This window comes from Kluyvera huaxiensis, assembly GCF_040149365.1.
Taxonomy (GTDB): domain Bacteria; phylum Pseudomonadota; class Gammaproteobacteria; order Enterobacterales; family Enterobacteriaceae; genus Kluyvera; species Kluyvera intermedia_A.
Map to the genome: position 1 here is coordinate 1 of NZ_JBEFLV010000005.1, position 56,548 is coordinate 56,548.

Annotated in this window: 53 protein-coding genes and 2 tRNA genes (1 of these 55 cut by a window edge); 27 read left to right on the forward strand and 28 right to left on the reverse strand. The window is 50.9% G+C overall.

All coding sequences use genetic code 11. The features are described from left to right. Nucleotides 1–160: 160 nt before the first annotated feature. Nucleotides 161–255 (reverse strand) — tRNA-Sec (locus ABOC97_RS06820). Between the two features lie 428 nt (nucleotides 256–683). Continuing rightward, a tRNA-OTHER gene (locus tag ABOC97_RS06825) sits at nucleotides 684–777 on the reverse strand. A gap of 288 nt (nucleotides 778–1,065) precedes the next feature. Here ABOC97_RS06825 and ABOC97_RS06830 point away from each other — a divergent pair. Together ABOC97_RS06830 and yicI are read left to right on the forward strand one after the other, a co-directional pair. After that, the gene (locus ABOC97_RS06830) at nucleotides 1,066–2,460 is read left to right on the forward strand and encodes a glycoside-pentoside-hexuronide family transporter (RefSeq protein ID WP_349595551.1); all 1,395 of its coding nucleotides are present in this window, start codon (nucleotides 1,066–1,068) and stop codon (nucleotides 2,458–2,460) included. Nucleotides 2,461–2,471: 11 nt separating this feature from the next. Continuing rightward, nucleotides 2,472–4,790 (forward strand): alpha-xylosidase, encoded by a 2,319-nt coding sequence (gene yicI / locus ABOC97_RS06835; RefSeq protein ID WP_349595554.1) that lies wholly within the window; start codon nucleotides 2,472–2,474, stop codon nucleotides 4,788–4,790. Nucleotides 4,791–5,041: 251 nt separating this feature from the next. On the opposite strand, the gene ABOC97_RS06840 is transcribed toward yicI, so the two are convergent. Then, entirely contained in the window at nucleotides 5,042–6,727 is a 1,686-nt protein-coding gene (locus tag ABOC97_RS06840) for an AsmA family protein (protein ID WP_349595557.1), read from the reverse strand. A 120-nt stretch (nucleotides 6,728–6,847) separates the two neighbouring features. Then, entirely contained in the window at nucleotides 6,848–8,239 is a 1,392-nt protein-coding gene (locus tag ABOC97_RS06845) for a nucleobase:cation symporter-2 family protein (RefSeq protein WP_349595559.1), read from the reverse strand. A gap of 283 nt (nucleotides 8,240–8,522) precedes the next feature. On the opposite strand from ABOC97_RS06845, the gene gltS reads away from it, so the two are divergent. Then, complete coding sequence (gene gltS, locus ABOC97_RS06850; RefSeq protein WP_349595562.1) at nucleotides 8,523–9,725, forward strand: sodium/glutamate symporter; 1,203 nt, start codon at nucleotides 8,523–8,525, stop codon at nucleotides 9,723–9,725. A 166-nt stretch (nucleotides 9,726–9,891) separates the two neighbouring features. Here gltS and glpK read toward each other — a convergent pair whose 3' ends face one another. Both glpK and ABOC97_RS06860 read right to left on the reverse strand, forming a co-directional pair. Next, nucleotides 9,892–11,400: a glycerol kinase GlpK gene (gene glpK / locus ABOC97_RS06855; RefSeq protein WP_234503757.1), complete on the reverse strand. Its 1,509-nt coding sequence runs from the start codon at nucleotides 11,398–11,400 to the stop codon at nucleotides 9,892–9,894. Between the two features lie 21 nt (nucleotides 11,401–11,421). Further along, entirely contained in the window at nucleotides 11,422–12,270 is an 849-nt protein-coding gene (locus tag ABOC97_RS06860) for an MIP/aquaporin family protein (protein ID WP_349595566.1), read from the reverse strand. A 426-nt stretch (nucleotides 12,271–12,696) separates the two neighbouring features. Between ABOC97_RS06860 and zapB the strand changes: the two genes are divergently transcribed. From zapB to ABOC97_RS06880, 4 genes are all read left to right on the forward strand, one after another. Beyond that, complete coding sequence (zapB, locus tag ABOC97_RS06865) at nucleotides 12,697–12,936, forward strand: septal ring assembly protein ZapB (RefSeq protein ID WP_062775906.1); 240 nt, start codon at nucleotides 12,697–12,699, stop codon at nucleotides 12,934–12,936. Nucleotides 12,937–13,147: 211 nt separating this feature from the next. Then, a complete protein-coding gene (gene sbp / locus ABOC97_RS06870; protein WP_349595569.1) occupies nucleotides 13,148–14,137 on the forward strand; it encodes a sulfate/thiosulfate ABC transporter substrate-binding protein Sbp in 990 nt (329 codons plus the stop codon). Between the two features lie 93 nt (nucleotides 14,138–14,230). Continuing rightward, on the forward strand, nucleotides 14,231–14,986 hold the full coding sequence (locus ABOC97_RS06875) for a CDP-diacylglycerol diphosphatase (protein WP_349595571.1): 756 nt from the start codon (nucleotides 14,231–14,233) through the stop codon (nucleotides 14,984–14,986). A 73-nt stretch (nucleotides 14,987–15,059) separates the two neighbouring features. Beyond that, the gene (locus ABOC97_RS06880; RefSeq protein ID WP_349595574.1) at nucleotides 15,060–16,364 is read left to right on the forward strand and encodes an SLC13 family permease; all 1,305 of its coding nucleotides are present in this window, start codon (nucleotides 15,060–15,062) and stop codon (nucleotides 16,362–16,364) included. A gap of 158 nt (nucleotides 16,365–16,522) precedes the next feature. Here the strand turns inward: ABOC97_RS06880 and tpiA are convergent, their stop codons facing one another. Next, the gene (tpiA, locus tag ABOC97_RS06885) at nucleotides 16,523–17,290 is read right to left on the reverse strand and encodes a triose-phosphate isomerase (RefSeq protein WP_234503772.1); all 768 of its coding nucleotides are present in this window, start codon (nucleotides 17,288–17,290) and stop codon (nucleotides 16,523–16,525) included. Between the two features lie 108 nt (nucleotides 17,291–17,398). Next, nucleotides 17,399–17,995 carry a DUF1454 family protein gene (locus ABOC97_RS06890; RefSeq protein ID WP_349595578.1) on the reverse strand — a complete coding sequence of 199 codons (597 nt, stop codon included), beginning with the start codon at nucleotides 17,993–17,995 and terminating at the stop codon, nucleotides 17,399–17,401. 111 nt (nucleotides 17,996–18,106) lie between these two features. Here ABOC97_RS06890 and ABOC97_RS06895 point away from each other — a divergent pair, with 111 nt between their 5' ends. Next, nucleotides 18,107–18,538 carry a DUF805 domain-containing protein gene (locus ABOC97_RS06895; protein ID WP_349595581.1) on the forward strand — a complete coding sequence of 144 codons (432 nt, stop codon included), beginning with the start codon at nucleotides 18,107–18,109 and terminating at the stop codon, nucleotides 18,536–18,538. On the opposite strand, the gene fpr is transcribed toward ABOC97_RS06895, so the two are convergent. The 7 genes from fpr to gmk all read right to left on the reverse strand — a co-directional run bounded on the left by fpr (nucleotide 18,529) and on the right by gmk (nucleotide 26,583). Continuing rightward, nucleotides 18,529–19,275, reverse strand: a complete 747-nt coding sequence (gene fpr, locus ABOC97_RS06900; RefSeq protein WP_349595584.1) for a ferredoxin--NADP(+) reductase — start codon at nucleotides 19,273–19,275, stop codon at nucleotides 18,529–18,531. The genes ABOC97_RS06895 and fpr overlap by 10 nt on opposite strands. Before the next feature lie 242 nt (nucleotides 19,276–19,517). Further along, nucleotides 19,518–20,528: a class II fructose-bisphosphatase gene (glpX, locus tag ABOC97_RS06905; RefSeq protein ID WP_349595587.1), complete on the reverse strand. Its 1,011-nt coding sequence runs from the start codon at nucleotides 20,526–20,528 to the stop codon at nucleotides 19,518–19,520. 67 nt (nucleotides 20,529–20,595) lie between these two features. Continuing rightward, a complete protein-coding gene (gene recG, locus ABOC97_RS06910; RefSeq protein ID WP_349595589.1) occupies nucleotides 20,596–22,677 on the reverse strand; it encodes an ATP-dependent DNA helicase RecG in 2,082 nt (693 codons plus the stop codon). A gap of 5 nt (nucleotides 22,678–22,682) precedes the next feature. Continuing rightward, complete coding sequence (trmH, locus tag ABOC97_RS06915; protein ID WP_349595592.1) at nucleotides 22,683–23,372, reverse strand: tRNA (guanosine(18)-2'-O)-methyltransferase TrmH; 690 nt, start codon at nucleotides 23,370–23,372, stop codon at nucleotides 22,683–22,685. A 125-nt stretch (nucleotides 23,373–23,497) separates the two neighbouring features. Further along, entirely contained in the window at nucleotides 23,498–25,612 is a 2,115-nt protein-coding gene (gene spoT, locus ABOC97_RS06920) for a bifunctional GTP diphosphokinase/guanosine-3',5'-bis pyrophosphate 3'-pyrophosphohydrolase (protein ID WP_349595595.1), read from the reverse strand. A gap of 18 nt (nucleotides 25,613–25,630) precedes the next feature. Continuing rightward, the gene (gene rpoZ / locus ABOC97_RS06925; RefSeq protein ID WP_000135058.1) at nucleotides 25,631–25,906 is read right to left on the reverse strand and encodes a DNA-directed RNA polymerase subunit omega; all 276 of its coding nucleotides are present in this window, start codon (nucleotides 25,904–25,906) and stop codon (nucleotides 25,631–25,633) included. Nucleotides 25,907–25,959: 53 nt separating this feature from the next. Next, a complete protein-coding gene (gene gmk, locus ABOC97_RS06930; RefSeq protein ID WP_234501748.1) occupies nucleotides 25,960–26,583 on the reverse strand; it encodes a guanylate kinase in 624 nt (207 codons plus the stop codon). A gap of 256 nt (nucleotides 26,584–26,839) precedes the next feature. Between gmk and ligB the strand changes: the two genes are divergently transcribed. Continuing rightward, entirely contained in the window at nucleotides 26,840–28,516 is a 1,677-nt protein-coding gene (gene ligB, locus ABOC97_RS06935; protein WP_349596049.1) for an NAD-dependent DNA ligase LigB, read from the forward strand. Here ligB and ABOC97_RS06940 read toward each other — a convergent pair. Beyond that, nucleotides 28,513–29,130 (reverse strand): trimeric intracellular cation channel family protein, encoded by a 618-nt coding sequence (locus ABOC97_RS06940; RefSeq protein WP_349595599.1) that lies wholly within the window; start codon nucleotides 29,128–29,130, stop codon nucleotides 28,513–28,515. The genes ligB and ABOC97_RS06940 overlap by 4 nt on opposite strands. A 245-nt stretch (nucleotides 29,131–29,375) precedes the next feature. Further along, nucleotides 29,376–31,109 (reverse strand): phosphoethanolamine transferase CptA, encoded by a 1,734-nt coding sequence (locus ABOC97_RS06945; protein ID WP_349595602.1) that lies wholly within the window; start codon nucleotides 31,107–31,109, stop codon nucleotides 29,376–29,378. Nucleotides 31,110–31,655: 546 nt separating this feature from the next. Here ABOC97_RS06945 and ABOC97_RS06950 point away from each other — a divergent pair. The 4 genes from ABOC97_RS06950 (at nucleotide 31,656) to ABOC97_RS06965 (ending at nucleotide 36,219) form a co-directional block, all read left to right on the forward strand. Next, on the forward strand, nucleotides 31,656–32,270 hold the full coding sequence (locus ABOC97_RS06950) for a hypothetical protein (RefSeq protein WP_028017846.1): 615 nt from the start codon (nucleotides 31,656–31,658) through the stop codon (nucleotides 32,268–32,270). Between the two features lie 3 nt (nucleotides 32,271–32,273). Beyond that, the gene (locus ABOC97_RS06955; protein ID WP_048983043.1) at nucleotides 32,274–33,401 is read left to right on the forward strand and encodes a helix-turn-helix domain-containing protein; all 1,128 of its coding nucleotides are present in this window, start codon (nucleotides 32,274–32,276) and stop codon (nucleotides 33,399–33,401) included. Nucleotides 33,402–33,601: 200 nt separating this feature from the next. Then, nucleotides 33,602–35,584, forward strand: a complete 1,983-nt coding sequence (locus ABOC97_RS06960) for a DEAD/DEAH box helicase (RefSeq protein WP_028017848.1) — start codon at nucleotides 33,602–33,604, stop codon at nucleotides 35,582–35,584. After that, nucleotides 35,581–36,219, forward strand: a complete 639-nt coding sequence (locus ABOC97_RS06965; RefSeq protein ID WP_028017849.1) for a hypothetical protein — start codon at nucleotides 35,581–35,583, stop codon at nucleotides 36,217–36,219. Before ABOC97_RS06960 ends, ABOC97_RS06965 begins: the two co-directional genes overlap by 4 nt. A gap of 218 nt (nucleotides 36,220–36,437) precedes the next feature. Here ABOC97_RS06965 and ABOC97_RS06970 read toward each other — a convergent pair whose 3' ends face one another. The 3 genes from ABOC97_RS06970 to ABOC97_RS06980 all read right to left on the reverse strand — a co-directional run bounded on the left by ABOC97_RS06970 (nucleotide 36,438) and on the right by ABOC97_RS06980 (nucleotide 38,650). Next, on the reverse strand, nucleotides 36,438–37,472 hold the full coding sequence (locus ABOC97_RS06970; protein ID WP_063624080.1) for a hypothetical protein: 1,035 nt from the start codon (nucleotides 37,470–37,472) through the stop codon (nucleotides 36,438–36,440). Nucleotides 37,473–37,603: 131 nt separating this feature from the next. Further along, on the reverse strand, nucleotides 37,604–37,798 hold the full coding sequence (locus ABOC97_RS06975; protein WP_033147047.1) for a helix-turn-helix transcriptional regulator: 195 nt from the start codon (nucleotides 37,796–37,798) through the stop codon (nucleotides 37,604–37,606). Between the two features lie 477 nt (nucleotides 37,799–38,275). Further along, nucleotides 38,276–38,650 (reverse strand): helix-turn-helix domain-containing protein, encoded by a 375-nt coding sequence (locus tag ABOC97_RS06980; RefSeq protein WP_048983040.1) that lies wholly within the window; start codon nucleotides 38,648–38,650, stop codon nucleotides 38,276–38,278. Nucleotides 38,651–38,895: 245 nt separating this feature from the next. Between ABOC97_RS06980 and ABOC97_RS06985 the strand changes: the two genes are divergently transcribed. Beyond that, complete coding sequence (locus tag ABOC97_RS06985; RefSeq protein WP_349595609.1) at nucleotides 38,896–39,441, forward strand: hypothetical protein; 546 nt, start codon at nucleotides 38,896–38,898, stop codon at nucleotides 39,439–39,441. 20 nt (nucleotides 39,442–39,461) lie between these two features. Next, nucleotides 39,462–39,815, forward strand: coding sequence for an acyl-CoA dehydrogenase (locus tag ABOC97_RS06990; RefSeq protein WP_232955455.1), 354 nt, complete (start codon nucleotides 39,462–39,464; stop codon nucleotides 39,813–39,815). A 57-nt stretch (nucleotides 39,816–39,872) separates the two neighbouring features. Here ABOC97_RS06990 and ABOC97_RS06995 read toward each other — a convergent pair whose 3' ends face one another. Beyond that, the gene (locus ABOC97_RS06995; RefSeq protein ID WP_024906634.1) at nucleotides 39,873–41,135 is read right to left on the reverse strand and encodes a tyrosine-type recombinase/integrase; all 1,263 of its coding nucleotides are present in this window, start codon (nucleotides 41,133–41,135) and stop codon (nucleotides 39,873–39,875) included. Nucleotides 41,136–41,328: 193 nt separating this feature from the next. Then, nucleotides 41,329–42,192 carry a YicC/YloC family endoribonuclease gene (locus ABOC97_RS07000; protein WP_234501745.1) on the reverse strand — a complete coding sequence of 288 codons (864 nt, stop codon included), beginning with the start codon at nucleotides 42,190–42,192 and terminating at the stop codon, nucleotides 41,329–41,331. A 124-nt stretch (nucleotides 42,193–42,316) separates the two neighbouring features. Between ABOC97_RS07000 and rph the strand changes: the two genes are divergently transcribed. Both rph and pyrE read left to right on the forward strand, forming a co-directional pair. Beyond that, nucleotides 42,317–43,033: a ribonuclease PH gene (gene rph / locus ABOC97_RS07005; protein WP_234501744.1), complete on the forward strand. Its 717-nt coding sequence runs from the start codon at nucleotides 42,317–42,319 to the stop codon at nucleotides 43,031–43,033. A 63-nt stretch (nucleotides 43,034–43,096) separates the two neighbouring features. Then, the gene (gene pyrE, locus ABOC97_RS07010; RefSeq protein ID WP_349595614.1) at nucleotides 43,097–43,738 is read left to right on the forward strand and encodes an orotate phosphoribosyltransferase; all 642 of its coding nucleotides are present in this window, start codon (nucleotides 43,097–43,099) and stop codon (nucleotides 43,736–43,738) included. A 36-nt stretch (nucleotides 43,739–43,774) separates the two neighbouring features. Here the strand turns inward: pyrE and slmA are convergent, their stop codons facing one another. From slmA to coaBC, 3 genes are all read right to left on the reverse strand, one after another. After that, nucleotides 43,775–44,371 carry a nucleoid occlusion factor SlmA gene (slmA, locus tag ABOC97_RS07015; protein ID WP_349595617.1) on the reverse strand — a complete coding sequence of 199 codons (597 nt, stop codon included), beginning with the start codon at nucleotides 44,369–44,371 and terminating at the stop codon, nucleotides 43,775–43,777. Between the two features lie 152 nt (nucleotides 44,372–44,523). Further along, on the reverse strand, nucleotides 44,524–44,982 hold the full coding sequence (gene dut, locus ABOC97_RS07020) for a dUTP diphosphatase (RefSeq protein ID WP_234501741.1): 459 nt from the start codon (nucleotides 44,980–44,982) through the stop codon (nucleotides 44,524–44,526). Beyond that, on the reverse strand, nucleotides 44,960–46,180 hold the full coding sequence (gene coaBC / locus ABOC97_RS07025; RefSeq protein WP_349596052.1) for a bifunctional phosphopantothenoylcysteine decarboxylase/phosphopantothenate--cysteine ligase CoaBC: 1,221 nt from the start codon (nucleotides 46,178–46,180) through the stop codon (nucleotides 44,960–44,962). The genes dut and coaBC overlap by 23 nt, the downstream gene beginning before the upstream one ends. 166 nt (nucleotides 46,181–46,346) lie before the next feature. Between coaBC and radC the strand changes: the two genes are divergently transcribed. The 4 genes from radC to mutM all read left to right on the forward strand — a co-directional run bounded on the left by radC (nucleotide 46,347) and on the right by mutM (nucleotide 48,612). Further along, entirely contained in the window at nucleotides 46,347–47,012 is a 666-nt protein-coding gene (gene radC / locus ABOC97_RS07030; protein WP_349595621.1) for a RadC family protein, read from the forward strand. A gap of 267 nt (nucleotides 47,013–47,279) precedes the next feature. Beyond that, entirely contained in the window at nucleotides 47,280–47,516 is a 237-nt protein-coding gene (gene rpmB / locus ABOC97_RS07035) for a 50S ribosomal protein L28 (protein ID WP_002436699.1), read from the forward strand. A gap of 20 nt (nucleotides 47,517–47,536) precedes the next feature. Next, nucleotides 47,537–47,704, forward strand: a complete 168-nt coding sequence (gene rpmG / locus ABOC97_RS07040) for a 50S ribosomal protein L33 (protein ID WP_003024094.1) — start codon at nucleotides 47,537–47,539, stop codon at nucleotides 47,702–47,704. A gap of 98 nt (nucleotides 47,705–47,802) precedes the next feature. Beyond that, nucleotides 47,803–48,612, forward strand: a complete 810-nt coding sequence (gene mutM / locus ABOC97_RS07045; RefSeq protein ID WP_349595630.1) for a bifunctional DNA-formamidopyrimidine glycosylase/DNA-(apurinic or apyrimidinic site) lyase — start codon at nucleotides 47,803–47,805, stop codon at nucleotides 48,610–48,612. 54 nt (nucleotides 48,613–48,666) lie between these two features. Here mutM and coaD read toward each other — a convergent pair whose 3' ends face one another. After that, the gene (gene coaD / locus ABOC97_RS07050; RefSeq protein WP_349595633.1) at nucleotides 48,667–49,146 is read right to left on the reverse strand and encodes a pantetheine-phosphate adenylyltransferase; all 480 of its coding nucleotides are present in this window, start codon (nucleotides 49,144–49,146) and stop codon (nucleotides 48,667–48,669) included. 8 nt (nucleotides 49,147–49,154) lie between these two features. Further along, complete coding sequence (gene waaA, locus ABOC97_RS07055) at nucleotides 49,155–50,432, reverse strand: lipid IV(A) 3-deoxy-D-manno-octulosonic acid transferase (protein ID WP_349595636.1); 1,278 nt, start codon at nucleotides 50,430–50,432, stop codon at nucleotides 49,155–49,157. A 109-nt stretch (nucleotides 50,433–50,541) separates the two neighbouring features. Between waaA and ABOC97_RS07060 the strand changes: the two genes are divergently transcribed. The 6 genes from ABOC97_RS07060 (at nucleotide 50,542) to waaZ (ending at nucleotide 55,720) form a co-directional block, all read left to right on the forward strand. Continuing rightward, nucleotides 50,542–50,679 carry a hypothetical protein gene (locus ABOC97_RS07060; protein ID WP_349595639.1) on the forward strand — a complete coding sequence of 46 codons (138 nt, stop codon included), beginning with the start codon at nucleotides 50,542–50,544 and terminating at the stop codon, nucleotides 50,677–50,679. A gap of 156 nt (nucleotides 50,680–50,835) precedes the next feature. Beyond that, a complete protein-coding gene (gene rfaQ / locus ABOC97_RS07065) occupies nucleotides 50,836–51,906 on the forward strand; it encodes a lipopolysaccharide core heptosyltransferase RfaQ (RefSeq protein ID WP_349595641.1) in 1,071 nt (356 codons plus the stop codon). Continuing rightward, nucleotides 51,903–53,027 (forward strand): glycosyltransferase family 4 protein, encoded by a 1,125-nt coding sequence (locus ABOC97_RS07070; protein WP_349595644.1) that lies wholly within the window; start codon nucleotides 51,903–51,905, stop codon nucleotides 53,025–53,027. Before rfaQ ends, ABOC97_RS07070 begins: the two co-directional genes overlap by 4 nt. Continuing rightward, nucleotides 53,020–53,817, forward strand: coding sequence for a lipopolysaccharide core heptose(I) kinase RfaP (gene rfaP / locus ABOC97_RS07075; protein ID WP_349595647.1), 798 nt, complete (start codon nucleotides 53,020–53,022; stop codon nucleotides 53,815–53,817). The genes ABOC97_RS07070 and rfaP overlap by 8 nt, the downstream gene beginning before the upstream one ends. 16 nt (nucleotides 53,818–53,833) lie before the next feature. Next, a complete protein-coding gene (gene waaO / locus ABOC97_RS07080) occupies nucleotides 53,834–54,850 on the forward strand; it encodes a lipopolysaccharide 3-alpha-galactosyltransferase (RefSeq protein WP_349595649.1) in 1,017 nt (338 codons plus the stop codon). Nucleotides 54,851–54,937: 87 nt separating this feature from the next. Then, nucleotides 54,938–55,720: a 3-deoxy-D-manno-oct-2-ulosonate III transferase WaaZ gene (gene waaZ / locus ABOC97_RS07085; protein WP_234501732.1), complete on the forward strand. Its 783-nt coding sequence runs from the start codon at nucleotides 54,938–54,940 to the stop codon at nucleotides 55,718–55,720. 53 nt (nucleotides 55,721–55,773) lie between these two features. On the opposite strand, the gene rfaL is transcribed toward waaZ, so the two are convergent. Further along, on the reverse strand, nucleotides 55,774–56,548 hold the 3' portion of the coding sequence (gene rfaL / locus ABOC97_RS07090; protein WP_349595654.1) for an O-antigen ligase RfaL. It continues 446 nt past the right edge of the window; only the last 775 of its 1,221 coding nucleotides appear in the window; its start codon lies off the right edge, out of view — the gene reads right to left on this strand; its stop codon occupies nucleotides 55,774–55,776.

Genomic DNA, 56,548 nt, shown 5'->3' on the forward strand with positions numbered 1-56,548 from the left:
TAGCTGAACAGGAGGGACAGCTGATAGAAACAGAAGCCACTGGAGCACCTCAAAAACACCATCATACACTAAATCAGTAAGTTGGCAGCATCACCTGATTTACTATATATATTGAAAATAAAGGATTTTTAGACGTTTTCGGATGACTGCGGAGGAATTTTGGCGGAAGATCACAGGAGTCGAACCTGCCCAGGACCGCTGGCGGCCCCAACTGGATTTGAAGTCCAGCCGCCTCACCGGAGACGACGATCTTCCGCGCCTCGATTGCTACATGGAGGCGGGGCGCATTATAGCTACTTTCAATCATTTACCACATCCCCCCCGGCATATTATTTCTTGCCTGAATGGCGTTATGCGACGGGTATACGGATAAAACCCTTCCTTTTCCAGAGGTTACCTTTTTACGCTGCTGGGTAGCGTTCTCCACTCATGCTCATTATCTCGTCATGACTCCGACGATTCCCGAAATTCTCCGCTAAATCGCCCAGTTTTTAACCCTATCTGCCAACCTCAGACGACGCTTTTTCAGCCGCTGGCCGCGCTGGTGTACGGCGTAAACGAAGCGGGACAGTAGCGATGTGTTTTAACTGCAGCAGGATGGGCAATTAGCGTTGGTTAGGGAAAATTCAGCGACTAAACGGCAAACGAACAAGGAAGAAGAGAGCTGGAAGCGTAGCGAATTTTGGCGGAGATCGCAGGAGTCGAACCTGCCGGGAGCCATTGGCGGCTACCACTGGAATTAGGAACCAATCGTCTCACCGGAGACGACGATCTTCCGCGCCTCGATTGCTACATGGAGGCGGGGCGCATTATAGCTACTTTCAAGCAGTTACCACATCTTTACTTACATTTTTCACCATCTTTTTTATATCCCTCGCACGGTGTGGCTAGAAATCTCTATAAATTCCGTAAGTTACACTTAGACATACTCTATCCGCCATCCCAGATCACAGAAATTAAGAAACGTAATTTGATAACGAGATATCGCAATTCACCTTATGGCGTGGATGGTTTACAAAACGGTAACCGGTTCCGGCGTGGGCTCGGTGCAAAGGGGTTTGCAAGATGAAGATTGAAGTATTATCTGCCAAAGAGAAAATCGGTTATGGCATGGGCGACGCTGCCAGCCATATTATTTTCGATAACGTCATGCTGTACATGATGTTCTTCTATACCGATATCTTCGGTATACCCGCAGGTTACGTTGGCACTATGTTTCTCCTGGCGCGCGCGCTGGACGCCATTTCCGACCCGTGCATGGGGCTGCTGGCTGACCGTACGCGCAGCCGCTGGGGTAAGTTCCGCCCGTGGGTGCTGTTTGGCGCGCTGCCGTTCGGCCTCGTCTGCGTGCTGGCCTACAGCACGCCGGATCTTAGCTACAACGGCAAACTCATTTATGCCGCCGTCACCTACACGCTGCTGACTCTGTTCTATACCGTGGTCAATATTCCTTACTGCGCGCTGGGCGGGGTGATCACCAACGACCCAACGCAACGCATTTCCCTACAGTCCTGGCGCTTCGTGCTGGCGACTGCGGGCGGAATGCTTTCTACCGTGCTGATGATGCCGCTGGTGAATTTGATTGGCGGCGAGAACAAAGCGCTGGGCTTCCAGGGCGGTATTGCGGTGCTGTCAGTGATTGCCTTTTTGATGCTGGCCTTTTGTTTCTTCACCACCAAAGAGCGAGTAGAAGCGCCGCCAACCAACAACTCGATGCGTGAAGACCTACGCGATATCTGGCAAAACGACCAATGGCGTATCGTCGGCCTTCTGACCATCCTCAACATTATGGCGGTCTGCGTACGCGGCGGTGCGATGATGTACTACGTCACCTGGATTCTGGGTTCACCGGCGCTGTTTACCGCCTTCCTCACCACCTACTGCGTCGGCAACCTGATAGGTTCGGCGCTGGCTAAACCGCTGACCGACTGGAAATGCAAAGTGAGCGTCTTCTGGTGGACCAACGCCATCCTGGCGGTGCTGAGCCTGGCGATGTTCTTTGTACCGATGAACGCCAGCGTGCTGATGTTCGCCTTCATCTTCGTGATTGGCGTGCTGCACCAGCTGGTGACGCCGATTCAGTGGGTGATGATGTCCGACACCGTCGACTACGGCGAATGGTGTAACGGCAAACGCCTCACCGGCATTAGCTTTGCGGGCACGCTGTTCGTGCTGAAGCTGGGCCTGGCGCTGGGCGGCGCAATGATTGGCTGGATGCTGGCAGGCGGCGGCTACAACGCTGCGGCAACTACGCAAAACCCAGCCACCATCAGCATCATTATTGCCCTGTTTACTATCGTACCGGCTATTTGCTACCTGCTGAGCGCTGTGGTGGCGAAGCGCTTCTACACCCTGAAAACGCCGTTCCTGGTCAAGATGATGGCCGAACTGTCGCAGGGCGCGCACCGCAATCAGCAGGACTTTGAAAACGTATCCATGAAGCAATCTTTAGAGAATTAAGAGGACGAGCTATGAAAATCAGTGATGGAAACTGGCTGATCCAACCGGGCCTGAATTTAATTCAACCTGTTCAGGTGTTTGACGTTGAACAGCATTGCAATGAGATGGTGGTGTACGTGGCGCCACGTGATGTCCGCGAACGCACCTGGCAGTTGGATACGCCTCTGTTTACCCTGCGCTTGTTCTCGCCACAGGAAGGGGTTATCGGGGTGCGTATCGAGCACTTCCAGGGCGCGCTGGAGACCGGGCCGAACTATCCGCTGAACGTGCTGAAGGATGTGCACGTGGAGATGCAGAACACCGCTGAATTTGCCGAGCTGAAAAGCGGCAACCTCAGCGTTCGCGTCACCAAAGGTGAGTTCTGGGCATTAGATTTCCTGCGAAACGGCGTGCGTATCACCGGCAGCCAGCTGAAAAACAACGGCTACGTGCAGGACACTAATGATAATCGCAACTACATGTTCGAGCGCCTGGATCTGGGTGTTGGCGAAACGGTGTATGGCCTTGGCGAGCGCTTTACCGCGCTGGTGCGCAACGGTCAGAACGTTGAAACCTGGAACAAAGACGGCGGCACCAGTACCGAGCAATCCTACAAAAATATCCCGTTCTACCTGACCAACCGCGGCTACGGCGTGCTGGTGAATCACCCGGAAAACGTCTCCTTTGAGATTGGCTCTGAGAAGGTGTCCAAGGTGCAGTTCAGCGTGGAAGGCGAGCATCTGGAATACTTCGTCATCGACGGCCCCACCCCGAAAGAGGTGTTGAACCGCTACACCCAGTTCACCGGGCGTCCGGCGCTGCCGCCGGCCTGGTCATTCGGTCTGTGGCTGACGACTTCGTTCACCACCAACTACGACGAAGCGACGGTGAACAGCTTTATCGACGGCATGGCCGAGCGTGACCTGCCGCTGCACGTGTTCCACTTCGACTGTTTCTGGATGAAAGCCTTCCAGTGGTGCGATTTCGAATGGGATCCGGTGACCTTCCCCGATCCAAAAGGGATGATTCAGCGCCTGAAAGACAAAGGGCTGAAGGTGTGCGTATGGATAAACCCGTACATCGGCCAGAAATCCCCGATTTTCAAAGAGCTGAAAGAGAAAGGCTATTTGCTTAAACGCCCGGACGGTTCTTTGTGGCAGTGGGATAAATGGCAGCCGGGGCTGGCGATTTATGATTTCACCAACCCGGAAGCCTGCGCGTGGTACGCCGACAAACTGAAAGAGCTGGTGGCGATGGGCGTTGACTGCTTCAAAACGGACTTCGGCGAGCGTATCCCGACCGACGTGCAGTGGTTTGATGGCTCCAACCCGCAGAAAATGCACAACCATTACGCCTTTATCTACAACGAAATGGTGTGGAACGTGCTGAAAGAAACGCTCGGCGAGAAAGAAGCGGTGCTGTTCGCCCGCTCGGCCTCGGTGGGCGGCCAACAGTTCCCGGTGCACTGGGGCGGCGACTGCTACGCCAACTACGAATCGATGGCGGAAAGCCTGCGCGGCGGCCTGTCGATTGGTCTCTCTGGCTTTGGCTTCTGGAGCCACGATATCGGCGGCTTCGAAAACACCGCGCCGGCGGATGTGTACAAGCGCTGGTGCGCGTTCGGTCTGTTCTCCAGCCATAGCCGCCTGCACGGCAGCAAATCCTATCGTGTGCCATGGGCGTACGACAGCGAGTCCTGCGACGTGGTGCGTTTCTTCACTGAAATGAAGTGCCGCATGATGCCGTACCTGTACCGCCAGGCGGCGTTAGCCAATGAACAGGGCACGCCAATGCTGCGCGCCATGATGCTGGAGTTTCCGGACGATCCGGCCTGTGATTATCTCGACCGACAGTACATGTTGGGCGATTCCCTGGCCGTTGCGCCGGTCTTCACCGAAGCAGGCGACGTGCAGTTCTACCTGCCGGAAGGCCGCTGGACGCACCTGTGGCATAACGATGAAGTACAGGGCAGCCGCTGGCATAAACAGCAGCATGATTTTATGAGCCTGCCGGTTTATGTCCGCGATAACACCCTGCTGGCGTTGGGTAACAACAACCAGAAGCCTGACTATGCCTGGCACGAAGGCACTGAATTCCAGCTGTTCCAGCTGGCGGACGGACGTGAAGCAGTGTGCGAAGTACCGGCGCTGGAAGGCTCTGTGGCCTTTACGCTGAGCGCCAAACGCCAGGGCAATGTCATTACCGTGAAGGGTAATGGTAAGGCAACTGGCTGGACGCTGTGCTTGCGCAATATCCAGCAGGTAGCTGGCGTGCAGGGGGGATCTCAGGCGGGTAGCGAGCTGGGCGTGGTGGTGACTGCGCAGGGTAATGAGCTGATAGTGACGCTTTAAATCCGAAGACTCCCCCTCACCCTAACCCTCTCCCCGTGGGGGAGAGGGGACAGTTTTGTGCGGCTAGTGGGCGAGTCTCCCCCCCTGTTGCTTTGAGTGGGACGGTGTTGTGCGGCTGGCGGGGATGGTTCATGGGAGGAAGTCGTTTGGTGCAGGAGTTGGGATTTGTGCGCTGAATGGTTTGCTCCCTCTCCCTTTGGGAGAGGGCTGGGGTGAGGGGAAGCACGCACGCTCCCCCTTAATTCAGCCCGCTACTTCGTCTCAGAAACCACGCCGCCGACCATCTGCTGCGTCACTTCCTGTTTATTCATATTCACCGCATGCAGTTGCCCATTTACCGTGGGTTTGAGCGGGGCATTTGCCTGCACGCTGCCGCTGGCGGTGAGCTGAATATTACCGTCGCCGTCAATCGACAGCGGCGGCCATCCCCACTGTTGCAGGATGTTGAGCGGCACGCCGCGCCCGTTGAGGGTCACGCTGGTGTGACGCTGCGGCTGTTGCGATACCGTAGCGGTGGCTTCAAGAATGCCTTTTTCAGTAAAGGCGCTCAGCTCCGTCACGTTGACGTTCGAGGCATCAGCGTTCAGCGCTAGCGATGGGCGACGCACGTCGATGCGGTTGAAGGTTGCCGCCGCGCCGTTCAGCGTTGCGCTACCGCTCCATACTCCCCACTGGCCATTTTTCACCAACTGGAGATTGGCGCCATAGCCATCTAGCGCGGTGATCTGCCACGGGAATTCCGGGTCGATATCAATCACCAGGTTGCGGCTGGCGCCAAATTTTTTCAGCGTCACGCTTTGCAGCCATGCTGGCAGCGGCTCCATCCACAGCGTTTTCCAGTTTTGCGGCAGCGTATATTCCAGCCCGGCGAATACCGTATCGTCGAGCACTAGCGCATTGTCGGAGCGGTACCAGTTGCCGGAGCTACGCACCATGCCGCCTTCCCAGCGGGAGGTGAACTGGCGCAGCGCAACGCCCTGCTCGGAGAACTCGGCGTTCAGAATTGGGTCGAGCAGATGCAATGAGCCGTAGATAAACTCGCTGGCGTTCAGGGAAATTTTGCCGTCGGTGCTTTGCCATCCGCCGTTACTGAGCGTCAGGTTGCGCAAGTTTAGATCCAGGTCGGTTACCGCCCAGTCCGGGCCTTGCAGGCTGGCATCGGTCACGTCGAGACGGCCAATTTGCAGAGATGGCACGGTAGTGAGCGGGGCGAGGAAGTTGAGCAGCGACTTGTCGCTTTGCAGGCGGATATCGTTGAGGCGCAAATTATCCACCACCCAACTGCCGTCGCCGTTGCGTCGTGCATTCCCGGTCAACGAACCGCGCGCCATATCCGCGCCAACGGTCGTCAGCATCACTTCGCCGCCGTTGATATCGCCTTCAATCAGCGCGTTAGTCGCCGGAATACCGTTTAATAGCAGCGAACCTGCGCTCATCTGGATGTGCGCTTTTTGGCCCAGTACATTACCCGCGACCGGTGCCCATGGTATCACGCCGCCAAAAACGCGCTGTGCGCTCAGCTCCCAGCCGGTTTCTGGGCTGTTTAGCGCCATATTCTTCAGCTGCAGGCGATCGGCGGCAAACGGCAGCGGTGCGTTAGAAGGAGAGAGGTTTAGCGTGCCGTCCTGCAATAAAATCGTATCGACGTGCAGCGGGTCGGTTATCTGGCGCGAACTCAGGCCGATATCGACGTCCTTTGCGACCAGCGTGGCGGGCTTGCCGTCGCGGCCAAAGGTGACGTTTTTCAGCAGGATATGTGAAGGCGAAGAGAAGCGATGATCCATCGCATCAAACGTGACCTGATAGGCGGTGTTGTCGGTTAACCAGTGGCTAATCTGACGGGCGCCCCAGCGCGTTTGCAGCAAAAAATAGAAGGCCATAATCACCAATAGCAGGGCGATCAGCAGCCAGATAATGAGCTTTCCAAGAAATTTCATGATCTTCCGTCCTGAGAAGGGCACATAAACCTGTTATGCATGATTTATGCGCAATCCTCAAGGCAGGATTCGTATTATTCGATGTCAGCGGCAGTGGCGATGACCACTGCCGCGTCGGGTTTACTCTTTCTCTGGCGGGAACACCAGGTTCAGAATAATCGCCGTGATCCCACCTGCAGCAATGCCGGAAGAGAGCAGGTTTTTCAGCCAGTCCGGGGCGAACTGGAGGATTTGCGGCTGCTGAGAAACGCCAAGGCCGACGGCCAGTGACAGCGCAATAATCAGGATCGCGCGGCGATTCAGCGGCTCACGGGAGACGATGCGTACGCCGGATGCGGCGATGGTGCCGAACATCACCAGCGTGGCGCCGCCGAGTACCGGCTCTGGAATATGCTGCACAAAACCGCTCACCGCCGGGAACAGGCCCAGCACGATAAGCATCAGCGCCACCACAAAACCAACGTAGCGGCTGGCGACGCCGGTCAACTGAATCACACCGTTGTTCTGCCCAAAGCATGAATTCGGGAAGGTATTGAATACCGCAGAAACACAGGAGTTCAGGCCGTTAGCCAGCACGCCGCCTTTCAGGCGTTTCATGTACAGCGGGCCAGAAACCGGCTGCTCGGAGACGTCGGAGGTCGCGGTGATATCGCCGATGGTTTCCAGCGAGGTGATCATGAACACCAGCATCAGCGGCAGCAGCAGGTTCCAGTCGATACCTAACCCGTAGTACAGCGGTGTCGGGACCATCATCAGGCTGCTATTGGTTGGCGCGGTATTTTCCGGCAGCATGCCGAGAGCCCAGGCTGTCAGGTAGCCCGCCGCCATGGCAATCACCAGCGAGGCAATACGCAGATAAGGGTTACGCTGACGGTTAAGCAGAATAATGATGGCCAGCACAATGCCCGCCAGCAGCAGATTTTTAGGGGCACCAAAGGTGTTGTTTGCTATTGCCGCGTAGCCGCCGCCGATAGACGTCAGGCCGACCTGAATCAGCGACAGACCGATAATCATCACTACCACGCCTGAGACCAGCGGGGTGATCACGCGGCGTGCCAGGTGCAGAACACGGGATAACACCATTTCGGTGCAGCTTGCCAGCATCAGCGTACCAAACAGCGCCGCCATCATCGTTGGCACGTCAGCGCCGCCGGTTTTCAGCGCGGTGCCGCCCATGATCAGCGGAGCGACAAAGTTGAAGCTGGTACCCTGGATAGACAGTAGACCCGAGCCTACCGGGCCCCAGGCTTTAATCTGAATAATAGATGCCACACCGGAGGCGAATAGCGACATGCTGATAATGTGTTGGGTATCTTCGGCTGGCAGACCCAGCGCCTGACAAATCAGCAGCGCGGGGGTGATCACCGCAACAAACATCGCCAGCAGGTGCTGGAGTGCGGCGAAAAGCGTTTGTGGAAGCGGCGGACGGTCTTCCAGACGGTAAATTAGTTCGCTGTTCTGCTTCTGCGCAACCGGTTGCGCATCGGCTTGATCGAGGGTGTTAGAGGACATCTCTTCTGGCAATCCCGTGATGGAAAAGTGGCGATTTTAGCGGACTGGCCGGTAAAAGCAATCGGTTGCTTTCATTGGGGGGAAATTATTGCGGAAAATACCCGTATAACCTGCGTGTATTTAATGGGAGGAGTTAACAAAATTAATGAGGAAAAAACCTTTTTCTATCATTTTCCTACCGTTCTTGCTTACACTTTCGGCCGAAGCCTCATGATGAGGCCATCACGACATCGGAAATTTGTCGCGTATGAATGGATCATGCGTTTAGTAAGGAGCTGCATTTATGTTTCATCTCGATACCCTATCGACGCTCGTTGCCGCAACGCTGGTGTTGCTGCTCGGACGAAAGCTGGTCCAGAGCGTTCCCTTCCTGAAGAAATACACTATCCCTGAACCCGTTGCGGGCGGCCTGCTGGTAGCCCTGGCGCTGCTGGTGCTCAAGAAAAGCATGGGCTGGGAAATTGACTTTGATATGGGGCTGAAAGACCCGTTGATGCTGGCGTTCTTCGCCACTATCGGTCTTAACGCCAATATTGCGAGCCTGCGCGCGGGCGGGAAAGTGGTCGGCACCTTCCTGATTGTCGTCGTAGGGTTGCTGTTGTTGCAAAACACGCTCGGTATTGGAATGGCCAGGTTGCTGGGGTTGGATCCGCTAATGGGTCTGTTGGCTGGCTCCATTACGCTGTCGGGCGGGCACGGTACTGGTGCCGCGTGGAGTAAGCTGTTCATTGAGCGCTACGGCTTTAGCAATGCCACCGAAGTGGCGATGGCCTGCGCCACGTTTGGTCTGGTTCTTGGTGGGTTGATTGGCGGTCCTGTTGCGCGTTACCTGGTAAAACACTCATCGTCCCCGAACGGTACCCCGGATGACCAGGAAGTCCCTACGGCGTTTGAAAAACCGGACGTTGGGCGAGTGATTACTTCGCTGGTGCTGATTGAAACCATCGCGCTTATCGCTATCTGTCTGACGTTAGGGAGGGTGATTGCGCAACTGTTGGCCGGAAGCGCGCTGGAACTGCCGACGTTCGTTTGCGTGCTGTTTGTTGGGGTTATCCTCAGCAACGGTCTGGCGATGGTGGGCTTTTATCGTGTCTTTGAACGTGCGGTATCGGTGTTGGGTAACGTGAGTCTGTCGCTGTTTCTGGCGATGGCGCTGATGAGCCTGAAACTCTGGGAACTGGCGGATTTGGCGCTGCCAATGCTGGTTATTCTGGCGGTGCAGACGCTGGCAATGGCGCTGTATGCCGTTTTCGTAACCTATCGACTGATGGGCAAAAATTACGATGCGGCGGTGCTGGCGGCGGGTCACTGCGGTTTTGGCCTTGGCGCAACGCCGACGGCAATTGCCAACATGCAGGCGATTACCGAGCGTTTCGGCCCATCGCATACCGCTTTCCTGGTGGTGCCGATGGTGGGGGCGTTCTTTATTGATATCGTCAACGCGCTGGTGATTAAGTTGTTCCTGATGCTGCCGATGTTTGGCTGATAAAAAAGCCGGAGCATAGCTCCGGCTTTATTTTACCGTTGGCGGGGGCGCTTCGCTTGCCAGCCCTACGGAGATGGTGTGTCGGATGGCGCTTCGCTTATCCGACCTACGAATCGGTATTGTAGGCTGGATAAGACGTTTATACGTCGCCATCAGGCAAAACGGTTTACTCTTCGTGATCTTCCCACGCTAATGCGCGTTTCACCGCTTTCTTCCAGCCGCTGTAGCGGAAGTTACGCTCGGTGGTTTCAATCCCCGGACGGAACTCGCGCTCAATTACCGCTTTTTCCTGTAGTTCGTCGAGGTTCTGCCAGAAACCAACCGCCAGACCGGCAAGGTAGGCCGCGCCGAGTGCTGTGACTTCACGCACTTCCGGACGCTCTACGCGGGTACCGAGGATATCGGACTGGAACTGCATCAGGAAGTTGTTGGCTACCGCGCCACCGTCTACGCGCAGGGCGTGCAGACGAATACCGGAGTCTGCCTGCATCGCTTCCAGCACGTCGCGCGTCTGGTAAGCGATGGATTCCAGCGTTGCACGGATGATGTGGTTAGAGTTCACGCCGCGGGTCAGACCGAATATCGCCCCACGCGCATACGGGTCCCAATAAGGTGCGCCGAGGCCGGTAAATGCAGGCACCACGTACACGCCGTTGGTATCTTTCACCTTAGTGGCGAAGTATTCGGAGTCGAACGCGTCGCTAATCAGCTTCATCTCATCGCGCAGCCACTGGATGGACGCCCCGGCCATAAACACCGCGCCTTCCAGCGCATAGTTCACTTCACCGCGCGGGCCGCAGGCGATAGTGGTCAGCAGGCCGTGGCTGGAAGCTACCGCTTTCTCACCGGTGTTCATAAGCATAAAGCAGCCGGTGCCGTAGGTGTTTTTCGCCATCCCTTCTTTGACGCACAGTTGGCCGAACAGCGCCGCCTGCTGGTCACCGGCGATGCCGGAGATAGGAATACGGGTGCCGCCTTTACCGCCAATATTGGTCTGACCGTACACTTCTGATGACTTGCGCACTTCTGGCAGCATGGCGCGTGGGATGTCCAGCACCTCCAACATCTTGTCATCCCATTCGAGGGTGTTGATGTTGAACAGCATGGTACGCGAGGCGTTGGTGTAGTCGGTAACGTGCACGCGGCCCTGAGTCATTTTCCAGACCAGCCAGGTATCGACGGTGCCGAACAGCAGTTCGCCGCGACGAGCGCGCTCACGGGAGCCTTCAACGTGGTCGAGGATCCACTTCACTTTGGTGCCGGAGAAGTACGGGTCAACCACCAGGCCGGTGGCGCTGCGTACGTACTCTTCCATGCCGTCACGTTTGAGTTGCTCGCAGATATCCGCCGTACGACGGCACTGCCAGACAATGGCGTTGTAGATGGGTTTACCGCTTTCACGCTCCCACACTACGGTGGTTTCGCGTTGGTTGGTGATGCCGATAGCGGCAATTTCGTCGGAGCTAATGTCCGCTTTTGCCAGCACTTCAACCAGCGTTGAGCTCTGAGTTGCCCAGATCTCCATTGGGTCGTGCTCAACCCAGCCTGGCTTAGGGTAAATTTGTTCGAATTCGCGCTGTGACACGCTGACGATGTTGGCGTCATGATCCATAACGACGGCGCGTGAGCTGGTGGTGCCCTGGTCGAGCGCAACGATATATTTTTTGTCAGTCATAATGAACGTTCCGTAGTCAGATTACAGCGAAGCATTGTGTTGATTTTGGCTGGCGGCCGCTTTTGGCTCTTCAACCTCGCAGGTGTCGCACGGCAGATGGCGGCCAATCAGCTTACGATAGCTGAATGCGCCCAGTGCGGCGCCAACGATTGGCGCACACAGCGGCACCAGGAAATAAGGAATATCTTTGCCGCCGGTGAAGGCAACGTCGCCCCAGCCTGCCAGCCAGGCGAAGGCTTTTGGCCCGATATCACGCGCTGGGTTCATCGCAAATCCGGTCAGTGGCCCCATGGAGGCGCCGATAACCGCAATCAGCAGGCCAATCAGCAGCGGTGCCAGCGGCCCGCGTGGAATACCGTTGCCGTCGTCGGTCAGCGCCAGAATCACGCCCATCAGGATAGCGGTAATCACCATTTCTACCGCGAAGGCCTGCACAAAATTGATATGCGGATTCGGATAGGTAGAGAAAATGCCAGCCAGTTCAAGACTTTCGACGCTGCCGCGCACCATATTGTGCGTGTGTTCGAAGTCGAAGAAAAGGTTGTAGTAAAGTCCGTACACCAGCGCGGCGGCACAGAATGCGCCAGCAAACTGGGCGGCAATGAATGGCACAACTTTACGTCCGTCGAAGCAAGCGAATAGCCAAAGGGCGATGGTGACGGCGGGATTAAGATGTGCACCAGACACACCTGCGGTCAGGTAGATGGCCATTGCCACACCCAAACCCCAAATGATGCTGATTTCCCACTGCCCAAAACTTGCGCCCGCTACTTTAAGCGCCGCAACGCACCCCACGCCGAAAAAAATCAACAACCCGGTACCAAGAAACTCTGCGATGCACTGGCCTTTTAAGGTCGATGTCTGGCTCATAATCGGAATCCTGAAGACAATTTGATGATTATTGTATGCATGAGCATTCATGACGCTCACGTTGCCATGTAGGCATAGTGTTAATTTATCGTTAACGAGCGTAAACGAGAAATATCGAAATCAAAATGTGTGTACCTCGTCAAGAAATGAGCGTTTTCGCGCCAAATAATGTCCGTTTCCAGAGCAAAAAGTGTGAAGGCGGAAACATTCGATTCGCTAATTCGTTAACAATCGAACGGGAATGTGCGCAAACAGGCCAGGACCAGGCCGAAAATTGCGGACAACCGCAATCTACAGGCTCTGGCGCTGGACAGGGGCGACGGGGCTTCATACAATCGACCACAAGCCGTGCGCTTATTTGGGTTAAGGCGTCGCCGGGGTTCCGGGACGATATCAACGCCTTGCAAGATCAGGAGATATAGGACGATGTCATTAGAAGTGTTTGAGAAACTGGAAGCAAAAGTTCAGCAGGCGATTGATACCATCACGCTGTTGCAGATGGAAATCGAAGAGCTGAAAGAAAAGAACAATACGCTGGAGCAGGACGTTCAGGCTGCGCAGCATAACCGTGAAGAGCTGGAGCGTGAAAATGGCCAGCTGAAAGAACAGCAGAATGGCTGGCAGGATCGTCTGCAAGCGCTGCTGGGTCGCATGGAAGAAGTGTGATTCCATCTCTCCCTGGGCCGTTTTTTTGCGGTCTGGGGAAGCTCCCCACCTGATCTTCCCCGCTGAGTGAATTCGCGCAAACGCGCCTCGACGTAATATCCGCCCTCTTATATTTCAAAACTGCATAATCAATCTTTTTTTATTCTTTAATCATCGGTTCGATTTCTGGCAGGCTAGCCTCATTACAACACAACAGATAAGAGAGCGGGCGATGAACAAGTGGGGCGTAGGGTTAACTCTTTTGCTGGCTTCCACCAGCGTACTGGCTAAGGATATTCAGTTACTTAACGTGTCTTACGATCCGACACGTGAGCTGTACGATCAGTACAACAAGGCTTTCAGCGCGCACTGGAAGAAAGAGACTGGCGATAATGTTGTTATCCGCCAATCGCACGGTGGTTCCGGTAAGCAGGCGACTTCCGTCATCAACGGTATTGATGCGGATGTGGTGACCCTGGCGCTGGCTTATGACGTTGATGCCATTGCTGAACGCGGCCGTATCGATAAGAACTGGATTAAACGTCTGCCGGATAACTCCGCGCCGTACACCTCCACCATTGTGTTCCTGGTCCGTAAGGGCAACCCGAAACAGATTCACGACTGGAACGACCTGATTAAACCGGGCGTTTCCGTTATCACCCCGAACCCTAAAAGCTCCGGTGGCGCACGCTGGAACTATCTGGCGGCCTGGGGCTATGCGTTGCACCACAACAACAACGATCAGGCCAAAGCTCAGGACTTCGTGAAGGCGCTGTATAAGAACGTTGAAGTGCTGGACTCCGGCGCGCGTGGCTCAACAAATACCTTTGTTGAACGTGGTATCGGCGACGTGCTGATTGCGTGGGAAAACGAAGCGCTGCTGGCGACTAACGAACTGGGCAAAGACAAGTTTGAAATCGTCACGCCGAGCGAATCTATCCTTGCTGAACCGACCGTCTCAGTTGTTGATAAAGTCGCCGAGAAGAAAGGGACTACTGCGGTGGCCGAAGCCTACCTGAAGTACCTCTACTCGCCGGAAGGCCAGGAAATTGCGGCGAAGAACTACTACCGCCCGCGTGACTCGCAGGTTGCGAAGAAGTATGAAAATGCGTTCCCGAAACTGAAACTCTTTACGATTGATGAAGAGTTCGGCGGCTGGACTAAAGCGCAGAAAGATCACTTCTCTAACGGTGGCACTTTCGACCAGATCAGTAAACGTTAATTTTCCCCAAACGCCCGGCAAACCCGCCGGGCGTTTTCTTTTGGTCATCAAAGTACGTTACTCTTTCCCCTCGGTTTGAGATGGGGAGACATAATGACAAGGTTAAAATACCTGCTGGCGGCGCTACTGGTGGTGCTGATTGTTATAGCCGCTGGTGGCTGGTACTGGCTGAATTCAGGCAACCCGGACGCGTTGCGCCAGATTGTGCTGCAGCAGTGTGTGCCAAATCAGGAACAGCACCGGACGCCTCAACCGTGCGTCGACGTCAACCCAAAAGGCGGCTACGTGCTGTTCAAAGATCGCAACGGCCCGCTGCAATACCTGCTGATGCCGACCTACCGTATTAATGGGACCGAAAGCCCGCTGCTGCTTGACCCGCTGACGCCGAACTTCTTTTGGCAGGCGTGGCAAAGGCGCGCCATTATGAGCGATAAACGAGGATCGGAAGTCCCGGACAATGCGGTTTCACTGACCATCAACTCCCGTACCGGGCGTACGCAAAACCATTTTCATATCCATATTTCCTGTCTGCGCAAAGACGTTCGCGCCCAGCTTGACGGCGATATGGCGGCAATCAGCAGTCGCTGGCTTCCGCTGCCGGGAGGCTTGTTGGGCCATGAGTATCTGGCGCGCCGAGTGACCGAAAACGAGCTGGCGAAACGCAGCCCGTTCCTGATGCTGGCGGAAGAAGTACCGGAGGCACGTGACCATATGGGGCACTTTGCTCTGGCGCTGGCGCAACAAAGCGACGGCTCTTTGGTGCTGTTGGCAACGGAGCGCAATCTGCTGACTCTGAACCGCGCCTCTGCGGAGGAAATTCAGGATCATCAGTGCGAAATCCTGCAATAACCCCACCTAATCTGGCGTTTACCTGTCACTCTTGTCGTCGTATTCTTGCTGAAAAAAACGACAGGAGACAGGTATGTCGCTCTGGTTTTCTCACCCTCTGTTCCTCCCCTCTATTATTGTTGGCGTAACCATCGTGCTGTGGGCAACTTCGCTGTTGCCGGAGTTCATCACCGCGTTGCTGTTCTTTGCGGCGGCGATGACGGCCAAAATTGCCCCGCCGGATGTGATTTTCGGTGGCTTTGCCTCGTCAGCTTTTTGGCTGGTATTCAGTGGATTTGTGCTGGGTATTGCTATCCGTAAAACCGGGCTTGCCGACCGCGCCGCGCGGGCACTCTCGTCGCGGCTCACCGACTCCTGGCCGCTGATGGTCGGTAGCGTGGTGTTGCTGAGCTATGCGCTGGCGTTCGTCATGCCCTCGAATATGGGACGTATTGCGCTGCTTATGCCTATCGTGGCGGCGATGGCGAAACGCGCCGGTATTGAGGATGGCACCCGCGCGTGGTACGGCCTGGCGCTGGCGGTGGGGTTTGGTACCTTCCAGCTTTCCGCGACCATTTTGCCTGCCAACGTCCCAAACCTGGTGATGAGCGGGGCGGCGGAAGGGGCTTATGGCATTCACCTGAATTATGTTCCATATCTGCTGCTGCATACGCCGGTGCTGGGGTGGCTCAAAGGCGCGGCGCTGATAGGCCTGATTTGCTGGTTATTCCCCGGCAAACCACATCCGCCGCGCGAACTGGAGCCGCTGCCGCCGATGAGCGGCGATGAAAAGCGTCTGGCATGGCTATTGGCAGTCGTGCTGAGTCTGTGGGTGAGCGAGAGTCTGCACGGCATTGGGCCTGCCTGGACTGGGCTGGTGGCCGCTGTGGTGACATTGCTGCCGCGCATCGGGTTTATCAACGGCGAAGAGTTTGCCAGCGGGGTGAATATCCGCACCTGTATCTACGTTGCCGGTATTCTGGGGCTGGCTATCACCGTGACCCAGACCGGTATTGGCGCGGTGGTGGGCAATGCGCTATTGCATATTATGCCGCTCAGTGAAGATGCGCCGTTTACCAGTTTCCTTGCGCTGACCGGCATCACCAGTGCGCTGAACTTTATTATGACCGCCAACGGCGTTCCGGCGCTGTATACCACCTTTGCGCAGAGCTTCTCGGACGCCACCGGTTTCCCGCTGCTGAGCGTGATTATGATTCAGGTGCTGGGATATTCCACGCCATTGCTGCCATATCAGGCGTCGCCAATTGTGGTGGCGATGGCGCTGGGCAAGGTGCCTGCGCGAGCGGGGATGCTGTTGTGTCTGGCGCTGGCGGCGGTGAGTTATCTGTTGCTGTTGCCGTTGGACTACGCGTGGTATCAGGTGCTGGGGAAACTCTGAGAACTTACCGGATGGCGCTGCGCTTATCCGGCCTACAAAAAGAATAAACCGGCCAGAGGGCCGGTTTATGTAGACGTCACATACATGACGGGTAGGTCGGATAAGGCGTTTACGCCATCATCCGACACAAACCCGGCGCGATGACCGGGTTTATCGCATTATGCGTTTTTTGCTGCTTCTGCTGCTTTAACGATCACCGCGAAAGCGTCAGCTTTCAGCGATGCACCGCCAACCAGCGCGCCATCGATGTCCGGCTGGGTGAACAGTTCAGCCGCATTGGATGCGTTTACGGAACCGCCGTACTGGATGATGACCTGTTGAGCGATTTTCGCGTCAGCTTTAGCGATGTGGTCACGGATGAATTTGTGAACCGCCTGAGCCTGAGCTGGGGTTGCAGATTTGCCGGTACCGATAGCCCATACTGGTTCGTAAGCGATAACTACGCCTTCGAACGCCGCTGCGCCCTGAGTTTTCAGAACAGCATCAATCTGACGTGCGCAAACTTCTTCAGTTTTGCCCGCTTCGTTTTCTGCTTCGGTTTCACCGATGCACAGAACTGGGATCAGACCCTGTTCTTTCAGCACAGCAAATTTCTTCGCGATCAGCTCGTCAGATTCTTTGTGATAAGTACGACGCTCGGAGTGGCCGATGATGATGTAGGTTGCGCCAACATCTTTGAGCATTTCAGCGGAGGTTTCGCCGGTGAATGCGCCAGACAGGTTCAGGTCAACGTTCTGCGCGCCCAGGTGGATGTGGCTGCCAGCAGCCGCGTGTTTAGCCAGATCGATGTACATTTCTGGCGGAGCGATAGCTACGCCACAGCCAGAAACACCAGCCAGCTCGGTACGCAGATTAGCAACCAGCTCGTTTACCATGTGGCGGCTGCCGTTCAGTTTCCAGTTACCCATCACTAAAGGATGTCGCATTTCGATTCTCCACGCTTGTCAGCGAATTAAGGAATATGGCCGCCCGTCAGGGCAGCATGGTCTGTGAAACAGTATAGAGATTGAAAGGCATGAAGGCTTTGCTTTTTATCATTTATTCTGCCCCTCAAGATTTTGAGATAACGCCAGCTTAATCGGTTCAACGGCGAAGGTCAGCCCCTTTTCGCCATTATCTGCGACAACATAGCGAACCGCACCTTCGGTGCTGGCGAAGTAGTGTTTGCCTTTGCCTTGGGTCAGTAGCTTTTGCAATTTTTGCAGGCTCTGCGGTTTCGTCAGCGTCGGAAGCACCGCGCGCATTAAGGCACTCATATATTCCTGCGCTTTAAGCTTCGCCGCTTTTTGCTCCGGCCCTTGAATCGGCAACCAGGTTATCTGGATCGATTTGATTTTCAACGTACCGCGTTCAAGCGCGGCGGAGGCGTATAAATTTTCATTAATTTTGCTGGCGGCGCGGGTAATCGTCAGCTGGTCGCGGCTTGAAGTTATCGAGCGGAACTCGCCAAGCGGTAGGGTAGGGTTGTCGGTATTGAATTTTTCCCGAAACTGGCTGATAGAGAGATCAAATGCCGGAGCGCCCGTCAGCAGATACGGGGCAACGGCCGTGGACGTTTCCGCCGACAGCACAGCCTGACCGGTACAGAGCGTGACGAGCCCAACCAGACATAGCGTTATCCATTTTTTCATGCCAATCGTTCTCCTCTTTGCAGATGACGATTAAAACGGGAACCGACGCGCTTGTCAAAATGTGCCCGCTTCAGGGTAAACTACGCGCACGAAGAGAAAAGGAAACGGTGCATGACTTTACAGCAGTGGTTGTTTTCTATTAAAGGGCGCATTGGACGCCGTGATTTTTGGATCTGGATTGTCATCTGGGCAGTCACGATGGTGGCGCTGTTTAGCCTCGCGGGCGGCGGTCTTATTGACCTGCAGACGGCGGCATTTATGCTGGTGTGCCTGTTGTGGCCAACGGCGGCGGTGACGATTAAACGCCTGCACGATCGTGGAAAGTCTGGCCTCTGGGCGCTGCTGATGGTGCTGGCGTGGATGTTACTGGCCGGCAACTGGGCAATGTTGCCGAGCGTCTGGCAGTGGGGCGTTGGGCGTTTTATCCCAACGCTGATTATCGTGATGATGCTTATCGATTTGGGTGCGTTTGTGGGTACTCAGGGCGAAAATAAATACGGTAAAGATACCCTGCCCGTGAAGTACCGCGCCGATCACCAGTAGTGTTCGGCGGTCATATGGCCCGGCCGACGACGCAAATGTTTGGTCATCTGTCGGGTCTCTTTCAGCAGTTGCTGGGTATTGCGCACCATCTGCGGATTGCCACACAGCATAATATGGCTGGTTTCGGCATTCATCGGTAAACCCACCGCGGCTTCCAGCGCACCGCTTTCAATCAACGCGGGAACTCGCCCGGTTAACATCCCCGGCGCGCTTTCACGGCTGACGACGGTTTGAATCCGCAGTTTACCGGCATAGCGCTCCTCAAGGGCGCGCATCTGTGGCAGATAGCTTAAGTCGGCGGCATAACGCGCGGCATGAACCAGCACCAGATTGTTGAAGCGGTCGAGATCTTTGCCTTCTTCCAGTATCGATAAATACGGGCCTATCGCGGTACCGGTAGCCAGCATCCACAGGGTGTCGCAATCGGGAATCTCTTCCAGCACAAAGAAACCAGCCGCTTCGCTGACGATCAGCACCTCATCACCCGGCTTTAGCGCTGCCAGTCGTGGGCTGAGTTTGCCATCCGGAACGGTGACCAGGTAGAACTCGAGATCGGGGTTGCTGGGAGCGTTAACGTAGGAATAGGCGCGTTGGACGCGTTCGCCGTCGATATCCAGCGCCAGCTTGGCAAACTGCCCGGCGGTAAAGGGCTGAACCGGTGCGTGAACGGTGAGGCTGAACAACGCGTCAGTCCAGTTATGTACCTTTACAACTTTGCCTGTAATCCAGTCTGGCATGGCATTTCTCCTCTTAGAGCCTATCCCATTAGGCTATTTTACTTGTCACTTTGGCCCTGGGCAGTGCTCAAAATCCTCACGTACTCCGTGTACGCTCCGGTTTTTCCGCGCTGTCCGTGTCCAAACCGACTGCGCCAGTTACGCCTACTGGGATAGGCTCTCAATCGTATTACCTTATCTTTACCGCGACGAGGGAAGATTTCCAGCCCGAAAAGGCTGGAAAGCTCGATTGATCAAATGAATTACAGAATGTGGCGCTGGATTTCAGTGTCTTTGCGATCCAGGTAGTGAATCGACTGGATGCGGCGGATAGTGCGTGATTTGCCGCGGATGAGCAGCGTCTCGGTGGTCGCGATATTGCCCTTGCGGGTGATGCCGTCCAGCAGGTCGCCTTTGGTGATACCGGTGGCGGAGAAAATCACATTATCGCTGCGCGCCATATCGTCCAGCGTCAGGACTACGCCGGCTTCAATACCCATCGCTTTGCAGCGTTCCAGCTCGTTTTCCCCGATACGACGGTTCTCTTCGCTGTCGCCTTTAACGTGGTGACGTGCCAGCAGACGACCGTGCATGTCACCATCGAGCGCGCGAATGACGGCGGCCGAAACCACGCCCTCTGGCGCGCCACCGATACCGTACATCACGTCGACTTCGCTGTCCGGCATGCAGGTCAGAATCGAGGCCGCCACGTCTCCGTCAGGGATAGCAAACACGCGCACGCCCAGTTTTTGCAGCTCAACAATCACGTCGTCGTGGCGCGGCTTGGCCAGAATCGTGACCGTCAGTTCGCTCAGCGGCTTGTCCAGCGCACGGGCGATGTTACGCAGGTTCTCTTCCAGCGGTTTGTTCAGGTCGATGGTGCCTTTCGCGCCCGGCCCGACAATCAGCTTTTCCATGTACATGTCAGGTGCGTTCAGGAAGCAGCCTTTGTCGCCGACGGCGAGTACGGCCAGGGCGTTGGCCTGACCCATGGCGGTCATGCGGGTACCTTCGATAGGATCGACCGCGATATCTACCGCGTCGCCGTTGCCGGTACCGACAGATTCACCGATGTAAAGCATAGGCGCTTCATCGATTTCGCCTTCGCCAATGACGATGGTGCCGTCAATGTTGACCTTGTTGAGCATAATACGCATGGCGTTGACCGCTGCGCCGTCCGCGGTATTTTTGTCGCCGCGACCCAGCCATTTGTAGCCTGCCAGCGCCGCCGCTTCGGTGACGCGCGAAAATTCGATAGCCAGTTCTCGTCTCATTACAAACTCGTCCAGGAAGTAAAATTGTGCGAAGTTTAGCACAGCCCTACGCGGGCTGCGGGTATCGCTACGCGTTGGAATAGCGTTCGGTTTCCGGCATCCAACGTTCAATAAGGGCATTGGCCTGCTGCGGATAACGTTCGTGAATATGACGGGCCAGGCGCTGTACTTCGGGGATCATGGCCTGATCGCGCAGTAAATCCGCCACTTTAAATTCGGCGTTACCGGTCTGACGGGTGCCAAGTAGTTCACCCGGGCCGCGAATCTCGAGATCTTTTTGCGCAATCACAAAGCCGTCGTTGCTGTCGCGCAGCACCTGCAGGCGCAGCTGCGCGGTTTTCGATAGCGGTGACTTGTACAGCAGCACGCAGTGGGATGCCACCGCGCCACGGCCTACGCGGCCACGCAGCTGGTGAAGCTGCGCCAGACCCAGGCGTTCTGGGTTTTCGATAATCATCAGGCTGGCATTGGGGACGTCGACACCAACTTCAATCACCGTAGTGGCGATCAGCAGATGTAGCTCGCCCTGTTTGAAGGATTGCATGACTGCCTGCTTCTCGGCGGGCTTCATGCGGCCGTGAACCAGGCCGACGTTGAGCTCCGGCAGTGCCAGTTTTAGCTCTTCCCAGGTGGCTTCTGCCGCCTGCGCTTCCAGCAGTTCAGACTCTTCAATCAACGTACAGACCCAGTAGGCCTGACGGCCTTCAGTGGTGCAGGCGTTGCGCACGCGGGTGATGATGTCGGGGCGACGGGTATCCGGGATGGCGACGGTAGTTACCGGCGTCCTGCCCGGCGGCAGTTCGTCAATCACCGAGGTATCGAGGTCGGCGTAGGCGGTCATTGCCAGGGTTCGCGGAATCGGGGTGGCAGTCATGATCAACTGATGCGGGTGGAAGCCCTGCTGCTGGCCTTTCTCCCACAGCGCCAGACGCTGGTGGACGCCGAAGCGGTGCTGTTCATCGATGATGACTAGCGCCAGGCCGTTAAACTGTACCTGTTCCTGGAAGATGGCGTGGGTACCGACAATCATCTGTACCTGGCCGCTGGCAATGGCGTCCTGCTGCGCCTGACGCGCTTTGCCTTTCTGCTTACCAGCAAGCCAGCCGACTTCAATACCGAGCGGTTCAAACCAGCTGCGGAAGTTGTTGGCATGCTGCTCAGCGAGCAATTCGGTAGGCGCCATCAGTGCTACCTGCTTGCCGTGGGCAATGGCACGTAGTGCGGCCAGTGCAGCGACAAGCGTTTTACCGGAGCCAACATCGCCCTGCACCAGGCGCATCATCGGCACATCAAGCGCCATGTCGTGTTCGATTTCCGCCACTACGCGCGTCTGCGCACCGGTCGGTTTGAACGGTAAGGAGTCGAGAAAACGTTTTTTCAGTTCACCCTGAGCGTTGAGCGGTAGAGCGTGATAGCGCTGCGCGCCAGCGCGCAGTGCCAGCATGCTGAGATTATGCGCTAAAAGTTCTTCAAGGATCAGGCGCTGCTGTGCCGGATGTTTACCAGTTTCTAAATCGACGAGCTGCAAAGACGGCGGTGGGCGATGCAGCGTGCGCAGCGCCTCCGGCAGGCTCATCATGCCCTGTGCCAGTTCCGGCGGCAGCAGTTCGCTGATAGCGCAGGTATCCAGCAGGTCAAGCGCCTGGTCGGTGAGCTTGCGCAGCGTCGCCTGTTTAATGCCTTCGGTGGTGGGGTAGACCGGGGTTAAGGTCTCCTGCAAATCTGGGGTGCTGAGATCGCCCTGCACGCGGTATTCCGGGTGGATCATCTCTGCGCCGTACTTCCCGCGCTTGGCTTCGCCGTAGGCCAGCACGCGCTTACCGGTAGCAAGGCTATTTTTCATCGCCGCGTTGAAGTTGAAAAAGCGCATCGTCAGGATGCCGGAGCCATCGCTTATCTGGCAGGTCATCATCCGGCGGCCGCCGAAGGTGATGGTGCTGTTCAGGACTTCGCCTTCGACGCTGGCGTAAACGCCGGGGAGCAGTTCACCGATAGGGTAGAGCTGGGTACGGTCTTCGTAACGTAGCGGCAGGTGCAACAGGAGGTCTTGCACCGTGTGGAGACCAATCTTTGCCAGCCGACTGCTCTGCGCGGCACCGACACCGGTCAGTGTGTTGAGCGGAACGGCATCCAGCAGACGGCTTTGCATAGCGCTTACCCCTTGGCCTGCATGGTGGCCCACCATGAGGTGTCGGCCTCAACCTCACCCTGCTCGTTGACGCGAGGGTAGGGGAGACCTTTACGTTTAGCGACGTTTGCCAGCACCGGATAACCGCCTTCAAACAGCAGACGCTGCTGTTCTTCATCGGGCAACATGCTGTTATCGCGGTGATACATGCCGGCGTTTTGCCGCTGGCGCTGGGCTTCATAGAGGATAAGGGCGGAGGCGACGGAGACGTTCAGCGACTGCACCATCCCAATCATTGGGATGATAATGTCCTGGTCTGCCAGATCTAACGCTTCCTGGGTAATACCCGTTTTTTCCTGGCCCATTAAAATACAGGTCGGGCGGGTGTAGTCGATTTCGCGGAAATCGACCGCTTTGTCAGAAAGATGGGTGGCTAGAATCTGCATGCCCTGGCCTTTCAGGTGGCTGACGGCATCGCTGATGGTGGGGTGAGTTTGCACCTGAACCCAGCTGTTGCTGCCTGCTGCTGCAGAGACCATCGTGCGCATACGGCTGCCAGGCCAGACGGCGTGAACTTCATGGACGCCGACCGCATCAGCGGTGCGAACGATCGCCGAGACATTATGAGGTTTGTGGACCTGCTCCATGCAGACCGTCAGATCAGGCTGACGCCTGGCGAGCATCTCACAAATTCGCGCATAACGCTGTGGATTCATTGGCACTTCATCCTTCAAATTACCTCGGCGTTAGCTGCACTCACCCCAGAAACGCAGCGCTGTACGTTCCTGGAGAATTCATTCATCTGCCGCCTTACGCAGTTCGAACGATGTTGTGTCTAAAACTAGTTACGGTTACGGGTGACTTTGATGACGTCTGGCATAACGCGGATTTTGCGCATGATATTGGCCAGATGCACGCGGTCGCGAGCGGTCAGACGGATAAAGGCGCTGTATACGCGGCCGTCTTTTTCTTCCGTATTCAGACTTTGAATATTGGATGTCGCAGTATTGATGGCTGCCGTCAGGTTGGCTAAGGCCCCCTGATGGTTGAACATATCGACCTTAATCTCGGTGATAAATTCCTGTGCCGTCTCTTTGTCCCACTCTACCGCCATGAACTTCTCAGGTTCTTTCTGATAGCCGCGAATGTTGCGGCAGGATTCATGGTGGATGACCAACCCTTTACCCGGGCTGACGTGAGCAATGATCGGGTCGCCTGGAATTGGACGACAGCATTTCGCAAAGGTGATCAGCACCCCATCAGCGCCTTTAATCGGCAGATGGGTAAGCCCAGAGGCTCCCGGTGCCAGCGGCGTGGCTTCGCCATGCTGCAGGTTTTTCGCTACCACCACGCTCATCGCGTTGCCGAGGCCAATTTCCGCCAGCAGGTCGTCGAGTGAAGTCAGGCGCATGCGATCAATCTCACGCTGAATATGCTCAGGTGAAATCTCAGCCAGTTTGCGACTGCCGCCTAACGCGTGGTTCAGCAGACGGCGCCCCAGACTGACGGAGTCGTCGCGTTTGAGGTTTTTCAACATTTGGCGAATTTTGGCGCGCGCTTTCGAGCTGACGACAAAATTGAGCCATGCGGCATTCGGACGTGCGCCCGGTGCGGTAATGATTTCAACGGTTTGGCCGCTGGAGAGCGGTTGCGACAGCGGGTAAGGCTGGCGATCTACGCGCGCACCCACGCAGGCATGGCCGATATCGGTATGCACGGCGTAGGCAAAGTCCACCGGCGTCGCGCCAGCGGGCAGTTCGACGATACGGCCTTCCGGGGTGAAAACGTAAATCTCATCCGGGAAGAGATCGGATTTAACGCTTTCGATAAATTCAAACGAGCTACCGGCACTTTGCTGCAGTTCCAGCAGGCTCTGCATCCAGCGCTGTGCGCGGATTTGTGCGGTAGTGCTGCTTTCACCGCCGTGTTCTTTGTAGGCCCAGTGCGCCGCCACACCCATCTCTGCCATCTGATCCATATCTTCAGTACGGATCTGGACTTCAACCGGCACGCCGTGCGGCCCAATCATTGAAGTGTGCAGGGATTGATATCCGTTCGCCTTAGGGATGGCGATGTAGTCTTTGACGCGACCCGGACGGGGTTTATACAGGCTGTGCATCTGCCCCAGAACGCGGTAGCAGGTGTCGAGATCGTGAACGATCACGCGGAAGGCGTAGATGTCCATGATCGAGTGAAAACGCTGCTCTTTGAGCACCATTTTGCAGTAAATCGAATACAGATGTTTTTCGCGACCGCTTACGCGGCACGCAATTCCCGCTTCCTGCAAACGCCCTTCGATCTCAGAGAGGATTTTTTGAATCATCTCTTTACGGTTCCCGCGCGCGGCTTTCACCACTTCTTTAATAACGCGGTAACGGTTAGGGTACAGCGCTTCAAAGCCTAGCTCTTCAAGCTCGGTCTTGATGTGGTGGATACCTAAACGGTGCGCCAGCGGGCTGTAAATTTCGAGGGTTTCACGGGCGATACGACGACGTTTGTCCGGGCGTAATGAGCCCAACGTGCGCATGTTGTGGGTGCGGTCAGCAAGTTTGATGAGGATGACGCGGATATCCTGCACCATCGCCATAATCATCTTGCGAAAGTTTTCGGCCTGCGCCTCTTTCTTATCGCGGAACTTGAGCTTATCAAGTTTCGACACCCCTTCTACCAGTTCGGCGACGCTCTTACCAAAGAGCTGTTCCATATCCTGGTAGGTGGCAGGGGTATCTTCAATCACATCATGCAGCAGGGCGGCCATCAGCGTTTCGTAGTCGAGTTTCATCTCGGCCAGAATGCAGGCTACCGCTACCGGGTGCGTGATATAGGGTTCACCGCTTGAACGTGTCTGCCCCTCGTGAGCGTCACGTGCAACGAGATAGGCCTGCCGAAGACGCTTAATCTGGTCTTCCGGCAGGTAGTGTTGAATCAGCTGATTCAGGCTCTCAAACAGATACAAGGGCGACCCGCAATCTAATTAACGACGACCTTCAGCAATAGCGGTAACAGCTTGTAATTCAGCGGCTTCCTGCTCTTGCTGTTCCTGGCGCTCACGCACGTCGAGGATCTGGTTGTTGATAAGACCCTCTTCGATTTCGCGCAGTGCGATAACGGTGGTTTTATCGTTTTCTTCCGGTACTAACGGATCTTTTCCGCCAACCTGCATCTGACGAGCGCGACGCGCGGCGACCAGTACCAGGTCAAAACGGTTACCAATTTTCTCTACAGCGTCCTGAACAGTTACGCGTGCCATACTTTAGTGCTCCACAGATGAAGAAATAACGGGGCATGATACTGAAAGTGGGTTCAGTCTGCCAATAATTTGCTGATTAAAGCGTCATGTCGCTGCTTTTGGCGGCTCATGCGCAGACGCTCAGCGCGGATGATCGTTTTCAGATCGCCCAGTGCGGTATCAAAATCATCGTTGACGATAAGGTAATCATATTCCGCGTAATGGCTCATTTCTGCAACTGCCTGAGCCATACGTTTTGCAATCACCTCTTCGCTATCCTGACCACGGCCGCGCAGACGGCGGTCCAGTTCAATTTTGGACGGCGGTAAAATAAAGATGCTGCGTGCGCTCGGCATGCTTTTACGGATCTGCTGCGCGCCCTGCCAGTCGATATCGAGGAAGACATCCACGCCGGTCGTCAGAACCTGCTCAATCGCTTTACGCGAGGTACCGTAGTAGTTACCAAAGACTTCAGCGTGTTCAAGAAATGCCTCTTCGCCAATCATCGTGCGGAATTCGTCGTGATTCACAAAGAAATAATGTTCGCCGTGCACTTCACCCGGACGCGGCGCGCGCGTGGTATGTGAAACAGATACCTGGGAATCGTACAGCGGTTGGGTTTTCAATAAAGCCTGAATCAGGCTGGATTTACCCGCGCCACTAGGGGCGGAAACAATATAGAGCGTGCCTTGAGCCATGAGTGTCTTTTGTATGTGATTATCGAAAGAGAACTTACATACGAGCCTATTATACACGGCGCCGCTACGCGACGTAGCCTTTGTCACACTTTTTGCGTCAGTTTATTTCATTTTGCGTACCGTTTTCCTGAATTCACAGTGTATTGCTGCAACGAACTCTTTTCCTCTGAAGCTCGCTCGGGAACTGAAATATTGCCCCTCGTGCCACCAATATGGCTGCGATACAAAAGGTTATCCGCATCGGAGGGGAGTAATGATGAGTCGATGGTTGATAGTTGCTGCGCTACTTCTCGTGGCACATGCGCGGGCGACGTGCCCGGTCTGGTCGCCTGAACGTGCCGGGCAAGAGATCGCACAATTACAGGAACAGCTCGCGAAATGGAACGAAACATACTGGCGTCAGGGGGTGAGCGATGTCAGCGACGGCGTTTATGACCAGCTCTCGGCGCGTCTGGCGCTATGGCAACGTTGTTTTGGAGCCGCATCAACGGAGAATGCCAGTTTGCCTCCTCGGCAAGGGGCAATATGGCATCCCGTTGCGCACACTGGCGTACGCAAACTTGCCGATGCACAGGCGGTTCAACAGTGGATGCAGGGCAAAAATGAGCTATGGGTACAGCCGAAGGTCGATGGTGTCGCAGTGACGCTGGTCTATCAGCAGGGACATTTGCAGCGGGTAATCAGCCGGGGCGATGGGCTGCTCGGGGAGGACTGGACGCAGAAGGCCCGGCGTATCCCCTCGCTGCCACAGAAAGTTGACGGTGCGCTGGCCAATAGCGTTCTGCAGGGGGAGATCTTTCTAAGTGCAGATGCTCACGTACAGCAAAAAATGGGCGGCATGAATGCGCGTTCCCAGGTAGCAGGAATGCTGATGCGGCAGGGTGACAGCCACTCGTTATCCCAACTGTCGGTCTTTGTCTGGGCTTGGCCGGACGGCCCAGCAACAATGCGTGAACGGTTGACTCAGTTGTCTGCCTCTGGCTTTGAACTTGCTGAACGCTATTCCTATCCCATTACGCAAGTTAAAGAAGTAGCCGACTGGCGAGAGCGTTGGTTTACCTCACCACTCCCCTTTGCGACCGATGGGGTCGTCATCCGTGCGGGCAAAGATCCGGAAGGTAGACATTGGCTGCCAGGGCAGGGAGCATGGGTAGCGGCATGGAAGTATCGACCGGTTTCGCAAGTTGCTGAGGTAAGCGGCATCCGTTTTACCATTGGACGCACCGGGAAGATTGCGGTGGTGGCCGAACTGGTACCCATTCAGCTGGATGATAAACAGGTACAGCGGGTGAGCATCGGGTCTGTGCCGCGTTGGCAGAATCTGGACATCACCATTGGTGATCATCTATTGGTGAGCCTGGCCGGGCAGGGAATCCCCCGTCTGGAAAGCGTGGTCTGGCGAGGGCTGGATAGGGCCAAACCGATGCCGCCAGCGCCTCGTTATCATTCGCTAACCTGTTTCTACCGCTCGCCAGAATGTCGGGAGCAATTTCTGGCTCGTCTTAATTGGCTGGGGGCATCGCAGGTATTAAATATTGAGGGGGTCGGAGAGGCGGGGTGGAAGACGCTCGTCATGGCACATTCTTTTGCCCATATCTTCTCCTGGCTGGAGCTGACGCCCATGCAACTCAATGACACTCCGGGGATAACAGCGGCACGGGCGCAACAGATTTTGCAGCGTTTTGACATGGCGCGGCGACAGCCCTTTCCGCTTTGGCTAAAAGCGCTAGGGCTGCCTCTTCCTGCTGGCGCGATGAAGGCGCTGAGCGACGGGTCCTGGAAGCAATTAGAGGCACGTGATGAGCTGCACTGGCAAAACCTCCCAGGCGTAGGCCCAGAAAAAGCCCGCAACCTGGTTGCGTTTATTCACCACCCCACCATTGTCGAACTGACCCGCCAGCTACGGTCATTGGGAGTCAGGGGCTTTCGTTAGTGCGTTTCGTGGCGGTAGTAAAACACCGGCAGCCCCAGTTTCAGTCTCAGGGCCAGCATACGGGCGGTGAAACCGAATAGTAACGTTGAAATCACCACCACATCATGGTTGCTGACATAATGCTGCATGGCGACGTACAGCACCGCAGCGGCAAAGGAGATGCCTGCATATAACTCTTTTTGAAACACAAGCGGAATGCGTTTGCAGAACATATCGCGCAGTATCCCGCCGAATACGCCGGTGATTACCGCCGCGATAGTAGCGATAACCGGGCCCTCTCCCATATCTAACGCAATCTGAGCGCCGATGATGGAAAAGACGATAAGGCCTACGGCATCCAGTACCAGAAACAGGCGGCGCAGATGCGGCATGACTGGAGCAACAATCGTTGTCAGCACCGCAGCAATGACCACGATGATGATGTATTCCGGGTGCTTTACCCAACCTAACGGATAGTGGCCAAGCAGCATATCGCGTACCGATCCTCCACCCAACGCGGTGGCCGTGGCGATAATAATCACGCCAAAGGTATCCATGCGACGACGTCCGGCTGCCAGTGCGCCGGTCATAGCTTCGGCGGTAATGCCGATAAGGTAAAGGATGTGCAGTAACATATTCGCTCCTGGTATGAATGGCTGGAGGTTAGCGATTTGTGCGCTCTGTCACGATTGAGATTTTCTAAGGCAAACTTGTTTGGATTATAAAATCTAATTCAATGATTCGTTTTATGTGCGTTGGTTACGGGTTTTGATGCAATTTTAATTATTATTGATGATTAGAAAATATAATTAATTTTTACCCGGAGGGAGATCTTTAGAGAGGGAAAAAAGCCGCTTCGAGTTGAAGCGGCCTGAGAGGATTACTGATTACCGGTCTGCTCGCCGTAAGGCAGTTTATCGTAATCAGTTAGCGCGTTTTTGTTGTACGGATTGCCAATCCAGCGGGTGGATTCGACAAACTGTGGGTTGGTGAGCGCGCGGGTTGCGTCAAAGTCGTCATAGCTTAATCCCGCCAAATCGGACCAGGTATGAATCAGCTCTGAGCTGCTGTATTTACGATTCACGTCCTGTGAGAAATCACGAGGGTGTGCCTCGTGCCATTTCTCCGATGTCCACAGCAGGAACGGAATGGTGTACATATGGCGGGTAGGAGCTTGCTCGTTACGTCCCTGCGTTTTATGCGGCGGGGTGTCGTACACCTCTTCCCCATGGTCTGAGAAGTACAGCAGGAAACCGTTCGGATCGGTGGCCTTGTAGTCCTTGATCAGGCTGGAGACAACGAAGTCGTTGTAGAGGTTGGCGTTATCATAGTTGTTATAAGTCGTCTGCTCATCCTTGGTTAAACCCGCTGGCATGGTGTCGGTTTTGCCAGAGAATTTGTTCCAGTTTTCCGGATAGCGATACTCGTAGTTAATATGCGTCCCCAGCAGGTGAACAATAATAAATTTCTTCGGCGCTGGGTCGGCCAGAACCTGCTTAAACGGTGCCAGAACGTTCGAATCATACTCACGTGCGCTCTGGGTACGTTGCTGGTTCATGTAGAACTGCTGATCGGTTTGCTTAGAGAACACCGTCAGCATGGTATTGCGTGAGGTCATCGTCTGCTGGTTGGTTATCCAGAAGGTTTTGTAGCCCGCCTGTTTCATCAGATTCATCAGCGACGGTTTGGTCAGATACAGGTCGGGATTCTTTTCATTAGCAAACGTCAGCGCCTGCTGCAAAATCTCGATGGTATACGGACGTGATGTCACGACATCATTGAAAACGGTGAAGTTAGGATCGGATTTATGCAGCGCATCCAGTTCCGGCGTAGTTTCACGTGGATAACCGTAAAGGCTCATGTGTCCACGCTGTGTTGATTCACCGATAACCAGAACCAGCGTGCGCGGTGCATCGCCGGTACTGTCTTTCAAATTCGCCAGCGGCGGTAGCGCATGGTTGTCATTGAGTAACCGGGTCAGGCTATCTAATTGATGGTGGTACTGATAATAACCGGTGATGAACTGCCATGGCGCAGCAGGTGCGAGGCGTGTAGAAATGCCATCAAGCACATCGCCAGCCGGTTTTCCCTTGATAATAATCCCATTCACCAGAGGATTGAGGATCAGACCGTACAACAAGGCGAAAGAGACCAGCCAGCGCCATGGGGTTGGGATATAGACCGGGCGCAGTCGCGTCCAGAGCGCAATGGCGATTGCCGTATAAACCAGTGCGACCAACACGATTTTCAGGCTGAAATACTGACTAAAGAACTCACCTGCTTCATTGGTGTTGGTTTCAAACATCACAAATAAAACGCTTTGCGAGAACTCTTGTCCGTAAATAACGTAATAGCTAATTGCCGCCAGCGACGCGCCCCACAGCACGATACCGATAATGGCACCGATAATACGGGTATGTTTTGGAAACAGGAATACTGGGACTAGCCATAACAGGCTAAACAAAATGGAGTCGCGTAAACCGGTGGAGCCGCTATAGCCCGTCAGGTAGATAACAAGCTGTAAGGCTGTGGAAAAGAAACAGAAATACAATACGGCCCAGCCAAGGGCTTTCCAGCTAAAGGCTGGAGTCGTCTGAGTGTCGGTGAATTGCATACGTTTAGCTTAATGTGAGGTTAAGGTCACCAGTTTAGCGACCAATGCTTAAGAAATAATTAGTTCGATATCAGAACGTATAAACAGATTGCCCTAACTCCAGCGTGGAGAAGGCATAAGCTTAGTTTAATTAAGGGATAACGTTCTGTAGTATCGCATTTTTTCCATAATCACCTTTTCATGAAAGGCTGGCTAATAATGCAACGAGGGTGGGAGAAAAGAAACTACCTGAATTAAAAAATGCCCGCAAAAAGGCGGGCATTGTTGTTTCATTGAATCATGTAAAATTATTCGATGTTGGATCTGAATGTTGAGTGAGCTGTTAATGTAATGTTTTTTATGTATTTTAATTTAATTTAAAACTTTTAAGTACACGTATAAGTACGCATTTATTGGAAGAACAGTTTTGGGACGATATTGACAACTTCATAGTGGTTTTACTTTCTTGTCATTGCTTGACAAATATTGGAAAGTGCAAGATTATTTACTTGTCACATCTTCTTGCCTCAACCCTGTAACTGCTTTGTTAAAGAGGAACCTTTTCTGATGATGCAACCCTGGGAACTTAACTCTGTACTTACAGCTGATCGATTGAAACAGCTGGCATCTCTAATTAGGGATGTTAGGGATGATGTAATTGATCGGCATGATGACGAGATTGGTGATACTGCCAGGGGTACTGGTATGAGGGCTTATGAGTGTTCGAGATCACGCATCATTCGTGCGGTAAAGGATGGAAAAAATTGGCCTTGGTTAGGAATTGTGAAACCTGATGGACGATTCACCTTTTCGATTCAATCCGTCCCTGTAAGACTTTATAGAGGGAAGCCCAGTTGCCCCGAAGAAAGAAGGCTAATCCCTTCGATTGAAGCATTAAGACAAATGTCATGGCTTGAGCCAGAAGTCGGTGATGCTGCTGCTGTACTTTGGTTTTTTGCTATCGAATTGGATGAAATGCGATACGTTGAGCGTGTGACGTTTGTCGGTTTCCTTGAAGGACAACAGATTTCGTGTTGGGAAATTCCTCTTGATGAGCGGGTTCCTGCTTTTGGCCCTACCATGAGTGAATTGCCTCAGCCAGTTGAGACGAAAAAAGCATCAGTCTCTGTCAAAAAGAAAGACAAAAAAGCAGAGAATGATGGCAAGGATAATGGTCTGTAAGGTATGTATTTAGATTTCTATGGCGAAAGATTAAGGCTGGCTCGTTTACTCAAAGGGGTAACTCTTCAAGAGCTAGGAGATGCTGTGTCGGTTTCCAGACAGGGCATACACCAGTATGAAAGCGATGCAAGGGCTCCTTCAATGGATGTCAGAAATGCTTTGGCAGAATACCTTGAAGTGTCTCCTAGCTTTTTTGGTATGCCTATGGCTGGAGATGTTAAACCGGAGCAATGCCATTTTCGGAAGAGACAAACGACTCCTGTGGGGGTAAAAGAGCGAGTGCAAGCATATAGCACGATTCTTGAGCAGCTAGTGGTTGAGCTGAATGAGCATTTGGATATGCCTCAAAATGGCTTTAACTTAATCGATAATACAAAGATTACTGAACTGACTCCCCCCATAATAGAGAAAATTGCCGAGGGAGCCCGCCTCAGATGGAATTTATCAGCAGACGCTCCTATCGACAATATGGTTAATGTGTTGGAAAACCAAGGGGCTATTGTTACTTGTTTCGATGGTGTGTCCGATAAAGTTGATGCCCTATCTGTAAATAGAAAATATCCAATAATAATAAGGAATACAGCCAAGGAAAGTGTTTGCAGAATGAGATTCGATTTGGCTCACGAATGTGGTCATTTGGTAATGCATGATGGGATTGAAACAGGCTGTAAACAAACGGAAAGAGAAGCAGATGCTTTTGCAAGCGCCTTTTTATTCCCAAGGAAATCATTTGCTAGTGAGTTTCCTACATGCTTGAATTTCGATGGCTCTATTAATTGGAAAAAAGTTTACGAATTAAAAGTCAGATGGAAGGTGAGTGCAAAAGCAATAATATTTAGAGCTCATTTTTTAGGCTTTATTAATGCACAACAGTATAGAAGTGCTAATGTCTGGTTCAGCCAAACTAGACAAACGCGACAAGAGAAGTTTGATGATATTCTGCAAATGGAAGAGCCTCATATACTGAAAGAAAGTATCATTGTTATGAAAGAGCAGTTAGGTATAACATTTGAAATGATGGCCGATAAATTAGGTGTAAAACCAGTGTTGTTGGCGAGTGTTACAGGGATGGAGTATAAAGAAACCACCTCTGATATTTATGATGATGTGGTTGTTCCATTCAATTTTTAATAAAAATATAGCGTTTTAGTGGGTTCTTTAAATTTCATTAACTATATCATCTAAAATTTTACCTGACCTAGCTGTGGGTTAGGTCAGAATCTAATCTGACTGGCCGCTTTGTGCATAGCTAATGTTGCTAACATCAGTCTGTGCTAATAAATGGAAGCTGGTCATACGGTGTATGTACGTATCTCTTAAAAGGAAATTTTATGTCCAGCTACTGCTTTTACTCCCAAGATGCATTAGCCCTTGCACAAAGCTCTGGGGTCGATGTACTTATCAATGATTATGCTGAGCAGCATAAAAAACAAACCTACATTCTTTGCAGACCATTGTCTAATGAGGACGTCAATTATGACTACGATCAGGCAATAGCGGTATTTTCCTCTGGTATAAAACCCTTCTTTATTAATATTGGTAATGATTCTGAGCTCTTTGAAGAGTATCAGGAAGATTTTCTGGAAGATGTTTCTTTTCTGGCTGAAAAGTTTAAATACAGAGAAAAAATTGGAAGAAAAAAATCATGGCAGAGTCTATTCGACTCACTTCCTGTGGATGATCTGGACTTCAGTAAATTAGAAGTTGAAACTAAGGAAAGCAGGGTCATTGACCTGATAATCTCATTAATTGTAGGAAGTATTAATGACACTTCAAGAATAAATCTTGAGGCAAGTAATCTGTTAGATACTATAAAATCTAAAATTATTCTATTTGATACAGATCAAACAAAATTTGTTTTCCAAAGTGGGTTTGGCAAAAAGAGTGTTATTCAGGGGCTAGCAGGCTCAGGAAAAACTGAGTTACTGCTGCACAAATTAAAAGAAATCTATTCTAAAAACTCTGAATCTAAAATTGCTTTCACATGTTTTAATAAAATTCTGGCTTCCACAATGAGAACTAGAATACCTGAGTTTTTCGATTTTATGCGAGTTGAGAAACAGATTGAATGGGGGACAAAGCTTTTTTGCTTCAACTCTTGGGGTTTGACCAAAGATCCTTTCTCTGGAATGTACAGATATATATGCCATTTTTACGAAATACCATTCGGTGGTTTTGGGTACGGTGACTTTGATTCATTATGTAAGAAAGCCATCGATGACATAAATAATAGTGGGCGATCAGATAAAAAGGCGCTTGATTATGTATTTATAGACGAAAGCCAGGACTTCCCACAAAGCTTCATTGATCTTTGTGAAATGGTTACATCTAAAAAGCTATACGTTGCAGGAGATGTTTTCCAAAATATTTTCATGCCAATAAATGATAATGTAAATCGAGCCGATATCGTTCTTAAAAAATGCTATCGTACAGATCCCAAGAACTTGATGTTTTCCCATGCATTAGGGATGGGGCTTTATGAAGAACCTGTTCTAAGATGGTTAAAAGAGGCTGAATGGGATTCCTGTGGATACAAATATCATAAAGTAGATAATAGAGTAGAGTTATCTAGAGATCCTCTTAGACGTTTTGAGGATATTCCAAAGGATTATAAAAGCACAACTCTTCATCTGTTAGAAGGAACAGATAATGGACCGGAAAAAATAATTGAAATAATAAAAGATATAAAGTCTAGGAATCCATCTTTAGAAGAAGGGGATATTGCTGTTATATTTCTTGACTCAGGTGGTTATATTTATGATTACATTCAGACTTTAAAAATAAAGGTTAAGCAGCAACTTGGCTGGGATTCGAATATCTCACATGAAACAAAATCTAAACAAGATGGCAAGCTATTTATTTCAAATATAAATAATGCGAAAGGTTTAGAGTTTCCTTTTGTAATTTGCTTCGCTATGAAGTTGGTGAAGAAATCCAATTTCCGAAATGCGCTGTATACAATGATGGCTCGATCTTTCCTTGAGAGTCACTTGGTTTTGAATAATGACAAAGAAAATCCATCGATGCCTACTATTCTTCAGGGCTTAGACTTCCTGAATAATAACAATTACATGAATGTAAGGCTGCCATCTGATCAAGAAATAATAAATCAAAAAGACTTCATTGTTTTGGATGAATCTATCTCAATATCTAAATTGGTTAAGAGTTATTGCTCAGATAAAAAGTCGACTCCACTGTTAATTGCGAAAATAATTGATAAAGTCGAAAGGTATATTTCAGAAGAGGATGATGTTGATGGAGAGTATATAAAAAGTCTGATTGAAATAGAATATCAAAGGAATAAAAAAAGATGAGCCAGTATTTATTCAAAGATATACCCGGAGAATATTTTGAGAAGTTCCGCCCAGTGAGAGATGCTTTTTCAAATTTAGAAAACCTTCTTGTGACAGCGGAAATAGTGAATTCTTGCCATAGTTCTCGGAATAAGGAAACAGGTGATTTTGATTTATTGATAACTACTGGCACACATAAGAGAATACTTATAAGAAAGCCTGACGGTTTTTTTACAATGAATCTTCCTTTTCAGGTTATTGAATTTGAAGAAAATATTATTTTTAACTATGATGCTTATGGCTTAACAGTCAATGCTGAGTTCATTTCAAGATGCAGAAATGTGATCACAACATGTGAAAATGGTTTTTTTTCTCATGAAGCAATTGCTGTAGACCTGTGCGATAATTTTGATAGGGATATGCAGCAAGCTATCAATTATTCTGATGCAATATCGGCATTGCTTTTATTAGATCATGGGTATTTCAGATTTGATGATGATCCAATAAATGTGAACGGTAGAGTACATCCTAGATATCACTTTGATTTCTTTTGTAATAACTCAACCAATGTTAAGATTGGTTCTAATATCCGGATAGCGGATTCATTTTTCCTAGATTTATTTGATGCTAGTAAAGATCGTCCTTATTTGGCTTGATTAGCAAGCGCCCAATTGGGCGCTTGTATTTTAGTGATGGAAATGAATGTTCATAACATAGTAACTATCTTGCGAAAGATTTTCTTTCTTTTTAAAGATCTAAAGCTAAATCTTTGGAATAACTTTAATATGAATAGCGTATTCACGCGCAAAACAGATCGCTGAGTTTATTGTATGCAACCGATTATATCAGTCAGAAAAAGTTCGAGATAAATACATTAATATTCAACTTTAAAGTATTTGAAACGGTCAATACATAATTCCCATTTTTCCCATATTTTATCGCGGTCAATTAAATCAATTTTACTTTGCTCAATGACCGCGAGAGAATGTCGGGAGAGTTTTAATCTTTTTTTCATTTTTTTCTTGATGACATTTACATCACTGGTCTTCAATTTACATTGAAGATAATTCTTTTTAATGAGATTTTCTTGCATCATATTATTATAAATAATTAATCTTAAAAATGGATTCTCCATAGATGAAATATCTTTCAGTAGAAGCGCCTTATCTTTTTTATCTTGCAATAAAATCTTCGGTTTAAAACGAGCTTCAATTCTTAGTAGAGGGTTATAATCGTTATTAACTTCTACATATTTACCTTCTGACTTTAATGAGTCAAAGTCCCTCCGTCTGATGTATATTTTTTCATAGCATAGTATGCTTATTTTGGATCTTACACTTCCCAACCTCAGACCGGGCAATCCATTTTTTTGATGAAAGTATTCAGATACTCCTGCATTTTTTAATGACCACAAATAATCTTTCAGATTACAATCATAAATATCTAATGCCACATCTATTTGGGTAATCCAGGATCTGCTTATGGTTTTGATAATCGCTTTTCCAAATTGCGATTGCATCCATTCTAAAAGTTCTTTAAATTCATTATCATTAAGATGTTGTGGCCTAAAATCAAATCTTATACTTCCTGTTTTTTTATTTACAGGAGAATAGTCGATATGCAGTAACAAACTTTTTGTCTTTTCTCTACTAAAAATATTGATTGCTTTTTTATATGGATGGCCTTCCTTTAGTTTTGTATGAGTTATGATATATTTATTGTTTTGGGATTTATTACAGTTTCTGAGTGCAGAGTGTATTTTAATTTTCTCATTCTTATTAGAGAAACTACTAACAAGAGTAGCTTTGTCTATTCTTATCTTCAATTTATGCTTATGATAACTCTTTCCTGCATTTATAGAAGGTCTTGTCTCGATATTTTTGATGTTTAGAAGCATATAGGTTCCCATGCAGGATATTTCCTTTATAAATGGGTTGTGGCTTTGAATGTACCTAAATACATTGATTCTAGATAGGTGGTATATAGCGTGCTATTAGAGGGGAAATCAGATAAAGCTATTTGAACTCTGAAATGATTAGATCACATTGAATCCACTATCAGACGACTTGTTATCCATTCCAAAACCTCTTCTTCTCGCCATGCAACTGCGCGTGCTCCGGTTAGGCTGACTTGGCGAGGAAACGCTCCTGCTTCGATTAGTCGGTAGAGCGTTGCACGAGAAATTGCGCATAGTTCCAGAACAGTTTTAACCTTGATTAGACGTTTATTCGGCATCGTTTGAATCCACAAAAAAAGCGCATCGGATTGATACCTCTACGATTTACAGTTTAGCAGATTGAATGAGCGAAACTCTTATAACATATTGAATTTAATGGTTTTTAATGATCGGAGTTTTCGAGATGTTCGAAAGTTCGGGAAGTTTCGAAAGTTTCAAACGCCGAAAAGTTTCGGAATTTCTGGGTTTCAAAACAAAAGTTCAGCGGCGGAAAATTTCAGATTTCCATGTGAAAAGTTTCGCACCTACTGAACGAAATAGGTGAGTTTGGTAGATCTTTAGAACAGCCTTTTTGGGCTGCTCTCAGCGAATACTATGATTAAAAGAATGACTATTTTTACTACATTAGATTGGTTTTTAAGGAGTGATTATTAATCAATTAACTCGAAATGATATAGATGTTATGGAATTAAAATAAGGAGATTTCATGGCCTAGACATATTTATGTCTAAAAAGCTTCTTGAAAGATAGATTAATTATGTGTATTCATCTAGGAACATGATTAGAACCCTGCGTTGTTCATGTGTTAAACGAGGCCAAATTTGTTCAAATCTATTCTTTAGGTCTACATCTTTCACTGGAACAAATTCTGGTTGTTCGTTATTACCAGAGGAGTTCTCATCAAAGCAATCAATGAAAAACCAACCAATTGGCGTATTCATTTTTATGGCAATATTTACAAGATGTGCGACATTAATTTTATTGGCTCCTCTTTCATAACGTGAAAGTTGTTGCTGGGAAATATCCGCATACTCGGCTAATTGCTGTGCAGTCATACCAAGTTCTTTTCTGCGCATCTGGATACGCTGACCAACCATCTTATCAGTGACTTCGGATGCAAGCTTCGCCATTTTCCCGCCTTGTTTCCAACGTATATGTCTATAAAAGACATTTTGCGGGTGTTTTACTCTTGCATGAACATCGATAATGGATTATAAATTGATTTTTACTCCTTTATGGATGGTTTGGCTTCAAGAAAGTCCATTTTTCTATCATTCAGCTTCCATAAAAGGAACTTAACTGAAATTTGGTCTGACTTCATTAACACTAGCAAGCAATAACTTTTTCTAAGAATCTATGACAATTGAGAGGTAATATGAACAATTCATCTATCGCTAAAATATTAAGTATCTCGTTTTTGTTTTCTTGTAATATTGTCTATTCATCTTCGCATAATTTACATTTACAAGAGACTGCAAGTTCAGTGTCAACTCAGCAAGATGGAGTGACAAATAATGATGTATTAAAATACTTATCTGAAAAATACAGTAATGAAATCTCAAGCTTGGGACTTACAGATAAGCAACTCAACTCTAATGTTTATGTTCGCGCAAGCTTGAATGATAACTTTTTATTTTTCTCGAATCTGAAACAGTTTATCTCTGTTTTTTACGACCTTCCAAATCTTCAGTCAGTCAAAGTTGTTAAGTATGATAATTATATAGGTTTCAAAGTAAAACTTGCTGGGTGTCCTGCAACAGGGTTTGCACTTTATCAAGAGGATAATGAGTTTTTCTTGAAGGGGGTTATAAATGAAAAAGGACTTATTGCGGCTGAGAATATAGAAGAGGAGGGGCTGGTATTTAACTCATATTATTCAGTCGCTTTTGTTGTATTTAATAAGAATGGTGTTAAATATTAATCTTATATATAGATGCAGATATGAAACTTTTGACGGCTCTACCATTGATGATTTTGTGTTTTTCAACCAAAGCGAGTGATTTTAAAAAAATAAATGGAACACTCTCTTTGTATCAAAGCAAAAGTCATACCGCCTTCAGTATTAATTCTTCACTTGACACTACATCGGGAGTATGTGAAATAGGAGGTGAATTAACACTTATTGATGCACGTAAAGGGCAACGTAACCGTTGGGTTTATAGTGACCAGTCAAGCATGTGTGTTGTGTTGATTAGTGAATTAGATAATGGTGCCATGCAGGTTATCTCGAAGGATTGTGATAAACACTGTAGTGTAACATCTATAGGTTCTATAAACGGCACATATAATAAATGAAAGATTACTTTAGCCTGAAACTAATCAGGCTAAAGTAAATATTAATAGATTACAATATTACGCTATTTCTTTTCTTATTGGTTCTACGTTGTAATTATTACCCTTTTCCAATGTTGTAAGTAGCTCAGCCCATACAGTCAAAGCTTGCTTACGTTCTTCAAAGTATTGATAGCGATTATATATACCTTCAACGCCTTTGATTTTATGATTTAAGCAGCGTTCTGCTATCACCGGATCTACCCCCAGCGCAGCTAAATGGGAGCGGGCTGTTCGCCGAAAATCATGAATCGTGAAATTTGGCACATCTGGCATATTTGATCTTATTTTAGCCAACGCTACTGGTAATGTACTTTCCTGAATATGAGGAATCATGCGATGTTGCATTTTTCTTGCTGGGAGAACCCATTCACTGTTGCCGGACATGATTTTTAATTCTTTAATCCAGCCAACAACGGGTACCGCCAGCGGGATATCAATACCATCGCCGTTTTTAACGCGCTCAGCAGGTAAATGCCAGACGCCTTCATCCAGATCAAATTCTGACCATCTGGCACCACACAATTCCATCTTACGGCAGCATAGGGCTAAAATGAGCTTCATAGTTAGTTCATTTTGACGGGAAAACCCTTTGGTCAAAGGCATTACCTGAAAAAGCTGTACCAGCTCTTCTCGACTTAACCAACGTTCACGGCTTTGTTCTTGTCCTCCGGCATCAGAGATGTCAAATGCACTTGCTGGATTAGCAGCCAGCATGTGCCGCTTGATTCCATAATCAAAGATCCGTCGAGTCCATCTGAGGACGTCATTGGCAACGGTAGGCGCACCTCGTTGAAGGATCTTTTGCAACATATCATCAATATGATAGGGGCGAACGTCCTCTATTCGCAGGTTGCCTATGTTTGGATTTATATCTTTTTCGATTCGGCGGCGCAGTATGTCGGGGTGCTTCCAGCGTTTAAGTATTTGGCGTTCAAAATATTCGCTGGCTAATTGAGATACCCGAAGTGCATGTTTTTCAGACTCTATTTTTTTGAGGGCGTCAGCTTTCCGTTCTTGCTTCTCTCCGGCAACGTCATAACCCAATGCTACACGTGCAGAGAGTTCTTTGGCGGTCTCTCGCGCTTTTGCTAGTGAGAGTTCAGCATAGGAACCGATACCCATTACCCGCTGTTTTCCAGAGAAACGATAGCGAAAGCGCCAGAATGGAGCAGCATATTTCTTTGGAAAACAAAGAGATAAACCATTGCCATCTGACCTTGCTTCGAAGCGTTCGTCAGCTCTGATCCATGCCTTGATTTGTATGTCTGTCATTTTTGCCATATATGACTCTGCTTATGTGCTGTGTGTACATAATCATGATGCCATAAAAGTCATTGTGTACATAGTTAAGTACACGCTAAACATGCGCTGTAGTGATAAATGATGAGACAAGGTGATAAAGATATAGCCCGTATTAACGGGCTATTAGAGGTGGTCTTAGCTTGGGTGAGACAAGGTGAGATCGTCTGAGATATTACTCAATGTTCTGGATCTGTTCGCGCATTTGCTCGATTAAGACTTTCAGTTCAATGGCGGACTTCGTTACGTCGGCATTAATAGATTTTGAGGCCAGCGTATTCGATTCGCGGTTGAATTCCTGCATCATGAAGTCCAGACGGCGGCCAACGGCCTCTTTCTTCTTCAGAATGTTATAGGTTTCTTTAACGTGCGCCTCTAAACGATCCAGCTCTTCAGCAACGTCGATACGCTGTGCCATCAGCACCAGCTCTTGTTCCAGACGGTTGTTTTCCAGCTGTACTTCCGCATCTTCCAGTTTGGCGACCAGACGTTCGCGCTGCCATTGCAGAATTTCTGGCATATGGGCACGCACTTTGGTCACTTCACCGCTGACGCCTTCCAGCCGCTGCTCAATCAACGCTTTCAACGCCTGGCCTTCGGTTTCGCGAGCGACGATGAAATCATCCAGCGTGCCATCCAGTGCCGCCAGAATGTCTGTTGCGATAGCGTCTAAATCTTGCTCTTTAGCGGCCATCACGCCAGGCCAGCGCAGAATGTCGACCGGGTTAATTTCCCCTTCATCGCTCTGCATTTTGACCCAGTTCGCGGCGTTAACCAGCTGCTTTGCCAGATTTTCGTTAAGGATAAGCTCCCCTTGCGCACTGGCATCAGGCTCAAAGCGCAAAGTACATTCTACTTTCCCACGGGTCAGGCGGGTACGCAGGCGTTCACGAACAACGGGTTCAAGGCTGCGGAACTGCTCCGGCAGACGAAAATAGGTTTCGAGATAACGCTGGTTAACCGAGCGCAGTTCCCAGGCGGCGCTGCCCCAAGTGCCCTTGATTTCTCGGCGGGCATAGGCGGTCATACTGCGGATCATAGACGTTCCTGTTTTTAAAGGAGAGATGGGGGATTATAGCCTCCAGGGGCTTATCAGGATAGGAATAAGCGGCGTAAATCCGTATAATGCGCAGCCACATTCGTTTCAAGCCGGAGATTTTATCATGCGTCCATCAGGTCGTAGTGCCAATCAGGTGCGTCCCGTCACCCTGACCCGTAATTATACAAAACACGCTGAAGGCTCCGTGCTGGTCGAATTTGGTGACACCAAAGTGCTGTGCACCGCCTCTATTGATGAGGGTGTGCCACGTTTCCTGAAAGGTCAGGGCCAGGGCTGGATCACCGCTGAATACGGTATGTTACCGCGCGCGACCCACACCCGTAACGCTCGCGAAGCGGCAAAGGGTAAGCAGGGCGGCCGCACCATGGAAATCCAGCGTTTAATCGCTCGTGCGCTGCGTGCGGCGGTAGACCTGAAGGCGCTGGGTGAATTCACCATTACGCTGGACTGCGATGTTATCCAGGCTGATGGTGGTACTCGTACCGCGTCTATTACCGGTGCCTGCGTGGCGCTGGCCGATGCGCTGGGTAAGCTGGTTGCTGCAGGAAAACTGAAAACCAACCCGATGAAAGGGATGGTGGCGGCAGTTTCCGTTGGGATCGTGAACGGCGAAGCGCTGTGCGACCTGGAGTACGTGGAAGATTCCGCGGCGGAAACCGACATGAACGTGGTGATGACCGAAGACGGTCGTATCATCGAGGTTCAGGGGACGGCAGAAGGCGAGCCGTTCACCCACGAAGAACTACTCACCCTACTGGCGCTGGCCAGAGGGGGAATCGAATCTATTGTCACGACGCAGAAGGCGGCGTTGGAAAATTGATTTTAAGGGCGACGTTGTCGCCCTTTTTTTTGTCCGTAATAAAGTGAGATGAGGAGCGAATCCATGAAACCGTATCAGCGCCAGTTTATTGAGTTTGCGCTTAACAAGCAGGTACTTAAGTTTGGCGAATTTACGCTGAAATCCGGGCGCAAGAGCCCCTATTTCTTCAACGCCGGGCTGTTTAATACCGGGCGCGATCTGGCACTGTTAGGCCGTTTTTATGCCGAAGCGCTGGTGGATTCCGGTATCGATTTCGATCTGCTGTTTGGCCCAGCCTACAAAGGTATTCCAATCGCTACGACCACCGCGGTGGCGCTGGCGGAACATCACGACCGTGATTATCCGTACTGCTTTAACCGTAAAGAGGCCAAAGACCACGGTGAAGGCGGCAATCTGGTGGGCAGTGCGCTGACCGGGCGTGTCATGCTGGTGGATGATGTGATAACTGCCGGTACGGCGATTCGTGAATCGATGGAGATTATCCAGGCTAATGGCGCGAAGCTGGCCGGTGTGCTGATCTCACTCGATCGTCAGGAGCGTGGTCGCGGCGAAATCTCAGCAATCCAGGAAGTGGAGCGTGATTACGGCTGTGAGGTGATTTCGATAATCACCCTGAAAGACCTGATTGCCTATCTGGAAGAAAAACCGGAGATGGCAGAGCACCTGTCATCAGTGCGGGCCTATCGCGAAGCGTACGGCGTATAAAAAAATAGCCCGGTGAAAGCCGGGCTATTTAACGAATTATTGCAGTTGGGCGAGAATCAACGGCCAGCGGGCCTCAAAGTCGTCGGTGGGACGATATTTGAATTCGCTGCGCACAAAGCGTGACAGCATGCCTTCACAGAAAGCCAGCAGTTGGCTTGCCAGTATCGTTTCATCCGTTTCGTAACCTTCCCCCTCACGCATTTTTCGTTCACGCAGCACCTGACGCAGTTGAGCTTCAATACGTTCAAACAGCTGGTTAATGCGGCCCTGCAAGCGATCCTGTTCGAACATTAGCGCGTGGCCTGTCAGGATGCGGGTCAGGCCTGGATTACGTTCACCAAAGCCGAGGACCAGCAGAACAATCAAACGCAGGCGCACGGTGGTGTCCTTTTCATCCTTCAGAATCAGGTTGATACGGGTAATCAGGCTATCTTCGATAAACTCGATAAGGCTATCGAACATGCGGGTCTTGCTAGGGAAATGCCGATACAGCGCCGCTTCGGAAACGCCTACGGAAGCCGCCAGTTTCGCAGTAGTGATACGTTGGCTACCATCGCTGGATTCAAGCATCAACGCCAGGGATTGAAGTATTTCCTCGCGACGATTCCTTTTCGCAGTTTGCTTTTCTGCCATGTTCTAAAATACCCCTGAAAATACACACTTGTCAGGCGGGCATCCGCACGGTGACCACAGCCATAATGTGCTGTGTTCTTTTTGCATTTATGACGCCGTGAGATGCGTAAAAAGCCAGCGCGTCACATCGGTGTGACGCGCCTTAGGGCGGGTTACTGACGCCCAGAGTGGCCGAAACCACCTTCGCCACGGTCGGTGGCTTCAAACGATTCGACCAGATTAAATTCGGCCTGTACGACAGGAACAAATATCATTTGCGCGACGCGTTCGCCTGGTTCGATGGTGAACGTGGTTTGTCCACGGTTCCAGATGGAGACCATTAGTTGACCTTGGTAGTCGGAGTCGATAAGCCCCACCAGGTTGCCCAGAACAATGCCGTGCTTATGGCCCAGACCAGAACGTGGCAGCATGACGGCGGCCAGAGAAGGGTCAGCGATGTGAATTGCGAGGCCCGTTGGCAGCAAGGTGGTTTCACCCGGCGCCAGTACAATGGCTTCATCAAGACAAGCGCGCAGATCAAGGCCTGCTGAGCCAGCGGTGGCATAGGTCGGCAGTGGGAACTGCTGACCAATACGCGAGTCCAGAATCTTAACGTCGATTTTTTTCATCATAACGGGTAACGATCTCGTCCAATAATAGTTGGCCCAGGAGTGACTTGCTGGCGAGAGGTAAGCGCTTCTCGCCGTCCTGCCAGAAAAGGTGTAATGCATTGTTATCGCTGTTAAAGCCCTGATTTGACTGCGATACATCATTGGCGCAAATCAGATCAAGGTTTTTACGGCTACGCTTTTGCTGCGCGTATTCTTCCACATTATTCGTTTCGGCGGCAAATCCTACGACATAAGGTCGATGCTTTTTCAGCGCTGCAACGCCTGCCACGATGTCAGGGTTTTTCACCATTTTTATTGTGAATTCATCACCCTGTGTGTCCTGTTTTTTAATTTTTTCCTCAGCAATAACCGCTGCGCGATAATCCGCAACGGCGGCACAGCCGATGAAAATGTGCTGCTGTTCCGCTCCTGCCTGAACAACGGTGTTCATCTCTTCGGCTGTGGTGACATCAACACGCTGCACAAACGCCGGTGTGGCTAGCGACACCGGCCCGCTAATCAACGTGACGTTTGCGCCACGGCGTGCAGCGGCTTCTGCGATGGCAAACCCCATTTTCCCTGAACTGTGGTTGCTGATATAGCGCACCGGATCTAAAGGTTCACGGGTAGGGCCTGCGGTAATCATGATGTTCAGATGTTGCAAATCTTTGATGGGCGAAAAATGCTCTGCGGCCATATCGACAATGGTCAGCGGGTCGAGCATGCGCCCAGGACCAACATCGCCGCAAGCCTGGCTGCCGCTATCAGGGCCCCAGATAAGCAGATTGCGGGATGCCAATACCGCGAGATTATGCTGGGTAGCCGTTGCACGATACATCTGCTGATTCATGGCGGGAACGACCGCAACGGGAGACGGTGTGGCCAGACAGATAGTTGAGACCAAATCATTAGCCATACCGGCGGTGATGCGAGCAATCAAATCGGCCGTGGCGGGGGCCAGGATAACAAGGTCGGCCCATTTTCCCAGCTCAATGTGGCCCATTGCCGCTTCTGCTGCGGTATCGAGCAGGCTATCGGAAACCGGATAACCGGAAACGGCCTGCAGGCTTAGCGGGGTGATGAAGGCTTTTGCAGCTTCGGTCATGGCAACCCGTACGTCTGCACCGCGCTCGCGCAGTCGGCGCACCAGTTCCGGTGTTTTGTAAGCAGCAATACCGCCGCTGACGCCAAGGACAATTTTCTTACCGGCCAGGCTCATCATGATTCTTTCCTGTTTGGGGTACATCAGAATTCGCGCATTTTATCACAATCCTTGCGAGGTCGTGCGCGGCACTTTGCGAGGCGCTACGCAAGAGTGATATCAGCATCGTGCACTGTGGTGAAGGCTGTGACAGCATGGCGAAATCGATGGCGAGGAGGCTGCAATGGAGAGTTTAGAGGCGATGATGCCGCGTGAGAAAATGCAGCGGTACGGGATTGAGTCACTGTCGGATACCGAACTATTGGCGCTGTTTTTACGAACAGGGACGCGTGAAAAAAACGTCATGCGCTATTCTCACGATCTGCTGCGCCATTTCGGTTCACTGTATGGTCTGCTTTCGGCGTCCGAAAAAGAGATTATTCAGGTTGACGGGATAGGGCTTGCCAAGTTTGCACAGCTAAAAGGGATTGCCGAGCTGGCACGTCGTTACTTTAGCCTGCGGGTGCTGGAAGAGGACCTTCTGCTCAGCCCAGAGATGACGCTTGAGTTTTTACAAAGCCAACTGGCCGACGAAGAGCGGGAAATTTTTTTAGTTATCTTTCTCGATAACCAACACAAAGTCCTCAAGCACAGCCGACTTTTTGCCGGAACGCTGAGCCATGTTGAGGTGCATCCGCGCGAAATTGTACGAGAAGCCATCAAAGTCAACGCGGCGGCAGTGATCCTGGCGCATAATCATCCATCAGGAAATGCTGAACCCAGTAAATCAGACAGACTTATTACTGAAAGGGTGGTAAAATGTTGCCAATTCATGGATGTACGCGTACTCGATCATCTGGTTATAGGCCGTGGTGAGTATGTTTCTTTTGCCGAACGAGGCTGGATTTAGCGGATTTCTACGCGATCCACCGGGATCTTTGTCTGTTCGGGACTTGAGCATAACGTCGTGGCGGCGTATACTACGCCACCTTTGAGAATCTCGGGTTTGGCATTTGGGCCTGGCAATCGAGAGTTCACTTAGACGCCAATTCATTCAAGTTGCTTTAGAGCGGCGTGAGTGATGACGTGTAGAACTGCGATGACCGGGCTGTAAAGCCTGACGAGGCGCCGATACCCCATACGAAGCTCGAGCTAATTTGATTTTTGGAGAATAAACATGTCCCGAGTCTGCCAAGTTACTGGCAAGCGTCCGGTGACCGGTAACAACCGTTCCCACGCACTGAACGCGACTAAACGCCGTTTCCTGCCGAACCTGCACTCTCACCGTTTCTGGGTTGAGAGCGAGAAGCGTTTTGTCACCCTGCGTGTATCTGCTAAAGGTATGCGTGTAATTGATAAGAAAGGCATCGATACAGTTCTGTCCGAACTGCGTGCCCGTGGCGAAAAGTACTAAGTACTTAGAGGAAATAAATCATGGCTAAAGGTATTCGTGAGAAAATCAAGCTGGTTTCTTCTGCTGGTACTGGTCACTTCTATACCACCACGAAGAACAAGCGTACTAAGCCGGAAAAACTGGAACTGAAAAAGTTCGATCCAGTTGTCCGTCAGCACGTACTGTACAAAGAAGCTAAAATTAAATAATTTTAGTTTCGATGTAGCAAAAAACCTCGCCTCGGCGGGGTTTTTTGTTTTCTAGGCGTCCCCATAATAGAGAGATCTGTATTACAGCCGGAGACGCTATGCCTGAATTACCCGAAGTTGAAACCAGCCGCCGGGGGATTGAACCTCACCTGGTCGGTGCGACCATCCAGCATGCCGTCATCCGCAACGGTCGCCTGCGCTGGCCCGTCTCTGATGAAATCTACCGTCTAAGTGACAAACCCGTCCTGAGCGTCCAGCGACGCGCCAAATACCTGTTGCTAGAGCTTCCTGACGGCTGGATTATCATTCACCTCGGTATGTCCGGCAGCCTGCGCATCTTGCCGGAGGAACTGCCAGCGGAAAAGCACGACCACGTCGATTTAGTCATGAGTAACGGTAAAGTGCTGCGTTATACCGATCCACGGCGCTTTGGCGCCTGGTTATGGACCTCTGTGCTGGAAGGGCATAGCGTGCTTGCTCATCTCGGCCCTGAGCCGCTCAGCGAAGAATTCAACGCTGAGTACCTGCTGGCGAAATGTGCGAAGAAGAAGACCGCCATAAAGCCCTGGCTGATGGATAACAAGCTGGTGGTGGGGGTAGGGAACATTTATGCCAGCGAATCGCTGTTTGCCGCAAAGATCCATCCGGATAGGCTCGCGTCGTCATTATCGAGAGACGAAGGTGAACGGCTGGTTGAGGCGATAAAAGCGGTGCTGAAGCGCTCGATTGAGCAGGGCGGAACGACGCTAAAAGATTTCCTGCAAAGCGATGGCAAGCCGGGATATTTTGCCCAGCAACTACAGGTGTATGGGCGTAAAGGGGAACCTTGTCGTACCTGCGGGACACCGATTATCGCCAGTAAGCATGCGCAGCGGGCGACGTTTTACTGCAAGCAGTGTCAGAAATAAAGTCGTGGTTTTCTCGGACGTCGCAGAATTGCGCGACGCCCGGATGTTGTGCGTTTACTTCAGCTTTTCCATCAGTGCCTGATGCACATTCGCGGGCAGGAAGTGGGTGACATCCCCATTGTGGCGCGCCACCTCTTTCACCAGCGATGATGAGATAAACGACCAGTCTTTTGACGGCATCAAAAAGACGCTTTCCAGCTCGGGCATCAGGTGGCGGTTCATATGCGCCAGCTGCATTTCATATTCGAAATCAGCCACGGCACGCAGGCCGCGAATCAGGATATTCGCCCGCTGAGTGCGGGCAAAATTGGCCATCAGGTCGCTAAAACCCATCACCTCAACGTTACTGAGGTGCACCGTTGCCTGCTGGGCCAGCGCGACGCGCTCGCTCAAGTCAAACATCGGTTTTTTACTCGGGCTGGCTGCAATGGCGAGGATGACGTGGTCAAACATGCATGCTGCACGCGTGACAATATCGAGGTGTCCATTGGTAATTGGATCGAAGGTGCCCGGATAAATCGCCCGTGTTTGCATAATAACCCTCAATGCGTTTTCGGTGGCAGGTACGGCTCCAGGAGTTGCAGCAAGCGCTGCAATGCACCCTGATTCTGGTACAGAACCTCAACGGCGTGACGGCCGTAGAAACTACGGTAATCCGCATCGGCTAATAGAGAGGATATCTCTTTTTCGAGGCTTGCGGCATCGGTGACTGTAATCAGCCCGCTCGCCTGTTCCAGGCGTGCGCAGATATCTTTAAAGTTGAAGGTATGCGGCCCCATCAGCACCGGGATGGCATGCGCTGCGGCTTCCAGCGGGTTATGACCACCGCGTTCAACCAGCGAGCCGCCAACAAATGCCAGATCGGCAATGCCGTACAACAGCATCAATTCACCCATGGTGTCACCAATCACTACCTGCGTGGTCGCGGATGGGACTTCACCGGAAGAACGTGTTGTGTAGGTTAAACCTGCCTGACGAGTCAGGTTGATGGCATCCGGGAAACGTTCTGGATGACGAGGCACCAGAATCAGCAGTAAATCAGGATAGTGCTTCAGTAGCGCCTGGTGGGCGGCAATAATAATGCTCTCTTCACCATCATGGGTACTGGTGGCTATCCACACCGGACGGTGCGGTGCCCATTGGCGACGCAGCGTGATGGCCCTCGCCGCCAGCTGCGGCGTTACGGAAATATCAAATTTCAGGCTGCCGGTGATGGTGACCTGGCTGCTCTTTGCACCCAGCGCTACAAAGCGCTTACCGTCTTCATCGTTTTGCGCCGCAATCAGCGTAATACGCTGGAGTAACGTGCGTACAAAGGAGCCGAGTTTCGCGTAACCGGCCGCAGAGCGTTCGGAGAGGCGGGCGTTAGCGATGACCAGTGGAATATGGCGGCGATGCAGCGAGGCTATCAGGTTTGGCCACAGCTCAGTTTCCATAATTAACACCAGCTTAGGGTCAATCTTATCGAGGAAACGGTTAAGCGCATCGGGTAAATCATAGGGCAGATAGACGTGCTGAACGTCTTTGCCAAAGGCGGACTGGACACGCTCTGAACCTGTCGGCGTCATCGTGGTCACAGTGATGGGTAAATCAGGGTAACGGTGGCGCAGAGCGCGAACCAACGGGATAGCGGCCAGCGTTTCACCGACGGAAACTGAGTGCAGCATAATCCCGCCAGATTTCAGCGGCTGGCGATAAAATCCGTAACGTTCACCCCAGCGTTTACGATAGGCCGGAGCCTTACGTCCGCGCACCCAAAGCCGTATCCAGATGAGAGGCTGAATAAGGTAGAGAAGGGCGGTGTAAAGCAATTCAAGCATAATAAATAGCTGAGTTATGAATGTGCTGAGGATTCTATGTATTTACCTGAGGCTTTACCATTACTTTTGCTGTTTTTGGTCTAAATTATCCACAGCATGGTGGCTTGCCGTGGATATCACTGCTTATCACCCATTTTTATGCTGTCGGTTGCGATTTGCCCTGGAGCAAATGGGCAAAGAGTTAGCTGGAATTAATGAACGTCATAATAATTCTATTAGCATGATTTTTAAGGCTAAAATGATTTAATCGCGTGAAATGCTTCCTGTTCGGATTGCGACAAAAGAAGTGGTACACTATCGCGTCAAAAATGAGTGCAATATCAGTAATCAGGTCACTGTTAAGCCTGAACGGTAGCGTACTTTTTCCAACTTTTATCGGAAAATCTCAACCAAAGAGTCGCTTGTGGAAAAGCCATTTAGAAAAATTTTGCTCATTAAAATGCGTTTTCACGGGGATATGCTGCTGACTACTCCCGTTATTAGCACGCTTAAACGCCATTATCCTGACGCGAAGGTTGATGTCCTGTTGTACCAGGATACGATGCCTATTTTATCCGAGAACCCTGAAATCAATGCGCTGTATGGCCTTAAAAATAAGAAAGCCAAAACCGCAGAGAAAGTCACTAATTTCGTCAGTCTAATCAGGGTGCTGCGTTCGAATAAATACGACCTGGTCATTAACATGGCCGATCAGTGGATGGTTGCCGTATTGGTGCGTCTGCTGAACGCGCCAATGAGTATTTCGCAGGACTACCAGCATCGCCAGTCCTCTTTTTGGCGTAACAGCTTCACGCACCTTGCGCCGTCTAAAGGCGACAACGTGGTTGAGAGTAATCTGTCGGTGCTGGCACCGCTGGGCCTCGATTCCTATGTTACTGAAACGACAATGAGCTATAACCCTGTCTGTTGGGAACGCGTACGTCAGGAGCTGAATAAGGCCGGCGTCGGCGAGCGCTATGTGGTGATTCAACCGACGGCGCGACAGATTTTTAAATGCTGGGAGAATCAAAAATTCTCGCAGGTGATTGATGCGTTGCATGAGCGGGGGATGGAAGTTGTTCTGACCTCTGGCCCAGGCGCTGATGACCTGGCGTGCATTGCCGCCATTGCCCAAGGTTGTAAAACGACGCCGGTGACTGCCCTGGCGGGGAATGTGACATTTCCTGAACTCGGCGCGCTTATTGACCATGCGGTGTTGTTTATTGGCGTTGACTCTGCGCCGGGGCATATTGCGGCAGCGGTCAAAACGCCGCTGATAGCTCTGTTCGGCGCGACAAACCATGTTTTCTGGCGTCCATGGTCAAACAATATGATTCAATTCTGGGCCGGTGATTATCGCCCCATGCCGCCGCGTGAGCAGCGCAATCGCAATGAAATGTATCTCTCAGTGATTCCCGCAGAGGATGTCATTGCCGCGATTGATAAAATCTTGCCTGCCCCTCATGCCGAATCCGTCATAGGCGAAGAATTATGATCGTTGCATTCTGTCTGTATAAGTATTTTCCTTTCGGTGGCTTACAGCGGGATTTCATGCGTATTGCGCAGACCGTAGCAGCCCGTGGTCACCAGGTGCGCGTTTATACCCAATTTTGGGAAGGTGAACATCCCGAAGCCTTTGAGCTCATTCTGGTTCCAGTGAAATCCCGAACTAACCACGGGCGTAATGCTGAGTATTACGCGTGGGTGCAACATCATCTGCGCGAGCATCCGGTGTCGCGCGTGGTGGGCTTTAATAAGATGCCGGGGTTGGACGTCTATTATGCGGCTGATGTTTGCTACGCCGAGAAAGTCGCGCAGGAAAAGGGTTTCTTCTATCGTCTGACGTCACGCTATCGGCATTATGCCGCCTTTGAACGTGCGACCTTCGAGCAGGGAAAAAATACGCAGCTACTGATGCTGACAGATAAGCAAATTGCCGATTTCCAAAAGCATTATCAGACTGAGTCCGGGCGTTTTCATATTTTGCCGCCGGGGATCTACCCAGATAGAAAATACAGTCAGCAGATCCCCGATGCCCGCCAGGTTTATCGCCAAAAGAATGGTCTGACGGAGTCGCAGAATGTGCTGTTACAGGTGGGTTCTGACTTTACGCGTAAAGGCGTAGACCGTACCCTCAACGCGATGGCATCGTTACCTGAAAGCCTGCGTCAGAATACCCAGTTGTTCATTGTCGGACAGGATAAGCCGGGTAAATTTGCGGCATTAGCCGAGAAACTAGGTATTCGCCGCAACGTTCATTTCTTCTCCGGGCGTAACGATGTGGCAGAATTGATGGCAGCGGCCGATCTTCTGCTGCATCCGGCCTATCAGGAAGCAGCCGGAATCGTGCTGCTCGAGGCCGTGACCGCAGGTTTGCCAGTATTAACGACCAGCGTATGCGGGTATGCGCACTATATTGCAGATGCAAACTGCGGTGCGGTGATGAATGAACCTTTCCGGCAAGATGCTCTGAATGAGATTTTACTCAAAGCACTAACCCAGCCAGCGCTGCGCACGGCCTGGGCGGAAAATGCGCGTAACTATGCGGATACACAAGATTTGTACAGTCTGGCGGACAAAGCGGCAGATATCATTATAGGTGATTTAGATGGTTGAGCTGAATGAACCGCTGGCCACGCTGTGGCGCGGAAAAGATGCCTTTGAAGAGGTGAAGCACCTGCAAGGTGAGGTGTTTCGTGAGCTGGAAACCCGCCGTACGCTGCGCTTTGAGCTGGCGGGCGGCAGTTATTTTCTGAAATGGCACCGAGGCACCTCCCTCAAAGAGATCGTCAAAAACCTGATTTCACTGCGGATGCCGGTGCTGGGCGCCGACCGGGAATGGAATGCGATTCACCGCCTGCACGACGTGGGTGTTGATACTATGCACGGGGTTGGTTTCGGTGAGAAAGGGTTGAACCCGCTGACCAAAACGTCATTTATCATTACCGAAGATCTCACGCCGACCATTAGCCTTGAAGATTACTGTGCCGATTGGGCGACGAATCCCCCTTCCGCAGCGGTGAAACGCATGCTGATTAAGCGCGTTGCCACAATGGTGCGTAAAATGCACCTGAGCGGGATTAACCACCGCGACTGCTATATCTGTCACTTCCTGCTGCATCTGCCGTTTAACGGTGAGGAAGAGACGCTGAAGGTCTCGGTGATTGACCTGCATCGGGCGCAGATCCGCAATCAGGTACCGCTCCGCTGGCGCGATAAAGACCTGATTGGGCTCTATTTCTCATCGCTGAATATCGGCCTGACGCAGCGTGATATTTTACGTTTTATGAAAGTTTATTTTGATAAACCTATCAGAGATGTGCTGCGAGAAGAGCAGCCACTGCTGGCAAAAGCCGCAGAGAAGGCTAACAAAATACAAGAAAGAACGATCAGAAAGTCGTTGTAATTGCCGGGAGCAGGACATGACCTATTCGTATTTGAATGCCGATGAGATGATTAAAGAGACGATCGTCTTTAATGAAGGCCAGCTGGCACCGGTAGTTTCACCGTTCCATATTGCCTACGGGATTGATAAGAATTTTCTCTTTGGCTGTGGCGTTTCTATTGCTTCGATTCTTCTACATAACCGCAGCATGGACTTTGTGTTTCATGTTTTCATCGATGTCATTTCTGAAGAAGAAAAGCGGCATTTCGCGCAGCTGGCAAAGGATAATGGCACCTGTATTCAAATCCATATCGTCAACTGCGAGCGGCTAGCGGCTTTCCCGACCACCAAAAACTGGTCGGTAGCGATGTATTTCCGCTTTATCATCGGCGACTACTTTATTGGCAAACAGTCCCGGCTGCTTTATCTGGATGCAGACATTGTCTGCCAGGGCGAAATTAGTGAATTGTTAGCGCTAGAGCTTGCGGATACCGTGGCGGGCGTAGTTCCTGAGCGTGATGGGAAATGGTGGCTATCACGAAGCAAAAGCCTGGACTGCCCGGCCATTGCCAAAGGCTATTTCAACTCTGGCGTACTGCTGTTGAATATCCCCGCGTGGGCCAGTGAATATGTCTCGGGCAAGGCAATGTCGCTGTTGTCCGACAAAAGTGTCACACGCAAGCTGAGCTTTATGGATCAGGATATCCTGAACATTATTCTCTGCGGAAAAGTGACGTTTATGGATGGTAAATACAATACTCAGTTCAGTCTCAACTATGAGTTGAAGGACGCGTTTATCAACCCTATTCACGACGGTACGGTGCTGATTCACTATGTCGGGCCGACGAAGCCGTGGCATAACTGGGCCAGCTACCCAAGTGCGGAGCCATTTTTGCAGGCGAAAGCCGTTTCGCCGTGGAAAGATTTGCCGTTGCTGAAACCCGGGAATGCGAACTATGCGCGCTACTGCGCAAAGCATAACTTTAAGAATAACAAGCCGTTCGCCGGCGTGATGAACTATATTTACTATTTCTATTTAAGGGTGGTTAAGTAGTCATTTGAATTTTATGACTATTTTAGCTTCAGGTTAACAATCTCGATCCGCCTTTCAGGTAACGATATTATTTTTGGTGGCAGTCTTATGAGCGGTAAATTGCACAGCATCACAACCGAAGACGTTAACGAAATCAAACGTCACAAGACCTCTGAAAACTGCATTATTTTCCTCTCAGGGCCATCATCGCTGAAAACGCCACTAAGTCTACTGGCGGCATCGGACGTTATCTCTGTCAACGGCTCCGCCCGCTATCTGTTGGATAACAATATTCGGCCATTCATTTATGTGCTGACCGACTCCCGCTTTTCACTGCAGCGAAACGATGATTTCCGCGAGTTTATGAAGAAAAGCAAATATGCCATCGTCAACGGCGAGGTATATGACAGGGCTTCTGAGGAAGATAAGCGTTATATCGACGATCACGGCTTTGTGATTCGCTCTCTGTATCAGCGGGAAAAGGGCGGGTTCTTTAAGAAAATTAAGTTCACCATCGCGTCGAAACTGGACGACAAAATACTGATTGATGTTCCTGTCTCGAAGAAGAAACGGTTGGCGGGTTTCAGCCTGGATATTACCCATGGCTACTGCTCATGTCATACGGTGGCGTTTGCTGCACTTCAGGTTGCGTACAGTTTGGGCTATCAGAAAATCATCCACTCTGGGTTGGATCTGGTTGATACCTGTGGCCGTTTTTACGATGAGAAACATAACCAACAGCCGTCGGAATTGAGTCGGGACTTAGGTAAAATCTTGCCGTTCTATCGGTTTATGCGCGAGAACGTAGCGGATATTCAGGTTTATAACCTCTCCGATACGACGGCCATCGACTACGATGTGATACCGTTTATTACCCCAGACGAAGTGTAGTACTTACATCGCCGGTAAATTAAAAAAGGCTGCATTATGCAGCCTTTTCTATTTTAGTTTTGCTGTGGCTTGAATTTTAGCGCCAGCGCAATACCCATCAGCATCGTCAGGTTTTCGATACTGACGGTTTCGAAAGCGCCGCGAACAAAGAGGTTACCTACAAGTATCAGGCTAATCAGAAGCCAGGCTTCTTTGACCATACCTTTGCTGTTCTTATAACCTTTAACCGCCTCTACCAACACTGAAATCAGGAGGTACCAGAGTGCGAACAGACCAAGAAGACCACCTGCAAACCATTCTGAAAGCGTCAGATTGTGTGGTCCGATTGATTTTTTAAAGAACCACTGAGGGTAGTCTTGCACCCGGCTGTCATAAACCCGGTAGAACACAGTCTCACCATAACCATATCCTTTGATTGGATTTTCCTTAATTAAATCAACGGCTGCACCTTGCGTTCCACCACCGTAACGATAAGAACTGGAGGTTTGTTGCATTTTATGGAATAGCAACTTGAGGCTATCTGGATCTTTCAGGTGTCCCATAGCGAGTACGCCGCCCAGTAACACAACGGCGATCAGCGGCAATTTCCATTCACGCTTAAGAATACACCAGATAAATGCGGGTATGAGAATAGAGAGCCAGGTTCCACGCTGCAGCGTTCCTACAATCATGAAACCCATCACCGCTGCAATAACAAAGAACAATATTTTTGCTTTTGCGGTTTTGATATTCCAGAGGAACAGGAACGCGGGTGTCATAAATATCAGTATGTCAGATTTATATTTATGATTGAAATCTGTAAGCGGCATAATTCCTTGCTGATATTCG

What these genes read in the sequence shown, in the direction of transcription:
- coaBC (WP_349596052.1), bottom strand. Translation starts at nt 46,180, where the DNA reads ATGAGCCTGGCCGGTAAGAAAATTGTCCTTGGCGTCAGCGGCGGTATT.
- tpiA (WP_234503772.1), bottom strand. Translation starts at nt 17,290, where the DNA reads ATGCGACATCCTTTAGTGATGGGTAACTGGAAACTGAACGGCAGCCGC.
- rpmB (WP_002436699.1), top strand. Translation starts at nt 47,280, where the DNA reads ATGTCCCGAGTCTGCCAAGTTACTGGCAAGCGTCCGGTGACCGGTAAC.
- gltS (WP_349595562.1), top strand. Translation starts at nt 8,523, where the DNA reads ATGTTTCATCTCGATACCCTATCGACGCTCGTTGCCGCAACGCTGGTG.
- ABOC97_RS06995 (WP_024906634.1), bottom strand. Translation starts at nt 41,135, where the DNA reads ATGGCAAAAATGACAGACATACAAATCAAGGCATGGATCAGAGCTGAC.
- waaA (WP_349595636.1), bottom strand. Translation starts at nt 50,432, where the DNA reads ATGCTTGAATTGCTTTACACCGCCCTTCTCTACCTTATTCAGCCTCTC.
- mutM (WP_349595630.1), top strand. Translation starts at nt 47,803, where the DNA reads ATGCCTGAATTACCCGAAGTTGAAACCAGCCGCCGGGGGATTGAACCT.
- glpK (WP_234503757.1), bottom strand. Translation starts at nt 11,400, where the DNA reads ATGACTGACAAAAAATATATCGTTGCGCTCGACCAGGGCACCACCAGC.
- ABOC97_RS06875 (WP_349595571.1), top strand. Translation starts at nt 14,231, where the DNA reads ATGACAAGGTTAAAATACCTGCTGGCGGCGCTACTGGTGGTGCTGATT.
- waaZ (WP_234501732.1), top strand. Translation starts at nt 54,938, where the DNA reads ATGAGCGGTAAATTGCACAGCATCACAACCGAAGACGTTAACGAAATC.
- ABOC97_RS07070 (WP_349595644.1), top strand. Translation starts at nt 51,903, where the DNA reads ATGATCGTTGCATTCTGTCTGTATAAGTATTTTCCTTTCGGTGGCTTA.
- dut (WP_234501741.1), bottom strand. Translation starts at nt 44,982, where the DNA reads ATGATGAAAAAAATCGACGTTAAGATTCTGGACTCGCGTATTGGTCAG.
- ABOC97_RS06830 (WP_349595551.1), top strand. Translation starts at nt 1,066, where the DNA reads ATGAAGATTGAAGTATTATCTGCCAAAGAGAAAATCGGTTATGGCATG.
- zapB (WP_062775906.1), top strand. Translation starts at nt 12,697, where the DNA reads ATGTCATTAGAAGTGTTTGAGAAACTGGAAGCAAAAGTTCAGCAGGCG.
- yicI (WP_349595554.1), top strand. Translation starts at nt 2,472, where the DNA reads ATGAAAATCAGTGATGGAAACTGGCTGATCCAACCGGGCCTGAATTTA.
- waaO (WP_349595649.1), top strand. Translation starts at nt 53,834, where the DNA reads ATGACCTATTCGTATTTGAATGCCGATGAGATGATTAAAGAGACGATC.
- ABOC97_RS06980 (WP_048983040.1), bottom strand. Translation starts at nt 38,650, where the DNA reads ATGGCGAAGCTTGCATCCGAAGTCACTGATAAGATGGTTGGTCAGCGT.
- ABOC97_RS06845 (WP_349595559.1), bottom strand. Translation starts at nt 8,239, where the DNA reads ATGTCCTCTAACACCCTCGATCAAGCCGATGCGCAACCGGTTGCGCAG.
- radC (WP_349595621.1), top strand. Translation starts at nt 46,347, where the DNA reads ATGGAGAGTTTAGAGGCGATGATGCCGCGTGAGAAAATGCAGCGGTAC.
- trmH (WP_349595592.1), bottom strand. Translation starts at nt 23,372, where the DNA reads ATGAATCCACAGCGTTATGCGCGAATTTGTGAGATGCTCGCCAGGCGT.
- rfaP (WP_349595647.1), top strand. Translation starts at nt 53,020, where the DNA reads ATGGTTGAGCTGAATGAACCGCTGGCCACGCTGTGGCGCGGAAAAGAT.
- ABOC97_RS06965 (WP_028017849.1), top strand. Translation starts at nt 35,581, where the DNA reads ATGAGCCAGTATTTATTCAAAGATATACCCGGAGAATATTTTGAGAAG.
- coaD (WP_349595633.1), bottom strand. Translation starts at nt 49,146, where the DNA reads ATGCAAACACGGGCGATTTATCCGGGCACCTTCGATCCAATTACCAAT.
- ABOC97_RS06990 (WP_232955455.1), top strand. Translation starts at nt 39,462, where the DNA reads ATGAAACTTTTGACGGCTCTACCATTGATGATTTTGTGTTTTTCAACC.
- ABOC97_RS06960 (WP_028017848.1), top strand. Translation starts at nt 33,602, where the DNA reads ATGTCCAGCTACTGCTTTTACTCCCAAGATGCATTAGCCCTTGCACAA.
- glpX (WP_349595587.1), bottom strand. Translation starts at nt 20,528, where the DNA reads ATGAGACGAGAACTGGCTATCGAATTTTCGCGCGTCACCGAAGCGGCG.
- rpmG (WP_003024094.1), top strand. Translation starts at nt 47,537, where the DNA reads ATGGCTAAAGGTATTCGTGAGAAAATCAAGCTGGTTTCTTCTGCTGGT.
- ABOC97_RS06945 (WP_349595602.1), bottom strand. Translation starts at nt 31,109, where the DNA reads ATGCAATTCACCGACACTCAGACGACTCCAGCCTTTAGCTGGAAAGCC.
- ABOC97_RS06975 (WP_033147047.1), bottom strand. Translation starts at nt 37,798, where the DNA reads ATGCCGAATAAACGTCTAATCAAGGTTAAAACTGTTCTGGAACTATGC.
- ABOC97_RS06940 (WP_349595599.1), bottom strand. Translation starts at nt 29,130, where the DNA reads ATGTTACTGCACATCCTTTACCTTATCGGCATTACCGCCGAAGCTATG.
- ABOC97_RS06895 (WP_349595581.1), top strand. Translation starts at nt 18,107, where the DNA reads ATGACTTTACAGCAGTGGTTGTTTTCTATTAAAGGGCGCATTGGACGC.
- fpr (WP_349595584.1), bottom strand. Translation starts at nt 19,275, where the DNA reads ATGCCAGACTGGATTACAGGCAAAGTTGTAAAGGTACATAACTGGACT.
- ABOC97_RS06985 (WP_349595609.1), top strand. Translation starts at nt 38,896, where the DNA reads ATGAACAATTCATCTATCGCTAAAATATTAAGTATCTCGTTTTTGTTT.
- ABOC97_RS06955 (WP_048983043.1), top strand. Translation starts at nt 32,274, where the DNA reads ATGTATTTAGATTTCTATGGCGAAAGATTAAGGCTGGCTCGTTTACTC.
- ABOC97_RS06840 (WP_349595557.1), bottom strand. Translation starts at nt 6,727, where the DNA reads ATGAAATTTCTTGGAAAGCTCATTATCTGGCTGCTGATCGCCCTGCTA.
- ABOC97_RS06880 (WP_349595574.1), top strand. Translation starts at nt 15,060, where the DNA reads ATGTCGCTCTGGTTTTCTCACCCTCTGTTCCTCCCCTCTATTATTGTT.
- ligB (WP_349596049.1), top strand. Translation starts at nt 26,840, where the DNA reads ATGAGTCGATGGTTGATAGTTGCTGCGCTACTTCTCGTGGCACATGCG.
- slmA (WP_349595617.1), bottom strand. Translation starts at nt 44,371, where the DNA reads ATGGCAGAAAAGCAAACTGCGAAAAGGAATCGTCGCGAGGAAATACTT.
- rph (WP_234501744.1), top strand. Translation starts at nt 42,317, where the DNA reads ATGCGTCCATCAGGTCGTAGTGCCAATCAGGTGCGTCCCGTCACCCTG.
- ABOC97_RS06890 (WP_349595578.1), bottom strand. Translation starts at nt 17,995, where the DNA reads ATGAAAAAATGGATAACGCTATGTCTGGTTGGGCTCGTCACGCTCTGT.
- sbp (WP_349595569.1), top strand. Translation starts at nt 13,148, where the DNA reads ATGAACAAGTGGGGCGTAGGGTTAACTCTTTTGCTGGCTTCCACCAGC.
- ABOC97_RS06970 (WP_063624080.1), bottom strand. Translation starts at nt 37,472, where the DNA reads ATGGGAACCTATATGCTTCTAAACATCAAAAATATCGAGACAAGACCT.
- ABOC97_RS06950 (WP_028017846.1), top strand. Translation starts at nt 31,656, where the DNA reads ATGATGCAACCCTGGGAACTTAACTCTGTACTTACAGCTGATCGATTG.
- pyrE (WP_349595614.1), top strand. Translation starts at nt 43,097, where the DNA reads ATGAAACCGTATCAGCGCCAGTTTATTGAGTTTGCGCTTAACAAGCAG.
- ABOC97_RS06860 (WP_349595566.1), bottom strand. Translation starts at nt 12,270, where the DNA reads ATGAGCCAGACATCGACCTTAAAAGGCCAGTGCATCGCAGAGTTTCTT.
- rpoZ (WP_000135058.1), bottom strand. Translation starts at nt 25,906, where the DNA reads ATGGCACGCGTAACTGTTCAGGACGCTGTAGAGAAAATTGGTAACCGT.
- ABOC97_RS07000 (WP_234501745.1), bottom strand. Translation starts at nt 42,192, where the DNA reads ATGATCCGCAGTATGACCGCCTATGCCCGCCGAGAAATCAAGGGCACT.
- recG (WP_349595589.1), bottom strand. Translation starts at nt 22,677, where the DNA reads ATGCAAAGCCGTCTGCTGGATGCCGTTCCGCTCAACACACTGACCGGT.
- gmk (WP_234501748.1), bottom strand. Translation starts at nt 26,583, where the DNA reads ATGGCTCAAGGCACGCTCTATATTGTTTCCGCCCCTAGTGGCGCGGGT.